General features: G+C 65.6%; 65 protein-coding genes, 3 pseudogenes and 2 CRISPR repeat arrays (1 of these 70 running past the window's edge). Of the genes and pseudogenes, 37 read left to right on the forward strand and 31 right to left on the reverse strand.

The features are described 5' to 3' along the window. Positions 1 to 502: 502 nt before the first annotated feature. The 3 genes from OG522_RS00005 to OG522_RS00015 all read left to right on the forward strand — a co-directional run bounded on the left by OG522_RS00005 (position 503) and on the right by OG522_RS00015 (position 2,718). A complete protein-coding gene (locus tag OG522_RS00005) occupies positions 503 to 652 on the forward strand; it encodes a hypothetical protein (RefSeq protein ID WP_329460835.1) in 150 nt (49 codons plus the stop codon). Between the two features lie 753 nt (positions 653 to 1,405). Next, positions 1,406 to 1,831 (forward strand): VOC family protein, encoded by a 426-nt coding sequence (locus OG522_RS00010; RefSeq protein WP_329460836.1) that lies wholly within the window; start codon positions 1,406 to 1,408, stop codon positions 1,829 to 1,831. A 158-nt stretch (positions 1,832 to 1,989) separates the two neighbouring features. Beyond that, a complete protein-coding gene (locus OG522_RS00015; protein WP_329460837.1) occupies positions 1,990 to 2,718 on the forward strand; it encodes a helicase associated domain-containing protein in 729 nt (242 codons plus the stop codon). A gap of 267 nt (positions 2,719 to 2,985) precedes the next feature. Here the strand turns inward: OG522_RS00015 and OG522_RS00020 are convergent, their stop codons facing one another. Then, positions 2,986 to 3,363, reverse strand: a complete 378-nt coding sequence (locus OG522_RS00020) for a hypothetical protein (protein ID WP_329460838.1) — start codon at positions 3,361 to 3,363, stop codon at positions 2,986 to 2,988. Positions 3,364 to 3,598: 235 nt separating this feature from the next. Between OG522_RS00020 and OG522_RS00025 the strand changes: the two genes are divergently transcribed. Further along, complete coding sequence (locus tag OG522_RS00025) at positions 3,599 to 3,781, forward strand: hypothetical protein (protein WP_329460839.1); 183 nt, start codon at positions 3,599 to 3,601, stop codon at positions 3,779 to 3,781. Further along, positions 3,778 to 4,158 carry a nuclear transport factor 2 family protein gene (locus OG522_RS00030; protein WP_329460840.1) on the forward strand — a complete coding sequence of 127 codons (381 nt, stop codon included), beginning with the start codon at positions 3,778 to 3,780 and terminating at the stop codon, positions 4,156 to 4,158. The genes OG522_RS00025 and OG522_RS00030 overlap by 4 nt, the downstream gene beginning before the upstream one ends. Here the strand turns inward: OG522_RS00030 and OG522_RS00035 are convergent. Next, positions 4,113 to 4,400, reverse strand: a complete 288-nt coding sequence (locus OG522_RS00035; RefSeq protein ID WP_329460841.1) for a hypothetical protein — start codon at positions 4,398 to 4,400, stop codon at positions 4,113 to 4,115. The two genes, OG522_RS00030 and OG522_RS00035, sit on opposite strands and share 46 nt — an antisense overlap. A 270-nt stretch (positions 4,401 to 4,670) precedes the next feature. Then, positions 4,671 to 5,150 carry a hypothetical protein gene (locus tag OG522_RS00040; RefSeq protein WP_329460842.1) on the reverse strand — a complete coding sequence of 160 codons (480 nt, stop codon included), beginning with the start codon at positions 5,148 to 5,150 and terminating at the stop codon, positions 4,671 to 4,673. 147 nt (positions 5,151 to 5,297) lie between these two features. On the opposite strand from OG522_RS00040, the gene OG522_RS00045 reads away from it, so the two are divergent. The 4 genes and pseudogenes from OG522_RS00045 to OG522_RS00060 all read left to right on the forward strand — a co-directional run bounded on the left by OG522_RS00045 (position 5,298) and on the right by OG522_RS00060 (position 7,216). Next, positions 5,298 to 6,167 (forward strand): hypothetical protein, encoded by an 870-nt coding sequence (locus tag OG522_RS00045; RefSeq protein WP_329460843.1) that lies wholly within the window; start codon positions 5,298 to 5,300, stop codon positions 6,165 to 6,167. Further along, positions 6,164 to 6,301 (forward strand): annotated as a pseudogene (locus OG522_RS00050) (DEAD/DEAH box helicase family protein); the annotation flags it as partial. The gene OG522_RS00045 and the pseudogene OG522_RS00050, both read left to right, overlap by 4 nt. A gap of 24 nt (positions 6,302 to 6,325) precedes the next feature. Then, positions 6,326 to 6,406 (forward strand): annotated as a pseudogene (locus tag OG522_RS00055) (transposase); the annotation flags it as partial. A 27-nt stretch (positions 6,407 to 6,433) separates the two neighbouring features. After that, positions 6,434 to 7,216 (forward strand): class I SAM-dependent methyltransferase, encoded by a 783-nt coding sequence (locus OG522_RS00060; RefSeq protein ID WP_329467418.1) that lies wholly within the window; start codon positions 6,434 to 6,436, stop codon positions 7,214 to 7,216. A 280-nt stretch (positions 7,217 to 7,496) separates the two neighbouring features. Here the strand turns inward: OG522_RS00060 and OG522_RS00065 are convergent, their stop codons facing one another. The 5 genes from OG522_RS00065 to OG522_RS00085 form a co-directional block, all read right to left on the reverse strand. Beyond that, positions 7,497 to 7,739 carry a hypothetical protein gene (locus OG522_RS00065; protein WP_443074810.1) on the reverse strand — a complete coding sequence of 81 codons (243 nt, stop codon included), beginning with the start codon at positions 7,737 to 7,739 and terminating at the stop codon, positions 7,497 to 7,499. Between the two features lie 112 nt (positions 7,740 to 7,851). Then, positions 7,852 to 8,946 carry an IS630 family transposase gene (locus OG522_RS00070; RefSeq protein ID WP_329460845.1) on the reverse strand — a complete coding sequence of 365 codons (1,095 nt, stop codon included), beginning with the start codon at positions 8,944 to 8,946 and terminating at the stop codon, positions 7,852 to 7,854. Between the two features lie 79 nt (positions 8,947 to 9,025). After that, positions 9,026 to 9,874, reverse strand: a complete 849-nt coding sequence (locus OG522_RS00075) for a hypothetical protein (protein WP_329460846.1) — start codon at positions 9,872 to 9,874, stop codon at positions 9,026 to 9,028. 191 nt (positions 9,875 to 10,065) lie between these two features. After that, entirely contained in the window at positions 10,066 to 10,629 is a 564-nt protein-coding gene (locus OG522_RS00080) for an AAA family ATPase (protein ID WP_329460847.1), read from the reverse strand. Continuing rightward, positions 10,622 to 11,425 (reverse strand): DUF6042 family protein, encoded by an 804-nt coding sequence (locus OG522_RS00085; protein WP_329460848.1) that lies wholly within the window; start codon positions 11,423 to 11,425, stop codon positions 10,622 to 10,624. The genes OG522_RS00080 and OG522_RS00085 overlap by 8 nt, the downstream gene beginning before the upstream one ends. 108 nt (positions 11,426 to 11,533) lie before the next feature. On the opposite strand from OG522_RS00085, the pseudogene OG522_RS00090 reads away from it, so the two are divergent. The 3 genes and pseudogenes from OG522_RS00090 to istB form a co-directional block, all read left to right on the forward strand. Beyond that, positions 11,534 to 11,763, forward strand: a pseudogene (locus OG522_RS00090) (transposase); the annotation flags it as partial. Between the two features lie 76 nt (positions 11,764 to 11,839). Next, positions 11,840 to 13,090 (forward strand): IS21 family transposase, encoded by a 1,251-nt coding sequence (istA, locus tag OG522_RS00095; protein WP_329460849.1) that lies wholly within the window; start codon positions 11,840 to 11,842, stop codon positions 13,088 to 13,090. Beyond that, on the forward strand, positions 13,090 to 13,896 hold the full coding sequence (gene istB, locus OG522_RS00100; RefSeq protein ID WP_329460850.1) for an IS21-like element helper ATPase IstB: 807 nt from the start codon (positions 13,090 to 13,092) through the stop codon (positions 13,894 to 13,896). The genes istA and istB overlap by 1 nt, the downstream gene beginning before the upstream one ends. A 141-nt stretch (positions 13,897 to 14,037) precedes the next feature. Here istB and OG522_RS00105 read toward each other — a convergent pair whose 3' ends face one another. The 3 genes from OG522_RS00105 to OG522_RS00115 all read right to left on the reverse strand — a co-directional run bounded on the left by OG522_RS00105 (position 14,038) and on the right by OG522_RS00115 (position 15,283). Then, positions 14,038 to 14,580, reverse strand: coding sequence for an SMI1/KNR4 family protein (locus tag OG522_RS00105; RefSeq protein ID WP_329460851.1), 543 nt, complete (start codon positions 14,578 to 14,580; stop codon positions 14,038 to 14,040). Continuing rightward, a complete protein-coding gene (locus OG522_RS00110) occupies positions 14,577 to 14,894 on the reverse strand; it encodes a hypothetical protein (protein ID WP_329460852.1) in 318 nt (105 codons plus the stop codon). Before OG522_RS00110 ends, OG522_RS00105 begins: the two co-directional genes overlap by 4 nt. A 116-nt stretch (positions 14,895 to 15,010) precedes the next feature. Beyond that, positions 15,011 to 15,283 carry a hypothetical protein gene (locus OG522_RS00115; protein WP_329460853.1) on the reverse strand — a complete coding sequence of 91 codons (273 nt, stop codon included), beginning with the start codon at positions 15,281 to 15,283 and terminating at the stop codon, positions 15,011 to 15,013. 102 nt (positions 15,284 to 15,385) lie between these two features. Here OG522_RS00115 and OG522_RS00120 point away from each other — a divergent pair, with 102 nt between their 5' ends. Next, positions 15,386 to 15,808: a MarR family winged helix-turn-helix transcriptional regulator gene (locus tag OG522_RS00120; RefSeq protein WP_329460854.1), complete on the forward strand. Its 423-nt coding sequence runs from the start codon at positions 15,386 to 15,388 to the stop codon at positions 15,806 to 15,808. Beyond that, positions 15,805 to 17,097, forward strand: coding sequence for an MFS transporter (locus OG522_RS00125; RefSeq protein WP_329460855.1), 1,293 nt, complete (start codon positions 15,805 to 15,807; stop codon positions 17,095 to 17,097). Before OG522_RS00120 ends, OG522_RS00125 begins: the two co-directional genes overlap by 4 nt. A 499-nt stretch (positions 17,098 to 17,596) precedes the next feature. Here OG522_RS00125 and OG522_RS00135 read toward each other — a convergent pair whose 3' ends face one another. Beyond that, entirely contained in the window at positions 17,597 to 18,067 is a 471-nt protein-coding gene (locus tag OG522_RS00135; RefSeq protein WP_329460856.1) for a DIP1984 family protein, read from the reverse strand. A gap of 623 nt (positions 18,068 to 18,690) precedes the next feature. On the opposite strand from OG522_RS00135, the gene OG522_RS00140 reads away from it, so the two are divergent. Further along, on the forward strand, positions 18,691 to 19,059 hold the full coding sequence (locus OG522_RS00140) for a hypothetical protein (protein ID WP_329460857.1): 369 nt from the start codon (positions 18,691 to 18,693) through the stop codon (positions 19,057 to 19,059). A gap of 1,094 nt (positions 19,060 to 20,153) precedes the next feature. On the opposite strand, the gene OG522_RS00145 is transcribed toward OG522_RS00140, so the two are convergent. After that, complete coding sequence (locus tag OG522_RS00145) at positions 20,154 to 20,540, reverse strand: hypothetical protein (RefSeq protein WP_329460858.1); 387 nt, start codon at positions 20,538 to 20,540, stop codon at positions 20,154 to 20,156. Continuing rightward, positions 20,530 to 20,742 (reverse strand): helix-turn-helix transcriptional regulator, encoded by a 213-nt coding sequence (locus tag OG522_RS00150; protein WP_329460859.1) that lies wholly within the window; start codon positions 20,740 to 20,742, stop codon positions 20,530 to 20,532. The genes OG522_RS00145 and OG522_RS00150 overlap by 11 nt, the downstream gene beginning before the upstream one ends. A gap of 2,257 nt (positions 20,743 to 22,999) precedes the next feature. Here OG522_RS00150 and OG522_RS00155 point away from each other — a divergent pair. Genes OG522_RS00155 through OG522_RS00165 form a run of 3 tightly spaced genes read left to right on the forward strand, consistent with a single transcriptional unit; the run spans position 23,000 to position 24,491 of the window. Continuing rightward, positions 23,000 to 23,800 carry a hypothetical protein gene (locus OG522_RS00155; RefSeq protein WP_329460860.1) on the forward strand — a complete coding sequence of 267 codons (801 nt, stop codon included), beginning with the start codon at positions 23,000 to 23,002 and terminating at the stop codon, positions 23,798 to 23,800. 31 nt (positions 23,801 to 23,831) lie between these two features. Continuing rightward, complete coding sequence (locus OG522_RS00160; protein ID WP_329460861.1) at positions 23,832 to 24,230, forward strand: hypothetical protein; 399 nt, start codon at positions 23,832 to 23,834, stop codon at positions 24,228 to 24,230. A gap of 42 nt (positions 24,231 to 24,272) precedes the next feature. Then, positions 24,273 to 24,491, forward strand: coding sequence for a winged helix-turn-helix transcriptional regulator (locus tag OG522_RS00165; protein WP_329460862.1), 219 nt, complete (start codon positions 24,273 to 24,275; stop codon positions 24,489 to 24,491). Here OG522_RS00165 and OG522_RS00170 read toward each other — a convergent pair. Together OG522_RS00170 and OG522_RS00175 are read right to left on the reverse strand one after the other, a co-directional pair. Next, the gene (locus OG522_RS00170) at positions 24,476 to 24,928 is read right to left on the reverse strand and encodes a hypothetical protein (RefSeq protein ID WP_329460863.1); all 453 of its coding nucleotides are present in this window, start codon (positions 24,926 to 24,928) and stop codon (positions 24,476 to 24,478) included. The two genes, OG522_RS00165 and OG522_RS00170, sit on opposite strands and share 16 nt — an antisense overlap. A 101-nt stretch (positions 24,929 to 25,029) precedes the next feature. Next, positions 25,030 to 25,155, reverse strand: coding sequence for a hypothetical protein (locus OG522_RS00175; RefSeq protein WP_329460864.1), 126 nt, complete (start codon positions 25,153 to 25,155; stop codon positions 25,030 to 25,032). Positions 25,156 to 25,678: 523 nt separating this feature from the next. Here OG522_RS00175 and OG522_RS00180 point away from each other — a divergent pair. The 4 genes from OG522_RS00180 (at position 25,679) to OG522_RS00195 (ending at position 29,150) form a co-directional block, all read left to right on the forward strand. Then, positions 25,679 to 26,212: a hypothetical protein gene (locus OG522_RS00180; protein ID WP_329460865.1), complete on the forward strand. Its 534-nt coding sequence runs from the start codon at positions 25,679 to 25,681 to the stop codon at positions 26,210 to 26,212. A gap of 696 nt (positions 26,213 to 26,908) precedes the next feature. Continuing rightward, positions 26,909 to 27,151 carry a hypothetical protein gene (locus OG522_RS00185; RefSeq protein ID WP_329460866.1) on the forward strand — a complete coding sequence of 81 codons (243 nt, stop codon included), beginning with the start codon at positions 26,909 to 26,911 and terminating at the stop codon, positions 27,149 to 27,151. Positions 27,152 to 27,784: 633 nt separating this feature from the next. Beyond that, the gene (locus tag OG522_RS00190; protein ID WP_329460867.1) at positions 27,785 to 28,480 is read left to right on the forward strand and encodes a VC0807 family protein; all 696 of its coding nucleotides are present in this window, start codon (positions 27,785 to 27,787) and stop codon (positions 28,478 to 28,480) included. A 226-nt stretch (positions 28,481 to 28,706) separates the two neighbouring features. Further along, positions 28,707 to 29,150 carry a nuclear transport factor 2 family protein gene (locus tag OG522_RS00195; RefSeq protein ID WP_329460868.1) on the forward strand — a complete coding sequence of 148 codons (444 nt, stop codon included), beginning with the start codon at positions 28,707 to 28,709 and terminating at the stop codon, positions 29,148 to 29,150. 398 nt (positions 29,151 to 29,548) lie between these two features. On the opposite strand, the gene OG522_RS00200 is transcribed toward OG522_RS00195, so the two are convergent. Then, entirely contained in the window at positions 29,549 to 29,779 is a 231-nt protein-coding gene (locus OG522_RS00200; RefSeq protein ID WP_329460869.1) for a hypothetical protein, read from the reverse strand. A gap of 102 nt (positions 29,780 to 29,881) precedes the next feature. Between OG522_RS00200 and ku the strand changes: the two genes are divergently transcribed. Next, positions 29,882 to 30,832 carry a non-homologous end joining protein Ku gene (ku, locus tag OG522_RS00205; RefSeq protein ID WP_329460870.1) on the forward strand — a complete coding sequence of 317 codons (951 nt, stop codon included), beginning with the start codon at positions 29,882 to 29,884 and terminating at the stop codon, positions 30,830 to 30,832. On the opposite strand, the gene OG522_RS00210 is transcribed toward ku, so the two are convergent. Both OG522_RS00210 and OG522_RS00215 read right to left on the reverse strand, forming a co-directional pair. Then, on the reverse strand, positions 30,829 to 31,179 hold the full coding sequence (locus tag OG522_RS00210; RefSeq protein WP_329460871.1) for a DUF6233 domain-containing protein: 351 nt from the start codon (positions 31,177 to 31,179) through the stop codon (positions 30,829 to 30,831). The two genes, ku and OG522_RS00210, sit on opposite strands and share 4 nt — an antisense overlap. 109 nt (positions 31,180 to 31,288) lie before the next feature. After that, entirely contained in the window at positions 31,289 to 31,684 is a 396-nt protein-coding gene (locus OG522_RS00215; protein ID WP_329460872.1) for a hypothetical protein, read from the reverse strand. 379 nt (positions 31,685 to 32,063) lie between these two features. Between OG522_RS00215 and OG522_RS00220 the strand changes: the two genes are divergently transcribed. From OG522_RS00220 to OG522_RS00230, 3 genes are all read left to right on the forward strand, one after another. Then, positions 32,064 to 32,267, forward strand: coding sequence for a hypothetical protein (locus OG522_RS00220; protein ID WP_329460873.1), 204 nt, complete (start codon positions 32,064 to 32,066; stop codon positions 32,265 to 32,267). Beyond that, a complete protein-coding gene (locus OG522_RS00225; RefSeq protein ID WP_329460874.1) occupies positions 32,219 to 33,049 on the forward strand; it encodes a hypothetical protein in 831 nt (276 codons plus the stop codon). Before OG522_RS00220 ends, OG522_RS00225 begins: the two co-directional genes overlap by 49 nt. A gap of 193 nt (positions 33,050 to 33,242) precedes the next feature. Next, positions 33,243 to 33,518: a hypothetical protein gene (locus tag OG522_RS00230; RefSeq protein ID WP_329460875.1), complete on the forward strand. Its 276-nt coding sequence runs from the start codon at positions 33,243 to 33,245 to the stop codon at positions 33,516 to 33,518. Positions 33,519 to 34,756: 1,238 nt separating this feature from the next. On the opposite strand, the gene OG522_RS00235 is transcribed toward OG522_RS00230, so the two are convergent. Next, a complete protein-coding gene (locus tag OG522_RS00235) occupies positions 34,757 to 35,248 on the reverse strand; it encodes a lactococcin 972 family bacteriocin (RefSeq protein ID WP_329460876.1) in 492 nt (163 codons plus the stop codon). 174 nt (positions 35,249 to 35,422) lie between these two features. On the opposite strand from OG522_RS00235, the gene OG522_RS00240 reads away from it, so the two are divergent. Beyond that, positions 35,423 to 36,466: an IS630 family transposase gene (locus OG522_RS00240; RefSeq protein ID WP_329460877.1), complete on the forward strand. Its 1,044-nt coding sequence runs from the start codon at positions 35,423 to 35,425 to the stop codon at positions 36,464 to 36,466. A 192-nt stretch (positions 36,467 to 36,658) separates the two neighbouring features. On the opposite strand, the gene OG522_RS00245 is transcribed toward OG522_RS00240, so the two are convergent. Continuing rightward, the gene (locus OG522_RS00245; protein WP_329460878.1) at positions 36,659 to 36,892 is read right to left on the reverse strand and encodes a hypothetical protein; all 234 of its coding nucleotides are present in this window, start codon (positions 36,890 to 36,892) and stop codon (positions 36,659 to 36,661) included. Between the two features lie 400 nt (positions 36,893 to 37,292). On the opposite strand from OG522_RS00245, the gene OG522_RS00250 reads away from it, so the two are divergent. The 4 genes from OG522_RS00250 (at position 37,293) to OG522_RS00265 (ending at position 43,748) form a co-directional block, all read left to right on the forward strand. Further along, complete coding sequence (locus OG522_RS00250) at positions 37,293 to 38,117, forward strand: DUF6602 domain-containing protein (RefSeq protein ID WP_329460879.1); 825 nt, start codon at positions 37,293 to 37,295, stop codon at positions 38,115 to 38,117. A 784-nt stretch (positions 38,118 to 38,901) separates the two neighbouring features. Continuing rightward, entirely contained in the window at positions 38,902 to 39,603 is a 702-nt protein-coding gene (locus tag OG522_RS00255) for a hypothetical protein (RefSeq protein ID WP_329460880.1), read from the forward strand. Positions 39,604 to 40,533: 930 nt separating this feature from the next. Next, positions 40,534 to 40,863, forward strand: a complete 330-nt coding sequence (locus tag OG522_RS00260) for a histone-like nucleoid-structuring protein Lsr2 (RefSeq protein ID WP_329460881.1) — start codon at positions 40,534 to 40,536, stop codon at positions 40,861 to 40,863. A gap of 1,130 nt (positions 40,864 to 41,993) precedes the next feature. Continuing rightward, on the forward strand, positions 41,994 to 43,748 hold the full coding sequence (locus OG522_RS00265) for a hypothetical protein (RefSeq protein ID WP_329460882.1): 1,755 nt from the start codon (positions 41,994 to 41,996) through the stop codon (positions 43,746 to 43,748). A gap of 353 nt (positions 43,749 to 44,101) precedes the next feature. Here OG522_RS00265 and OG522_RS00270 read toward each other — a convergent pair whose 3' ends face one another. Then, positions 44,102 to 44,776: a hypothetical protein gene (locus OG522_RS00270; protein WP_329460883.1), complete on the reverse strand. Its 675-nt coding sequence runs from the start codon at positions 44,774 to 44,776 to the stop codon at positions 44,102 to 44,104. Positions 44,777 to 45,208: 432 nt separating this feature from the next. Between OG522_RS00270 and OG522_RS00275 the strand changes: the two genes are divergently transcribed. The 3 genes from OG522_RS00275 to OG522_RS00285 all read left to right on the forward strand — a co-directional run bounded on the left by OG522_RS00275 (position 45,209) and on the right by OG522_RS00285 (position 47,265). Then, on the forward strand, positions 45,209 to 45,886 hold the full coding sequence (locus tag OG522_RS00275; protein WP_329460884.1) for a hypothetical protein: 678 nt from the start codon (positions 45,209 to 45,211) through the stop codon (positions 45,884 to 45,886). Between the two features lie 24 nt (positions 45,887 to 45,910). Next, on the forward strand, positions 45,911 to 46,780 hold the full coding sequence (locus tag OG522_RS00280; protein WP_329460885.1) for a hypothetical protein: 870 nt from the start codon (positions 45,911 to 45,913) through the stop codon (positions 46,778 to 46,780). Between the two features lie 155 nt (positions 46,781 to 46,935). Then, entirely contained in the window at positions 46,936 to 47,265 is a 330-nt protein-coding gene (locus tag OG522_RS00285; protein WP_329460886.1) for a histone-like nucleoid-structuring protein Lsr2, read from the forward strand. 103 nt (positions 47,266 to 47,368) lie between these two features. On the opposite strand, the gene OG522_RS00290 is transcribed toward OG522_RS00285, so the two are convergent. From OG522_RS00290 to OG522_RS00315, 6 genes are all read right to left on the reverse strand, one after another. Continuing rightward, a protein-coding gene (locus OG522_RS00290) for an IS5 family transposase (RefSeq protein WP_329460887.1) occupies positions 47,369 to 48,186 on the reverse strand; the annotation gives its coding sequence in 2 pieces (ribosomal slippage) (positions 47,369 to 47,844 and positions 47,844 to 48,186; 819 coding nt in all). Between the two features lie 105 nt (positions 48,187 to 48,291). After that, positions 48,292 to 48,510 (reverse strand): hypothetical protein, encoded by a 219-nt coding sequence (locus OG522_RS00295; RefSeq protein ID WP_329467419.1) that lies wholly within the window; start codon positions 48,508 to 48,510, stop codon positions 48,292 to 48,294. A 2-nt stretch (positions 48,511 to 48,512) separates the two neighbouring features. Next, positions 48,513 to 48,863, reverse strand: a complete 351-nt coding sequence (locus tag OG522_RS00300; RefSeq protein ID WP_329460888.1) for a hypothetical protein — start codon at positions 48,861 to 48,863, stop codon at positions 48,513 to 48,515. Next, a complete protein-coding gene (locus OG522_RS00305) occupies positions 48,758 to 49,090 on the reverse strand; it encodes a DUF6233 domain-containing protein (RefSeq protein ID WP_329460889.1) in 333 nt (110 codons plus the stop codon). Before OG522_RS00305 ends, OG522_RS00300 begins: the two co-directional genes overlap by 106 nt. Positions 49,091 to 49,178: 88 nt before the next feature. Beyond that, positions 49,179 to 50,030, reverse strand: a complete 852-nt coding sequence (locus OG522_RS00310; RefSeq protein ID WP_329460890.1) for a helix-turn-helix domain-containing protein — start codon at positions 50,028 to 50,030, stop codon at positions 49,179 to 49,181. A gap of 13 nt (positions 50,031 to 50,043) precedes the next feature. After that, complete coding sequence (locus OG522_RS00315; RefSeq protein WP_329467420.1) at positions 50,044 to 50,793, reverse strand: DUF6879 family protein; 750 nt, start codon at positions 50,791 to 50,793, stop codon at positions 50,044 to 50,046. Between the two features lie 169 nt (positions 50,794 to 50,962). Between OG522_RS00315 and OG522_RS00320 the strand changes: the two genes are divergently transcribed. The 3 genes from OG522_RS00320 to OG522_RS00330 are packed head-to-tail and all read left to right on the forward strand — an operon-like array spanning position 50,963 to position 51,914. Further along, a complete protein-coding gene (locus OG522_RS00320) occupies positions 50,963 to 51,160 on the forward strand; it encodes a hypothetical protein (RefSeq protein WP_329460891.1) in 198 nt (65 codons plus the stop codon). Next, positions 51,157 to 51,687, forward strand: coding sequence for a hypothetical protein (locus OG522_RS00325; protein WP_329460892.1), 531 nt, complete (start codon positions 51,157 to 51,159; stop codon positions 51,685 to 51,687). The genes OG522_RS00320 and OG522_RS00325 overlap by 4 nt, the downstream gene beginning before the upstream one ends. Further along, complete coding sequence (locus tag OG522_RS00330) at positions 51,684 to 51,914, forward strand: hypothetical protein (protein WP_329460893.1); 231 nt, start codon at positions 51,684 to 51,686, stop codon at positions 51,912 to 51,914. The genes OG522_RS00325 and OG522_RS00330 overlap by 4 nt, the downstream gene beginning before the upstream one ends. A gap of 49 nt (positions 51,915 to 51,963) precedes the next feature. Here OG522_RS00330 and OG522_RS00335 read toward each other — a convergent pair whose 3' ends face one another. From OG522_RS00335 to cas1e, 3 genes are all read right to left on the reverse strand, one after another. Next, positions 51,964 to 52,203 (reverse strand): helix-turn-helix domain-containing protein, encoded by a 240-nt coding sequence (locus tag OG522_RS00335; protein WP_329460894.1) that lies wholly within the window; start codon positions 52,201 to 52,203, stop codon positions 51,964 to 51,966. Positions 52,204 to 52,266: 63 nt separating this feature from the next. Further along, a CRISPR array of direct repeats spans positions 52,267 to 53,089; the repeat unit is 29 nt; unit sequence GGGACCAACCCCGCGTCCGCGGGGAGCAG. 89 nt (positions 53,090 to 53,178) lie between these two features. Continuing rightward, positions 53,179 to 53,511: a CRISPR direct-repeat array (repeat unit 29 nt; unit sequence GGGACCAACCCCGCGTCCGCGGGGAGCAG). An 87-nt stretch (positions 53,512 to 53,598) separates the two neighbouring features. Then, positions 53,599 to 53,949 carry a type I-E CRISPR-associated endoribonuclease Cas2e gene (cas2e, locus tag OG522_RS00340; protein ID WP_329460895.1) on the reverse strand — a complete coding sequence of 117 codons (351 nt, stop codon included), beginning with the start codon at positions 53,947 to 53,949 and terminating at the stop codon, positions 53,599 to 53,601. Continuing rightward, on the reverse strand, positions 53,946 to 54,083 hold the final stretch of the coding sequence (gene cas1e, locus OG522_RS00345; protein WP_329460896.1) for a type I-E CRISPR-associated endonuclease Cas1e. Its footprint extends 825 nt past the window's final position; the window shows 138 of its 963 coding nt (coding positions 826-963); its start codon lies off the right edge, out of view — the gene reads right to left on this strand; it ends in the stop codon at positions 53,946 to 53,948. Before cas1e ends, cas2e begins: the two co-directional genes overlap by 4 nt.

A 54,083-nucleotide genomic window follows, 5' to 3' on the forward strand; every position in this document is an offset into this window, starting at 1 on the left:
AGCGCTGCGCGCTGAGCAGAGAACCGACCCGCTCCGCGGGTCGTTCACCAGCACGCTGCGCTCCCTGGTGAACTGCATTGCTGCGCACGCAGTTGCCTCGCTTTGCTCGGCTGCCCCCTTCGGGGGCTGAAGTCCTGCGCTTCGCTTAGGACTTGGCCTCGCGTTGCTCGGCCTAGCGGACTCGCTGCGCTCCCCCGCTGGCTTTCCGGCTCCGCCTCCAAGCCCCTGGCCCGCTCCGCGGGCCTGTCTGGCTAGAAGGGGCGGGGGTCTGTCTCGGGGCTGGCCAGGAGCATGGCTTGGCACGGCCGAAGCGTTCACTGTGATGTACCCACCCCACGGGGCACATTGCTACCCAACTCTGAAAGCGCCTCAGATGGAGCATCTCTCCTCTCCCCGCCCGGGTGACCGGCGTGTTCATCCTCACCACTGGATAGCCGTGCGGCAACCTAGACCAACTGCCGAACCAACCTCGACCACCTCCACATCAAAAGAGGAACCCCACATGCGCCATACCGCTGTAATCCTCCTCGGAACCCTCTGCATCTTCGGACTCACAACCACCACCGCATCCGCTGACGACACCCCCAACCCCGTCGTCGGCATCGTCGGCGAAGTCGTCAGCGGCGTCGTCAAGATCGCCGGCCTCCGCTGACACCTTGACACCCTCAACAAGGCGTACCGGTTCGTACTGTGAACGTCTCTGCTGGTTCCATCCTATTTGATGCAGCATGTAGGTCCTTCGGATCGCGAGGAGCGCCGCAGGCACGAACAGCGGTATCGACGACGACCAGCGAAACTGCACGCTGCCCAACCAACCTGCGCAATCAGGCCCAAGGTAGGAACCTCCGCAGGCCAGGCCACTGCGAGGCCCGGACTCTGCGCAGATCCAGTGACTCCCACAGTCGCCGACCCGCTCAACCACACTGCACAACACCAGGTCAAAAGCATGACGACACCGCAGCTTCACCGACCGGCGACAGGAACCCGAACCACCGTCCCGCAGAAAGGCCATGACGACCACTCAGGCCCCCTCGCAGGCACGCCATGCCTCGCATCCACCACGGCCGCACAGACCCACCACAGCCGCGCGGACACCCCCTGGCCGCGCAATCCAACACCACACAACCCGATCCCCGCCGCACCCGCAGACCAAGCCCCCACCCTCCCTTTTTTGATCATTGGGCGCAGGGTCAGAACTCACGAAACTGAGACAGCATCACCCCAGCTGCGATAAACGCCCAGGACAGCGATCCCACACCGATCTCTCACGTGCATGACAGTGCCCCCACACCCCGAAACAGCCCCCGACCAGCATCAACACACCAAAACCCACTGTCTCTCACACCACTGTCCCGAAACCGAGAGATCGCAGTCCTCGCCTTTCCCTGAGAGAAGGAAACCACTGATGGAATTCGCCACACCGGGTATGCGGCTGGCGTCCGTGGTACTGAACGTCTTCGATCTCGAGCAGTCGACCGGCTTCTACCAGGACGTTCTCGGTCTCCGGGTCAGGCTCACCACGTCCACCGCCGCGCTGCTGGTCGGTCTGGACGGCTCGCAGCTGTACCTGCGTTCACTGAGCCCGAGGGCCGACCACACCACGTCGGGCATCGGCCTGCATGCCGCGATCTGGACGGCTCCCAGCGCGAAGGAGCTGCTGCGCTGTGAGCAGGTCCTCAAGGCGCGGGGTGCGCATGTCGCCACCGAGACGGTCGAGGGGTTTGTCCGGGTCGAGGGCAGCGACCCCAACGGCGTGCCGGTGGTGGTCACCCACCCCGGCCCTGACGAGGCCGAGATCTCGGAAATCATCAGCCGCGTCTACAGCTGGTAGCGGCGCTTGCAGGCCCCGGCCACGGCGGGCGGGGCGCGGCCCGGGCGACCGCGGGGTTCGGTGGTCAGCTCGGCCGCCGTCGGCGCCGCGGGGGCTGCCCTTGGCGACGGTCAGCGGAACGCCGTGGTGCCGGATCCCGAGTTCCCTCCCCCAGCAGGGTGTACACCGCCGACGCGGGCTTCACGGAGAACTTGGCAGCCGCGCGCGCGTACTTGGCTGAGGCGGGCACGCTGGCCGTGCCCCGCCACGCCACCGCGCTCGACAAGCCGGTCGGGCAGTGGCTCACCAACTGCCGGCGCCCCGACGGACTCGGCAAGGACCCCAAGCGCGCCAAGGTCCGCGCCGAGCAACTCGCCGCGGTCGACCCGGAATGGAACCCCGCCCAGCTCGGGTGGACAGTCGATTGGCAGCGCCACCACGTCGGCCTCCAGGCCCTGCTGAACGCGGGGGCGCACGTGGCAGAGATCGTGCCCGGGGTGACCTGGCGCGGCGACGACATTGGACGCTGGCTCACCCGCCAACGGCGCGACTGGCACCGCCTCAACGCCGAGCAGCAGACCCGACTCGGCGCGCTCGGCATCGAGGCGGCCCCCGCCCCGACCCTCAAAACGACATCGACGTCGAACGGCTCGAAGAGCGGAACCGCGGCGGCCGGAGCTGCGCGGGGCGCCGCGGGGTTCCGGCGCGGCCTGGCCGCACTCGCCCAGTACATCGACCGTGAGCAGCGCACCGTGATCCCGCGTCAGCACACCGAACCCGTCGTCATCGACGGCCAGGACCACAACGTACGACTCGGCGTATGGATCTCGAACCAGAAGAGCCGCCGCGACAAGCTGAACAGTGAACAGCTCGCCCAGCTCGCCGACCGCGGCATCGACTGGGCATAGGGCCGATAGAGTGACCCTGGTCCGGGGCGGGTGGCTGGCAACCCTGCCAGTGACGGAACGCTCGCTCCGGCCCGGACGCTCCGGCTAGCTAGTGGTCACCGCTACGTCGGCTACAACCGGCGCGACACGCGCGGTCCGAAACCATGAACGCCTCCTCGAACCAGGGACCCGGGGCGGGCAGATGAGCTGCTCCGCCCCAGTGCCCTTGGCCTCGTGCTCTATGCGCTGGGCACGTACAGGACAGGCACGGAAGTGCCTGCTGATGAATTATTCGCGCCAGAGCGGGAATTCGTTCTGGATATCTCTTTTTTCTGGATCAATTTTGGGAGGGATCCAGTTGAGGGAACGAGCATGGAGCAGGAGGGCCTCGGGGATCTCTGCTCCATAGCGTTCGACGTAGTACGGATAGTCCCCCGGCCAAACCCAGACGCCATCAGTCATGAGCTGAAGCGTCCCGATCAGTGGGCCGTCGGAGTCTACGTGATCTCGCACTGGCATGGTCGAAGCCATCATCACGTGCGCTCCCCTGAGGTATCGAAGTATTCCTTCCGTCTCACCGGTGAACCTACCCAAGGAGTCGTTTAGTCTCGGCTGTCCCTCTGCTCCGTGGGGTAGCTCTGCATAAAATCCGACAAGCTCAAGCACGCTAGCGCCTCCCGCCAGGAAGGAAGATGTTCCATCTCCCTGTGTTTGCAAAAGGACTGTCGAGCGGCCCTATTCTGAATGTGTAGTTGCTGAGGATGTGAAGGTAGTCACTGGGGGCCATAACCTACCGCCCCGCCGGAGACCGCCTCCAGGACTGGCTGAACACGACCCCCGCCGACACCCGCCTGCTCATCCTGGAATTCGGCGCCGGATTCAACACCCCCGGCGTCATCCGGTGGCCCGGAGAACACCTCACCCGCCGCTTCCCCACGCGCACCTCGTACGCGTCAACCCCACCCACCCGCAGCCCCCCGCCGACCTCGTCGACCGGGCCCTGCCGATCCCCGCCGACGCCGAGCACCTGCTCGACGCACTCGACGCGCCGCACCCGGCGCCCGACCCTACGGTGATCCCATGAGCGACCCCCAGCAGAACAAGGCCACCGCCAAGGCGTTCTACGACCTGATGTTCAACGAGTGCCGACCCGCCGAGGCGATCGACCGCTACGCCGGCGACACCTACATCCAGCACAACCCGCACGTCGCCGACGGCAAGCAGGCTTTCATCGACTACTTCGACCGCATGGCCGCCGAGTACCCCGGCAAACACGTCGAATACAAACGCGCCTTCGCCGAAGGCGACTACGTCATTCTGCACTGCCACCAGACCTGGCCTGCCGAGGAGTACGCAGGCATCGACATCTTCCGCTTCGACAGCAACGGCAAGATCGTCGAGCACTGGGACGTCCTTCAGGTCATCCCGGCCGCCTCCAAGAACGACAACACCATGTTCTGACCAGCCCCAGCCCTTCCTGCCACGGCGACAAGAAAAGCCACGGCCACGACAGACACCACGGCGCTGATCAGCGAGAACGCACCGTCGCTCGCGAAGTACCCGAGATGGTCGGCCTGCTCGGTGCAGGCCCGCTTCACCTTCGCCACGTCGTCGCCGGCCAGGACGTGCGGCGTGTCCCGGGCTTCCACCAGCACCTCGGCGTTCGTGCGCACGTCGGCCAGCCCGCGCGCCGTGTGTTCCACGAAGAACCCCGGCTACGAGATCGGGCGGGACCGGCTCGGGCATCGCGAAGCCCCTTTCATGCGGACGCCAACGCGCCGACCCCAACCACTGATCGCCACTGGCCGGACCAGAACCAGGCAACCGACTACGCCCACTCCAGCGCCGTGCTGACCACAGACGGAGCTCCGACGCCGGGCGCATCAGCCGTCGGCTCAGGTCCAGAGGCAGCCTTCACCACCCGGAGAGGGGTCAGGCGCGTCGTCGGTTCTGCGAGGGCAGGGCGGTGGCTGTCATGCGACAGCTGCCGAGCCAGTCGATCCGAAGACTTCGTCGAATGGGTGCGCTTGTCCTGTGTATATGAGGTGGAAGGCGCCGCTGCGGTGGCGTAAGGCGTGGGCGCTGTAGTGGAGGACTTCGGCCGGGGTGAGGACTTTCAGGTCTCCGAAGACGTAGTACAGCGGTGTCGGGGCGTGGGCCGCGGTGAAGAGGAGGCCGGCGTTGACGGTGTCGGTGCTGATGGCGTAGCGGTCGGTGTCGGTGCTGGGCATGCGGTCTTTTGCGTCGATGGTGACGAGGTCGCTGCCGCGGGCGGCGATGAGGTCGGGGAACTGGCGCAGGGCGGAGCGGGTTCGGCGCAGGGCCTCGCACACAGCGGGTGGGTAGGTGCCTTGTCCGCAGGGGTGGACGGTCCAGCCGCGTGCGCGCAGAGCGGCTGCCACCCGCCGTTCGTGCGCATCGCCGACCGCCTTGCGGTCCTGCCACTGCCTCACTGCGGTTCCCCCTCGAGTAAGTCCCGAAAGCCACGCCCGTGATACGAAGCATTCACTGTTCGTACTACCCATCCGGTAGCTATGATGCCCCTCATGGCGGCATACGTTGACCCACGCTTTCGTCCCACGCTATGGCCGGGAACGCCCGTGCCCGCGCCGGAGTTGCGGCCCGTCCCCGGGGCACGAGCCGACGGCGAGTGGATCGTCTGGGAGCCCCATCTGCGATCCGAGGGAGAGACCGTTCCGCTGCCCGAGGACTTCTACCTGCGTGAATTCATGGAGCTCGACCCCGCGGATCTCAACGCCGTGGCCGCCCTCATGCGCACCTACGGATCCCTGGGCGGCAGCATCGACAGCGGCAGCTGGGATGAGGAGGAGTACGAGCGACTGAAGGAGCTCACCGAGCGCGAACACCCGAGAAGCGGGACGTTCTGCCTTCACGGCGAACTGGCCACGCTGTACGTGACGCAGGCTCAGGCGGCCATCACTACCTGGCTGGCCCTGCGCCGCGAGGGCGGACTCGACACGCTCATCGAGCCGGAGGTGTGCGAGGAACAGCTGGCGCAGTGGCAGTCCGCGAACACGCATCGGGACGAGGCGTGGCCCCGCGATCTGGACCACATGCGCGAGATCGTCCTGGGAATGAGGATCAGCGACCTGGTGGACGAGCTGAACGCCGCGCTCAAGCCGTTCAGCATCGGCATCGGCGGCCTGCCGGACCGCTACCCCAGCATCCTTTCGATCGTCTTCCTCCAGCTGTACAACCACCTCGCCGAAGACGCCACCATCCGCGAGTGCGCGAATGAGACCTGCCGCCGGAACTTCGTACGCCAGCGCGGCCGCGCCGAGTACGGGCAAAACCGCACCAGCGGCATCAAGTACTGCACCCGCGAGTGCGCCCGTGCCCAGGCGCAGCGTGAACTCCGCCGGCGCCGCAAACAGCAGACTCTGCCGCTCCAGCAGCCAACCGATAACCCGAGTCCAGAGCCCGTCGGCCAGGCGGGAGACGAGCGATGATCAGCCTGCGAGAACACCAGGCGGAGGCCGTCTCGCGGATCCGCACGCGGGCGGGATTCCCCGTACGCGCGTCTGCTCCCGCCCAGGGGCTGCGGGCAACGGTGGTCTCCGCGACTGGCTCCGGAAAGACGATCACGGCCGCGGAGAACCGGGGCAAGCTGTGCTTCACCCCGACGTACGCGTCCTGGGCCAACCCGATCGAGGCCCACTTCGGACCATTGCGGCAGTTCACCATCGCCAGGCGGCAACGTACTACGGTGGGACACATGTCCGAGCTCTCCGTGCGGGATTTCTACGACGAGTTGGCCCACGAATACCACCTGATGTTCCGGGACTGGGACGCGAGCATGGCCTACCAGGCCGAGGTATTGGGCGGGCTCGTCCGCCAATCTCTCGGCGCGGGACCGCACAGCGTCCTGGACTGCTCGTGCGGGATCGGCACCCAGGCCATCGGGCTGGCCCTGGCCGGGCACCAGGTCATCGGCAGCGACCTGAGCCCGGTCGCCGCCGCGCGCGCCGCCGCCGAGGCGGCGGCCCGGGGCAGCCGGCTTCCGGCCGCTGCGGCTGACATGCGCCAACTGCCGTTCAAAGAGACGTCATTCGACGTCGTCCTCTGCGCGGACAACTCGCTCCCGCACCTGCTCTCCGGGCAAGATCTCCGGGCGGCGCTCCTCGGCATGAGACGGGTGCTCCGAGACGACGGACTGCTGGTGATCACTGTCCGGGCCTATGACGAGACGCGCCAGACCAGACCCACGGCGACACCTCCCCAGGTCTCGGAAACACGCGATGGCCAAGTGATCACCTTCCAGCTGTGGCACTGGCATGAAGACGGCGAGCGCTACGACCTGGAGCACTTCCAGCTCATCCCCGCGGAGAACACCTGGCATGTCCGAGTCCGCCGGAGCACCTACTGGGCGCTGACGACGCCGCAGCTGACAGAGTTCGTGGCTGAAGCCGGTTTTACCAACATCACCTGGCACAGTCCGACCTCCAGCGGGTACTACCAGCCCGTGCTCACCGCACAGCGCGCTCCCTCAGCGCAGTAGTCCAGATATCGGTTCCGCCCTGCCTGGCTTCCGTTCATCCATGGCAAACCGGTGAACGTTGCCGGTCACAGCACTAGCGATGCCGAAACGCCGGGGGCGCGCAGTCGTTGGCCAGCCTGAACCCAACCGGGCCCCGGGGATGTCATGGCTGATCCCCCGGGCCCCGTGGTGTGTCCGACGCTCAATCAGTTCTGCGTGCCGTCCGGGTTGGTGAGCCAGGTCCCGAAGCACGGTGCCGGGCGCTGGAGGCGCCGGGCCGGTGTCGTGAAGCGTCTCCTGGTCAGACGGGATCGGTGAACGAAATCGGCTTGCCGGTGGCGTGGGCATAATCCACTTCCCTGCTCGTGGACTCGCCGATGTACCCACCAGGGTTGACGACCAGAACCCGGTCTGCCAGGTCGATCTTGCGCAGGTGAAGGGCGGCCAGCGCCTTCTTCTGCTCGTCGGCGATCAACCCGTCTGCTTCGCCCGGCGCGACAACAATGGCCCCGGCGAAGGTCAGATCACGATTCACCGCCCGCATCTCATCCACGAACCGGGCAGAGCCACAGATGCAGACGATTTCAGGTCGGTCAGGCACAGCTCAGCCTTTCGCTCGAACGGGACAGCACTAGTGTCTCGTGATCCCGTTTGTGTCACTTGGAGTTGTTTGCGACGAGCTTCTTGATGCTGGTCTGGACGAGTCGGACCTTCGTGAGGATCTCGTCGGTGGTTGCGGTCCAAGTAAAGGGTTTGGCCTCGGAGTTCCAGGAGTCGATGTAGTCGCGGATCTGCTTGATCAGGACGTTCACGCTGGAGAATGTGCCGCGGCGGATCGACTGGCGGGTCAGGATTCCGAACCAGGTCTCGATCTGGTTGATCCAGGAAGAGCCGACGGGGGTGAAGTGGAAGTGGACGTGCTGATTGTTGGTCAGCCATGCCTTCACCTCCGGCGTGGTGTGCGTGGAGAGGTTGTCCAGGACGACATGAATCTCCTTGTCCGCATGCGGTTTCACCACCTTCTTGAGGAAGGCCAGGAAGTTCACGGCGTTCCGGCTCGGCCTGCACTCGCCGGTCACTTCGCCCGTGGCGACGTTGAGTGCGGCGAACAGGTTCGTGGTGCCGTGCCGGACATAGTCGTGGGTGCGCTTCTCGGTGGCTGCGAAGGTCACCGGCAGCACCGGCTGGGTCCGGTCCAGCGCCTGGATCTGCGTCTTCTCATCCACCGAGAGCACCACCGCGCCACCGGGCGGAGCCAGGTAGAGGCCGACGACATCAGCGACCTTGTCCGCGAACGCGGGATCCTTCGAAATCTTGAAGGTGCCCTTGCGATGCGGTTTGAGGTTCTCCTCGCGCCAGACCTTTGCGATGTAGTGCCAGGACACGGTGACGTTCTCGGTCCGCTTCAGATACTTCGCCAACTCCCGCGTCGACCAATGCGAAAGACCGGTGCCGACCGGCGGCGTCATGCGCGTCAATGCGATCACCCGCGCCCGGACCCGCGTCGGCACCTGCTCGCGCGCCCCGCCCGGACAGTCGCCCTCCAGCCCGGCGAGCCCGCGCTCGGCGTAACGGGTCCTCCAGCGGTCCACGGTCGGCAATGACACCCCGAGCAGTTCGGCAATGTCCTTGCGCCGGCGCCCCTCACCGGACCACAGCACGATCCGGGCCCGGGTGGCCACATCGGCGGGCACGTCCCGACTGTTCGCCAACTCCCGCAACTCGGCGGCCTGTTCCACGGAAAGCTCCATGCCGGGAGCAACGAGTCACACAAGATCAAGTAATGCCGACGGAATCACGAGACACTAGGGGCGCCGGACAGGAACGGCGTCAGTACAAGGCGATGGCGTTGAGGACGATGGCCGGGCCGGAGATGTATGCCTGGGCGTCATCGTCGGGAACGTTCAGGCCGAGCCTGTTGAGTTGCCGGGTGACCTCTCGGAGATCGTCTTCGATCTGCGTCATCATGATGCGGCGCATCATGAACTCCCAGCCGTGCAGCAGCCATTCGTCGGTGACCCTGTACTCATCCTGCGGAATGAGTCGGTAGACGCTGCCGAGGATGCGCATGTCTCCTTCGAGGCGATCAGCTGATGCTTGGTCAATGAAGTAGCCAGGACGGATGTTGACGTACACCTTGTGCGGCAGAGAGCTGTCCGTGATCTCCAGGAGCATGGGCAGGGGTAGCAGCTCGTTGTGCAGGTACACCTGCTGGATCGCCTGTGCGACGTCGGCGTCGTTCACGTCGAGGTTGGCGAGCTCGCTGAGATCGTCGATGTTGCGTTCCTGCATCAGGCGCCGGAAGACGAAGAACAGCTTGCTCATCACGCTTGCTGCCGTGATGCGCGCGGTGCCCTCGATCTCGACCAGGGCATCTTTGGTAAGAGCCGACTCTCCGGCGGGGTTCACGCTGACCGCCTTGTCGCGAATCAGACCGTCGATCACCTTGGAGACAGTCGCCTTCTCTCGCGGAGCCAAGCTGTAGGTCGACTGGAACTGCACATCGGTTCCTGCGGATCCGTTCAGAGCGAGGGGGCCAATGCCCGCCTTGCCACCCCCGGACCGTTTCCTTGCGGTCGTCTCCACGATGTCCTGTGCCACTGGGACGTCGACGTTGTGGTACTCCGCCTGGGAGAGCAGCGTCTCAAGATCGAGAAAACTCGGGTGCCTTAAAGCCATCGCACCAGTCTTCCAGTGGGCACTGACAACAGGGCTCCCGAGCGACGATCTGGCCCGGTGCTGCGTATTGCCCCGATTCCCGAACGCCTCGCCCGAGACAGCTCCGCGGGAGCGGGCCCAGCGGAGCATCGTGCCTCCGCCGGGCGCCTACGCCCCCCAGGCGACCACCCCGCTATACGCAGAGTTGCGCCCTAGCGGTCGATCGGAAGCACACCGTCCAGACCGCTCTCGCGCAGAATGCGCTGGACGGTGTCGTCGAGGGTGCTGTCAGTGGCGATGACGGTCTCCATGCCACCAGCCAGCAGATCCCTTTCCCGGTACCAGTCGCTGAGGTGATCGGGCGTGACCTGTTGGAGGTATTCGGCGTCGGCTTTCGTCGCGTGCCGTCGCACCGTCTCCGCGTACGGCACATCGAGGTAGTAGCAGCACGAGACGCCACAGTGAGCGCGCACCAGGTCCTGGAGCATCGTGCCGTAGCGGTCGGCGTACAGGATGCCCTCGACGACGACGTGGAAGCCGTTGTCGAGGGCGTAGCGGGCGGTGAGGTCGATCAGGCCGATGTTGGCGCCGCCGGGCCGGTCGCGTTCGCGCAGCACGATCCGGCGGAGGTTGTCCTGGGCGACGATGGCGAGGTTGCGGCCGAACTTTTCGCGCAGGCCGGCCGCGACGGATGACTTGCCCGAGGCGCTGTTGCCTCGGAGCACGATCAGGCGCGTGTCGCTGGTCCCCACGGTGCCGTGCGCGGCCTCAGTCACCGCGGCTGACCTGGATGCGGTTCTTGTGGAAGTGCTCCCAGTCCATGACCAGGCGGAAGCGGCGGTGGGCCTCCAGGCGCTCCGCGTCAGTGGGTTCTTCGCCGCGCTGGAGGCGGGCGTCGCCGGATTTCACGAGTTCCGCGAGAGCGAGCCGGACATCGTCGACATCCCGGTCGGTCGCGGCCGCGAGACGGTCCAGGGAGGTGAGGGTCTCTGCCGGTTCACCCAGATCGTCGACCAGGTGGTCGACGAGGGTGTCGAGGAGCGGGCCGGTGCGCATCGTCCAGCGGATCTGGTCGAGGCGCTTGGTGAGTTCGGGGTCCAGGGGCAGCAGGTCGCCGGGCAGCGGCAGCGCGGCGGGCATGGACCATCGGGTGCCGTCCGGTGTCTCTTCGCGGCGGGCCAGGCCCCACGTCAGGTAGAGCTCGGACAGGTCCCGCACGGTGGTGGGCACCGGGTATCCGGCTGTCGTCAGCATGGCGCTGAACTGCTTCCAGCGGGCCGCCTCGCAGGCCTCGGGGCCCTCTGGCGCTGCCTCGTAGTCCCACTCTTCGTCGGGCCAGGAGAAGGTGAGGGGACTGTCGAGGTTGCCGCCGATCAAGTCCCAGTGCCCGTCGAAGAACTCGTGCACCAGGTCGTCCAGGGAGCCAGTGAAACCGGGCTGGCACGCCGTCCCGATCAGCATGGTCAGCGCAAGACCTTGGCGGGGCAGGACCTGCTCCCAGCCTGCGGGCCACCAGTCGTTGTGCATCGCCAGGTCCCGGCGCGATCCGGGCACAGACGCGTTCTCAGTCATCCGCAGCTCTTCCTCGAAAACACCTCGGTGCCCGCAGCGTACGCAGCCTGGTGAGCCCTCACGAACGTCCCACCCATGCCTGGTGGTCGGGGGCGGCATGCAGCTGCTCGCGGAGGCGGCCGCGGAACCAACGGCCTGCTGCGGCAGTACTTCCCGAGGGCACCGACCTGTCCGTGCACAGCGCCGAAGACCTCGAACACGTCGCCCAGCCCCTCAACGGCCGACCACGCAAAACGCTCGGCTGGAGAACCCCAGCCGAGCGCCTGCGTGATCTACTGACGGCCACGAAGGCCACCAGGTGTTGCGAGGACCCCGAGAATCCTGTCGGCGACGGCTGAAAAATGGACCAGTGTGGACGCTTGAAAGTTGACCCCCTCCAGGGGTCTGGCTCGTTGAGTCAGGCCGGGAGGAGTGGTGATCAGCGTGGAGGACTGGGCGGAGATCCGCCGGCTTCACCGGGCCGAGCAGATGCCGGTTCGGGCGATCGCGAGGAAGCTGGGGATCGCGAGGAACACCGTTCGCAGAGCGATCGCGGACGACGCGCCGCCGAAGTATCAGCGGGCGCCGAGGGGTTCGATCGTGGACGCGGTCGAGCCGCAGATCCGTGAACTGCTCGAGCAGTGGCCGGAGATGCCGGCGACGGTGATCGCTGAGCGGATCGGCTGGGACCGGGGCCTGACGGTGCTCAAGGACCGGGTCCGGGACCTGCGGCCGGCCTATCGGCCTGCGGATCCGGCTTCGCGGACGGTCTATGAGCCGGGCGAGATCGGCCAGTGTGACCTGTGGTTCCCGCCGGCAGACATTCCGCTCGGCTTCGGCCAGGTCGGGCGGCCGCCGGTGCTGGTCATGGTCGCGGGCTACTCGCGGTGGATCACCGCCCGGATGCTGCCCTCGAGGTCTGCGGCCGACCTGATCGCCGGGCACTGGCGGCTGCTGACCGAGCTGGGCGCCGTCCCTAGGGTGCTGGTCTGGGACAACGAGGGAGCCGTCGGCTCCTGGCGGTCCGGCGGTCCTCAACTGACCGACGATTTCGCTGCGTTCGCCGGACTGCTGGGCGTCAAGTTCCTGCTCTGCAAGCCCCGGGACCCAGAAGCTAAGGGCCTGGTCGAGCGGGCCAACGGCTATCTGGAGACGTCGTTCCTGCCCGGGCGGGTGTTCGCCTCGCCGGCCGACTTCAACATCCAGCTGGCCGACTGGCTGACCAGGGCGAACCGGCGCATCCACCGCACCTTGCAGGCCCGCCCGGCGGACCGGCTGGAAGCGGACCGCTCGCGGATGCTGGCCTTGCCGCCGATCGCCCCGCCGGGCTGGTGGAAGGCATCGCTGCGGCTGCCGAGAGACCACTACGTCCGCCTCGACACCTGCGACTACTCGGTGCATCCGCTGGCCATCGGCCGCCGCGTCGAGGTCGCCGCCGACCTGGACCAGGTCCTGGTGACCTGCGACGGCGTCGAGGTCGCCCGCCATGCCCGCAGCTGGGCTCGCCACCAGACCATCACCGACCCGGACCACGCGGCCGCTGCCGCGGCCGCCCGCAAGGCGGCCGCCGGCACGAAACCGGCGCCGGCGGATGTGACGGAGGTTGAGGAGCGGTCGCTGGACACCTACGACCGGATCTTCGGCGTCATCGACGGCGGACTGAGCACGGGCGAAGGGGCAGCATGATGAGCACGAAGAACAGCACTAACCAGGCCAGGACCAGCCGTGACGTCGGCTCCGAACTGATCTATCTGACCAAGGCGTTGAAGGCCCCGGCCTTGCGGGATGCTGCCGCCCGGCTCGCCGAGCGGGCCCGCGACGAAGGCTGGAGCCACGAGGAGTATCTGGCCGCATGCCTGCAGAGGGAGGTCGCCGCCCGCGACTCCCACAGCGCCGAGGGACGCATCCGGGCGGCTCGTTTCCCCTCTCGCAAGTCGCTGGAGGACTTCGATTTCGATCACCAGCGGTCCGTGAAACGCGAGGTCATCGCCCATCTGGGGACGCTGGACTTCGTCGCCGGAAAGGAGAATGTGATCTTCCTGGGGCCGCCCGGCACTGGCAAGACCCACCTCGCCACCGGGCTCGGCATCCGGGCCTGCCAGGCCGGCCACCGGGTCGCGTTCGGCACCGCCGCCCAGTGGGTCACCCGCCTTGCCGAGGCCCACCAGGCAGGGCGTCTGAGCGATGAGTTGATCCGGCTGGGACGGATTCCGCTGATCGTGGTCGACGAGGTCGGTTACATCCCCTTCGAGCCCGAGGCTGCGAACCTGTTCTTCCAGTTCATCTCAGGCCGCTACGAACGCGCCTCGGTGATCGTCACCAGCAACAAGCCCTTCGGACGCTGGGGCGAGGTCTTCGGCGACGACACCGTCGCCGCCGCGATGATCGACCGCCTCGTCCACCATGCCGAGGTCATCTCGCTGAAGGGCGACAGCTACCGCATGCGCGGCCGCGACCTCGGACGGGTTCCCGCCGCCAACACCGGGGAATGACCAACATCAACTGACGCAGTGGGGGTCACTTTTCACCCGCCGGACTCGGCTCACTTTTCAAGCGTCGCCGACAGTTCAGCACTTCGGGAGGCACCCGGGATTCGAACAGCCCGTGACCTGTGACCGGCCAGTACGGCGCGTTCAGTCCCACCAGCCGTTGTCGGTGTGCCAGCACCGCACCCACTCCTCGAAGCCCCACGCCTGGTCGCCGGGCGCCGGGATGGCGCCGACGTCGGCGATCATCCACACCTCGCCACGGCGGGGGCCGGTGGTCAGCAGGATCCAGAACGACTGTCCGTCCTCGGACCCGAGAACGATGGAGCCCTTGTTGAATGCAGCATCGATCCGCGGGTCCACAGGGTCGACACTCTCGTCGTCCTCCCAGGGCCAGGCTGCTTCCAGGGGGAACAGTTCTCCTGGCTGCCGCGGGCCAAGGTCGGGCCATCCGTCGGGCAGCCAGCCGAGCGGCTGGAGACCGCCGTCGCCGGCGGGGCCGAGGCTGGACCCGTTGCTGATCTCCGCGATGAACGTCCTGTACGGCTCCGGGAGGACCACACCGTTCCCCTCCTCCCAGCCTGCGACAGCTTCATGTCCGAGCGGCGGCTCGCGCCATTCCGGTGGAAACGCGGAGCGCAGGAAGTCGAGAGTGGCGTAGGCGGGAGGCTGATCACGTGGGTCTGTCACAGCAGCATGCTGGCAGAATTCGAAGTCCGGCTTGTCGGTGGTCGCAGCGGCCACAGCGCAGCGGTGAGCGGAATGCCGTTCAGCATGGCGATGGTCCGCGGGCTCCCCATGGCGACCTCGTCGGACACCACCGCGTGCAAGGTCAGGGTCCCGAACGCGGCGCTGAGGCGTTCGCCCTTGCCCCGGTCGATGTTCCAGGCCTGCAGGCGTTCATGACGTTTGTTCAACCGCCACGGTTCCTGATCAACAAGGGGCAGGACGTGATGGCCGAGGCGTACGCACTGGCGCCACACGGTGTCGCGGTCCGAAACCACAAGGACGCCTCCTTGAACCGGGGACCCCAGGGCCCGCTGTCCAGAACTTCCCGTGCGGCCCCGGGGCTTGCGGCTCCCCTATCCAAGCCGGCATACCTCAGGCCGGATCGCCGCGATCACTTCCTGCGCGCCCAGCGGTAGCCGACGTTCGGATGTGACGTGTTGCCGTGGGAGCTGCCCGGCATGTGGCGGCCCAGGTCGGCGAGGCGGTCGAGCTCGTCGCCGCTGTCCAGCGCGGCCATCTGGCCGGCCAGGGCTGCGATCTTGCTGCGGAACTGGGACTCCACGCTGGGGTCGCGGAGTTCACCGATGTAGGGGTACTCGTCGAACTCGGGGCTCTTGGCGACCTTCTCGAAGGTCTCGCGCAGCAGGTCCGAGTGTTTGATCATGAGCTCAATTTATCGCAGCGCTGTTATATTAGCGCTGTGACATCTTTAGATCCCACAGCGCTACCTGATCCCTGGCAATCCCTGCACGAGCTTCTGGCAGCCATGGACGCCGAGATCGAGCAGGTCTACGCAGAGCGTGGCATCGAGGGGGTGCGGCCTCGGTTCGCCTATCCGCTAATCCGGCTCGCCCACACCGGACCACTGACCATTCGCGAGCTTGCGAAGTCCCTGGACCGCTCGCACTCCGCGATCAGCCAGACCATCGCCGCCATGCGCAAGGAGGATCTGGTCACCTCCGAGCCGGGGCCTGACGCCCGCACCCGGCGGATCGACCTGACCGAGCGCGGCCGGTCGCTGGTGCCGTTCCTAGAGGCGGAGTGGCGCGCTACCCACGCGACGGTCGCCGAACTGGACGGCGAGGTCCCGTATGCGATGACCACCGTTGTCGAGGAGGTGCGGCGGGCGCTGGAACGCCGGTCGATGCGGCAGCGGATCCTCCACCACCTTGTCGAGCCACCGCGATGAGGGGGCGTGTCCATGTCCGGTTTCTCGACACCCGCCCGCTGCGTAGCAGCCAGCCGTTTCGCGACCTGTGGATCGGCACCTCGGTCTCTCAACTCGGCGGACAGATAGCCAACATGGCGGTGCTGGCCCAGGTCTGGGAGCTGACCGGCAGCCCGGTTGGCACTGGCGCCATCGGGCTCGCCACCGGCTTGCCGATGGTGCTGTTCGGACTGCTCGGCGGCACGTTGGCCGACACCTTTGACCGCCGTGCGGTGGTGCGGGCCACCACCGCAGGTCAACTGCTGGCCGCCGCAGGGCTGTGTGCCCAGGCCCTGGCGGACAACCGCAACGTCCTGCTGCTGCTCGCTCTGGTAGCCATGGGGACGAGCTGCAGCGCTCTCGGCGCTCCCGCCCGGCGCACCTTTCCGGTCCGGCTGTTGCCGGGCGACCAGGTCGCGGCCGGGCTCGCGCTGACCAACGTCTCCTTCCAGGCAGCGATGCTGGCCGGCCCCGCGATGGCCGGGCTGATCATCGCGGGTTGGGATTTCCCTGCCGCGTACGCCGCCCAGGCCTTGGCCATGGCGGTCTCGATGCTTGCGGTAATCCGCCTGCCTGTCATGCGGCCCGAAGGCGCCGACGCGGCAGGCGGCAGGCGCCGGCCGGAGCGTGGCGGCTGGCGGATCGTCCTGCGCCGCCCGACGCTGTGGGGCTCGATGGCCACCGACTTGTCCGCAACGCTGCTCGCCATGCCCATCGCACTCTTCCCACTGGTCAACGAGATCCGATTCGGGGGAAACCCGCAGACCCTCGGCCTGTTCCTCTCGGCCGTCGCGGTCGGGGGGATCACGGCCGGTCTGCTCTCCGGCACAGTGACGCGCTGGCGCCGCAGCGGTCTGGTACAGCTGTCCGCAGCCGGGGTCTGGGGCCTGGCGTTGGCCTGTTTCGGTCTGGCGGGGCCGCTGTGGCTGGCGCTCGGCTGCCTGGCCGTGGCGGGCGCTGCCGACACCGTGTCTGTCGTCACCCGCAGTGCCCTGGTCCAGCTGGAGACCCCGGACGCGTACCGGGGGCGGGTCTCCTCGGTAGAACACGTCGTCGGTGTCGCGGGCCCCGAACTCGGCAGCTTCCGTGGTGGTCTGTTGGCGTCGGTCACCTCTGCCCCCTTCTCATTGGTCTTCGGGGGACTGTCCGCCATTCTGGCGGTCGCCGCCGTGGCCGCGACCAACGCCCCCCTGCGCTCCTACCGCACGCCGCCTGCTGCCGCGAAGCCGCCCGTCCCTGGAGTCGCCGACGCGCCGGCGGCCGCTGGTTAGGTTTGCTGATTCGCCTCCAGCCTTGACGCCCGGCGAGGGATGGTCATTCCTCGTCGACGGCGTCCGGATCACGCAGCGGACGCAGGAACGACTGAGCATGCCCGCACGCATGGAGCCCCGACTGCTTCCGTAACCACAGAGATCACGCAGGCCATTACCGAAGTTCTCAGCTCTGGGACGGCGTTGGTGGTCATGAACGCGCGGTATGACCTCTCCCTACTGGACCGTGAGTGCCGACGGATGCCAGTGCTTCTCTCCATGATGCTGTGATGTGGAATGCCCCGATCCCGCCCTCGCCGTCCCGGATCTGCACGTGGTGATGTGCTGTGCGCTGTGCACCGTTACCTGTACACCGTGCTGAGCTGCGCTGTTGATGGGGAGTCGAACCCCCGCGTTGCTCTTCACGCGCCAGGAGTGGGCTGGAAAACCGCCGGCCCTCGGTGTGTGCACGCCTCCAGAGCGGCTACCTGCTCCACATCGCCCTAGCCTGCCGGACCGGTCAGTCCAGCAGGTCGACCTCCCAGTTCGTGCGCTGGATCCGCACGTCGACCTCGCGGATCTCCTTGGCGAGCACATCGGCCCGGGCGCGTAGTTCCGCGACCGGAAGCGCGGAAAGCACCATCAGCTCGGACCGCAGCTGCCTGCCGTATCCGCGATCACCCGTCCCCGCGGCCGCGTCCGCCGCCGCCGTGACCACAGAGTGCCGCAACCGCAGGACGTCCCGCCGTGCGAGTGCGTCGGTGAGCGTGCCGTCCTGCCCCATCTCCACGGTGGCGTTGGTCCGGTTGATCCGCCGGATCAGCACTTCCAGGGTCGCCAGCACCTCATCGGCCTCGGCCAGAAGCTGGGCCGCGTTCTCGGCGGGCGTCTCCCCCTCCTGGTACCGCGCGTTGCTGACGACACGCGCTCGCAGCTGCTCTACGCGACGCGTCGCCGCCGCACGTTCTGCCAGTGCCTCGGCAAGCTTCACTGCCACCACCTCCCCCGTCTCCGTTGAGTTCGCACGAGTATCGAACACAGGCCGGGTCATACGCACCGGGATTTCGAACGGCAGAGAAGTCACGGAGGACTCTCCCCCGTGGGCGTCGATGTGCTGCTGACGGCGCGTCGCCCTGGTCGGCGTCCGCGAGCGGTGGCACACGCTGGTCACTGCCCGCCGCGCGTACTTGAATACCCCGTCGTAGCGGGCCCGCATGCGATGTGCGAGCACCGCGCACGCCCCCCGACAGCTGTCTCCCAGGAGATCGACACCAACCTTCAGGGTGGGCGACGGGCAAATTGGGGTGCCGATAGGCATGGGCTGCGCGTCCTCCACCCCGTAGCCGGTTGATCAGTCCTCTGCCTCGCCAAGCTCGTGTCGGATCTCGTACAGGTACTCCGTTCGTACGACCTCGACCTTGACTCCGATCATCGCCTGCAGCTCCGCGGCGTACCTTTTCTGGCCCCGCTTCCGGCGACCCACGGCCCCCGGCTCGCCTGGATGTCGCTGGTGGCGGGCAGCTCCTGGCTGAAAATCTGATGGCTCTCCCCGACCAGCAGCATTCGAGGTGCCCGTGGTGCCGGGACGGGGCCCGGCAGGCCATAATCGGGGGCATGGCTCTGGCATCCTCTTCCGCTCCTGTGCCGCCCGCGCTCACGATCCTGCGGACCCGGTACGCCAGCCAGCTGCCCGCGCGCCTGGACGATCTGGCTGGCCCCGCGCACGGCACGGTCGACCTGCCGCTGCATGTGGTGTGGTCGGGGTTGCGGTCCTTCGACGTGGACCATCCCAAGCTGCGGATGAGCCTGTACCGCACCGTCCTGGCCGAAGGCCTGCGCCAGGACCTGGAGACGTTCCTCAACCGCGACCTGCTCATCAGCCAGTGGCCCGTGCTGCGGACCCTGATCAGCCGGCCGATCCGCGAGGTATGGGAAGACGCCTTCCCCGAGCTCATCGCCACCCGGGCCGCGACGGCCGCGTGAACCTGACTGACCTGCACCGCCAGCTGCTGGCCGACGTCCTCGCCATCGGCCGGTGAAGTGGAAGACGCCGAGGCTGACCCAGCGGCCTGCGCGCTGCTGCACTATTCGGGTCGGGTCGCGGGAGGGGTCAACCTCAGCGGAGGTGTCGGTGTTGAGGATGGTGTAGGCGGCCTGCCGGGTCTGTGCCCCGGTGTCGGGCAGATGGACGGAGACGCGGGCCCAGGAAGGAGTTTGGTTGTCGAGGCTCCAGGTGCCGTCGATGGCCATGGGGCCGCCCGCCCCACCGAAGTGACTGGCGTCGCGGGTGTGGGTGTACCAGAAGTGGCCTCCATAGCCGCCGCTCAACCTTGTGGCGCCGTTCCAGGTAGCGGAAGAACACCGTCAGCGCGGCGGCCCGGCTGGTCCGGGTTGCGGGTTTGGCGTCTCGCAGGACTTTGCCAAAGTAGTTGTCGGCGTCGGTGGGTCGCATCTCCCACAGCGGGCGGCCGAACCAGTCCCGGATCAGTTCCAGGTGGTTGGTGTCGTTGCGGATCGTGCTGTCGGCCAGGCCAGCTGAAGCGCGGGCGAGTACGAACCCGGATAGGGCGTCGGTCTCGAAGTCCGCAAGTTCCTCGTCGCCGGTCGGCAGCCGGAGATCACGTACCACGGCCAGTGCCAACTCACGCACCTCGACTTCATCCAGGGTGAAGAAACCTCGGTGCACACGAGGTTCACTCACCCTGGATGAGGTGGGGTCAGAACGGGATCTGACCACCCGAAGGAGTGAACAGGTCCTGGCCCAGGCACGGAACGAGCAGGAGGAACCAGGCACGGGGTTCAGGAACTCAAGGACTGTTGCTTACCCATCATCGCCGACATCGACCTCGACCCCGACTCCACCGGCGACACCCGCTCAGCCTGGCCGGCGCCGGCCTCTGGTGACCAGGCGCCCAGCTCTGCCAGGCAGACCCGATCGAGGCGCAGGACCCCGATGAGCTACGAAGAAGCACTCGAGGAAGCACGGACCGCCGGCACCACCAACGCCAGCGACGCCGCCGTTTGATCGCGTTGCCGGGGCGGACGTACGGCGGCGAGCCGTTCGAGGCGAGGCCTTCTCAGGCATGCCGAGAGAAGAAGGCGACGAACGCGATGTAGGAGATGGCGGCGGTGGCCACGAACCAGAAGTACGGATCGCCGCTTCGTCCGGATGCCAGGTCACCGATGAAGGCGTAGAGATTCCCCGCGGTAAGCACCACCCCCGTGCCGGCCCAGGCTCGCCCTGAGATCCGGGCGAAGCGCTCGTCGGGAGCCTTTTCGGTGAGGCCCTGGTAGGTCTCGCTCCGGCGTCCCAGCAGCGCTAAGGCAAGACTGCAGACCGCCAGGATCCCGAACGTCACCAGGCCGATAGTGAGGCGGCCGCCGAAAGCCGCGGCCACGAGGCAGGCGCCTCCGACGGCGAGAACGAAGCCGGGGACGGACCGCCTGGCTGTGTTACTGGTCATCTGCGGGGTCCTCTTCGGCATGGAACATCTCCTCAACGCTGACTTGGAAGAACTTGGCCAGGGACATGGCGAGCGGCAGGGAAGGTGTGTACCGCTCGGTCTCGATGGCGTTGATCGTCTGGCGTGAGACCCCCAGGGCTGTGCCTAGCTGGCCCTGGGAGAGCCCTCGTGACGACCGCAGTTTCCTGACGCTGTTTCGCACATGTAAAGCTTACTTGTCATCCCTCGCTGGTTGTCAAGCTTGCTTTACAGACAACGCAGGGCTCGCACGGCGTCTCGGGCATCGTGTTCACCGTGCTGACGGCCGGCCTGGCGCAGAGGGGTGAGTGCATCCCTCACCGCCCCTTGGGGCCCACGCCGAAGAAAAGAAGGAGTTCGGGATCCCCAGGCGGTTGCTGGCTGCGGGGTACCGCATCAGTCTGGGGATCGGAGTCCCCGTGTCGGCAAGGCTGGCATGCCGGGGGCGGAGGTCAGGTCGACAGGACTGTGCGCGCAAGGGCGGCTCGTCCTCAACTGCCAGACAGGGTTGCCAATTTGGCTGTCTGGCACGCCTGGCGTTCCCTACGGTGCCTGGCGTCGCACCGACATGCTGGCGGTTCGGGGAGGGCTACGAAGCGTGGGAGACCGAGGGTCTGCTGATGCCCGCGATCATCGAAGTCCACGCCAAACAGGGCAAGAGGTTGCGTGCCGAGCCGATCGCACAGCTCTACGCCCAGGGCCTGGTCCATCACCTCGGGGAGTTCCCACGCCTCGAGGGACAGCTCGGCACGTGGATCCCCGGACTCCCCAGACCGTATGGACGCTGCCGTCCACGCTCTCACCGAACTCGCCGACCCCGCAGCGACCCGTACGGAGACGCGCAGCTACCAGGACAATCGGCTGGCGGGACGCAGATGAAGGGTATGGGAACGTGCGAAACCAAGTCGCATGAGACGTGCGAAAGAGACGCGTGAACTACGAGGAATCCGTAGGAACGAAGCCGTAATCACGATCCGTGAATGTAGATTGAGCAGGACCCGGCAGCGTACTCACCGATACACAGTGTTGTACTCGCTGGGAAAAGGGTGGGGCCGCCTCCTGAGAGACGGCCCCGGACGGACGCCGGTTACTGGGGCACCTTCGTCACCGCATCGAGCAGCAACCCGATGAGAGCGATGATGAAGGACCATTTGCCCCAGTCCGGTTGTTCGCTGTCCATACGCCTCCTGTCGTCCACACGGACGGGTATCTCCCGGCCGATCGGTCCGGGAGATCAGGAGTGGCAGCGAGTCCTGGCGTCACTCTAGAGCGAGCCCCCGCCAACTCGGCCCGATTACCAGATACGAGGGAGTTTTTGTGCGACCTGCGCTCTACGCTGATCACATGGCGTAGGGCCTGGTGCGGAGGGACGCCCCGTGCGCCTCAAGCAGTTGGTCATCGACGCCTGGTCGTGGCTGAACTACACGCCTGTGTTCGCCGACCCTGAGCGAGGCATGCCGCACCAGCGCGCGTTCCCCGAGTCGACCGTGATGTGAGTCCCCGAAACACGACCAGCGGCGCCTGGCCGCCTACAAGCTGCTCGCGGCCTACGACAACAACCAGGCCGGGGAGCTGGCCGCGTTGAGCGGCCTCCACGCCCTGGGCCCACGCGGCGCGCACGTACGTCCAACTGATCGAACATGGACCGCACTCGGTGCAGGAGTTGTGCGTGAAGGTGGCTTACACCGCGCGGACGATCACTAAGCACCTGGACGGGCTGTGCAGCACGGCCTGGTCGTCCAGGTGCCCGACGGCCGGTGGAAGGCGACCGATCAGAGGCCGTGGGAGGTCGCGGTTCGCTGAGGGCGCGCCAGGCGTCCGTTGTCCAGTCGGCAGCTATCGCGGCGCTGAAAGCATCGTGATGACTTCCGCTTGATTACGTCTCCTCATTCTCTGACGCTCACGTCACAGCACTCTGTGACATGGACATGCCCTTATCTGGTCCGTCGAGGCAGCCCTCGACCCTCTAAGATCAAATCACGGGACGGGGTGCTCTACGACACCTACGACGCCCCCCAATGGAAGCTGAAGGCCGCCGCCGAGGAGACCGCACCCCCTTCGGCGGAGGGCGGGCCGGTCGACCCGCGGGTGTACGACCCGAAGGACGCCTATGTGGGGTCGCGCGTTGAACCGGTGGACCTCACCGAGGCGTTCGCTCCCGTCGCGGAGGCCGGGGCCGACATCGTCCCGCCGGAGATGGGCTCGGCCCAAGACCTGGCCGCGGCCGTCGACGACGATCTGCGCATCCTGGAGCAAGCCTGGCGGAGCACCGTCCCCGGCCCGCCCACCCGGCTCGCAGACAACACCGCCCCGTCTAGCACCCCAGTGGCGGAGCCCTCGACCGGCACGGACGCCCGGCACGACGCCGCAGCGGTCAACACCGCGCTGCAGCAGCCGACCAGCACGGTGACGCGCTCAAGGAGCTGCCCGAGTGGCAGCAGTTGCAGACCGTCCGCGGCGCCGCCGCCCACCTGTGGAACACCATCAGGGAAAAGGCGGGGCAGTACTTCGAACGTCTGGCCGACGACGTACGGGTCCAGGGGTTCTGGCGAACCGTCTCCGTCCGCGCCTGCCAGACAATCGCCCGCAGAGCGCAGGCCGGGGCCGACCGGCTGCGCCGCGGTGCCAAGAGGCAGGACCTTCCGGCCGCCGAGGCCCTGCTCAAGCTGAGCGACACGGCCCTGGCCTACAGCAGCCCGCGCAGCGAACGGCCCGACGACGCCACGGTGGCCGCCGCACAGCAGAAGAATCTCACCGAGTTCCGGCAGCTGCGCACCACTCTGGCCTCCAACGAGCCCCTGCCGTACGCCACCCGGGAAGAGGCCACCGCGGCCTCGCGGGACGTCGCCGCCGCCTTCCAGACCTGGGCAGAGAGCGACATGAGCAACGAACTGTGCACCTCCTCCACGCACCCACGGGTGGTGGAGTTCCGGGAAGCCTGGCAGCAGCTCCCGCCCATCGACCTGCCCGACGGGTCGGGCTCGGCAGCCGGCGCGTTCGGCGTCGTGGCCGAGCACGCCCAGGGGATCGTCGAGCGCGCCCAGGCCCAGCCGGGCCGCTTCGCCCAGGCCGATCTGGCCGCCCTCAAGGTGGTCGCCGACCTCGCGGCGCACCACGGCGGCCGCCTTGCGGTCACCCTGCCGCCGGACCTCACCGGTCCGGCGCCCTCCGCCCAGCAGGCTGCGCCGCGTCCGGCGGTCGCCGTCCCCGTCGTGCCCGGCGGCGCCCGCAGGTCGGCGTGATGGGCATGAACCGAGCAGGAAGGAACAGACGGTGAGCACACCGGAAGAGTCCGTGGGCACGGTGGTCGAGGCGGTGAAGCTGGAGGGCCCCCAGCCGCTGCGGCTGCTGGCCGACTGGGAGATCCGGGAGCGGGAAGCCCGGCTGCTGCGGGCCGAAGAGGCCGCCCGCCGCCTGGCCCGGCCCCCGGAGGAACCGCCCGACGTGGTCCAGCAGCTCGTCCAGCAGGGCGCTGTGCCTGAACTCCGCGAGCTGACCCGCCGCCAGCAACTGCCGCCCGAGCAGCGGCAGGCCGAAGAGGCCGCGCGGGCTCAGCACCGGGCCGCCCAGAGCGTGCGCCGGGCGCAGCCTGTCGCTGCCCTGCCCGCGCCGACCGTGGCCGTCCCGCAACTGCCGCAGGATCCGCAGGATCCGCAGGCCCAGCGCCGATGACCCGTCGAGCCACGCCGGGGCCGAGTTGAAAGAGGCTTCTCCATGGGGCACCCGCCGCTTCCCACCCCTCGCCAAGACGCCATCTTGGCTGCGATGCGCGACGCGATCACCCGGACCGGTGTGCCGCCCACCATCCAGGAGCTCGCCGACGCGGTGGGACTGGCCAGCACCTCGTCGATCGCGTACCACCTGGAGCGGCTGGAACGGCAAGGCATCATCATCCGCATGAATGGGGCGGGGCGGGTCTACCGCATCTGTTGACCGGGCGATCGCCGCCCCACCGCTTCGGCGAGGGCGTCGAGGGCGAGAGCCTGCTCCTGGTCGTCCAAGAGCCCCAGCGCGGCCCGCAGGTTGACCCGGTGGGGACCAGCGATCGAAGCAGCGATCTCCAGCATCGCCAGATCGGCCGCCGACTCCCGGAAGCACGCCCGGTCCTGCAGCGCGGCGCAGACGTGCCACCAATTCACGGAGGGCGGGCTCTGGGCCAGGTCGAGGACGTACCAGAGGCCGGATGGGGCATCAGCTGCCGGGACGCAGAACTGCCGGAGCCAGTACCCGCTGCGGTGCTGGCCGAGGAGGCGGGTGGCGACGCGCGCGGACACGTCTTCGACACCGTAGAGCAGGCAGTGGGCCAGCTCCTGGCCACCCGTCACACACAGTGCGGCCGCGATGTTGTAGTCCTGGGAGGCCGTGCGCACAAGGCCAACCTAGGGCGGAAAGCGCTGCTGGCCGGGTTCGACACAGCGGCGCCACCCACCGGGGCCGTGCGGGGCGGCCTCCGCCGCCCCGCGAACAACGCCTACCTGGTCAGGGCCCGCACCATGCTGGCCGTCTGCTTGCCGACGTCCAGCGCATACTGACGGGCCGGCGGGACTATCACCCCGATCAGCCACACCAAGCTGAGCACGGCGACCAGAAGCGTCACGGGCACCATCAGAAAAGCGCGTGCCAATATGCCTGTGGGGATCGTCACCGGCGCCCCCTCAGCGTCGGCGCCTGCGTGATTCCATCTTGCCCGGCGCCCGGAGAGCGCCTTATGGTGGGTTCCAAGCAAACCTTCCCTAATCGGGCGAAGGTGGAGACGGCTCCCGCGCCATCGGGGGCCGTCGGCGTTTCCGGCGACGGCCAGCCTCCCTGTCCTCACAGGCTAACTGGCCTGCCTCATCGACTAGTTCCTCCGTCGGGAGCGCGGAAAGTGCTATTTGACAAGCCCTCACGGAATTTCTGGCCGGAACAGGGTCAAGGCGGTCCGAGTGGTCGAGCCATAGAGCCACTGGTGAATGCCGAAAAGGCCTCGTGGCCCTTCTGCGTATTGCCGTGGTGAAGGTGGCTGATTCCAGTCCTGCCGCCAGGCGGAGGTTGTCAACTATTTTCGACGGATGACAAGGCGGGGATGGCTTGGGCCGTCGCATTTCGACGACGGCCCACACTCGTATGGTGACGATCTTGTGCTGCCGCTGGCGACCCGGGTGCTGCGCGAAGCCATGACGCGGCTCCGGGAGCTGGCCGACCGCCCGCGCGCAGGAGGGACCCCCGAACTCCTGGACGCCTTGGAACGGCTGAGAGCCATCGAACTGGCCATCAGTGCGGAAAAGACCCTGCTCATCGCCGAGATCCTGGCCAACGGAGGAACCTGGCAGAAGGCCGCCGACGCCTGCAAAGTGCAGAAGCAGACGCTGCACAAGGCGTACAAGGACAAGGTCAACGCCGTCTCCCGCATCTGTAACGACAGCGCAGCCGAGAAGGTCCTTCGGCTGATGGACCTCCTTCACCCTCAGACCGTGGCCTGGCTGATCCGCCTGGGCCACGTCGAGGTCCAGACCGCGGTCGTCAACGGCCGAAGAGAACGCGTGCTCCGGCGCAACGTCTCGGCGATCGTCGCCGATGAGCAGAGCACGAGGCGGCCCCATCGCGAGCGCCTCTCGACGGGCATCCAACCCCGAGCATTGCGGCACTTCCCCCTCCCGCGGCGCTCGTCCTGACCTTTTAGGAGCCGTCGAGCAGAGCGGCAACCGACGCGGGCGCCACGCATGATGTCGGGTTCTGTCACCCGTCTGCACAGGGCTGTTGCAAAGTCCCGGTGGTAGCGGGAAGTTGCAGGTCACGGTGGTGTGACGTGTGCCGTTCGTCCCGTCTCGTATGCAAAGAAGCTCCGGTTGGAGTGGGTGACCTCTCAAGTCGCCTTCGCGTCAGCACCGTGTACTGCCGGGGCTGCAGGAGCTGCCCCGCGGCGACGTCGCCCGGTGGGCGCCTCTCGTGCTACTGCCGCCAGCGGCCGTGCTGTTCTGCGTGGCGGTGGGATGGGTGTGGTGGGGCGCGGTGGTGGCCGGCACCCGCTCGCCGCTGCGGGAGCGGTGGATCGTCGCGTCGCTGGCGTTCGTGGCCGTCAGCTCGCCGCGGCCCGCCGGCTGTGCGCCGCGGCGCCTACACGCGGCTCGACGAGGTGCTGCCGCTGTTCCTGGCCTTGGCTGACGGCAGTACCGTGCAGGGCCCGGTGGGCGCCGCCGGTGCGCTTGTCAGGAGTGTGTAACAGGCATCTAGTGTCCCTTGAGGCAGTGAGTTCCCGTGTGATCGACTGCGGATGCTTTGGGGATTCCCTTGGCGCACAAGTGCGCAGTGCGGTCGCGGAGTTCACGTTTCTGCGGCGCATGTGCCTACAGACAGAGACGGAGCGAAGAATGCGCAAGACTTTCAAGAAGGCCATAGTCGTCGGTGCCGGCGTCCTGGCGCTTTCCGGCGTCGCTGCCGGCGTGGCTCAGGCGACGCCGCGACAGGGCGCGGACATCCCCGGCAAGGGCCCTCTCCAGGAGTGCACCAATTGGGGTAACGCTCTGCAGTCCCATGGAACGATCGTGGGTTTCGCCTGCATGGAGGATGAAGGCGGTAACTCGTGGGAGCTCACCCCCTACTACGCCAACTGACTTCGGGTCGTGTGCAGGCGAGACCCACGGCACCTGTTGTTCGGGTCGGTGCCTGCCTGGACTTCCACGCCGCGCCGACGGTGGCAGGTCGAGTGCGACCTGCTGGAGGCCGGTGGGGCTCGCCGCATTGCTGACGAGCAGGGCGCGGCAAGTCCCGGCCGTCAGTAGCCGCGCCGATAGCGGGGACTTTTAGAGGCTGCCGCGGGCCACGCCCGCATGTGCGGTAAGCAGGTCACGTCCCTGCCGGTGGTTGCAACCTGCTTGGGTCCATCCCCGCGTGGGGCCCTGCGTCTGGGGCGTCGCCGTCAGGCGGCGGCCATCCAGGAGGCCGTTCTGCTCAACTCGCCGGTCGAGCACTGATCCGCCAACTGAAGCTGTGTGGCACTGCAGTTGGCGAGTTGAGCGTTGGCCGGGCACTGTCTATCCAAAGCTGGCTCGGTGATCCCGGCTGCATCGCCCGCGCATCCTCAAGCGGCCAGGACGCGGTCCTTGGTTTAGCCGTTGTCCAGCACGGAATCACCCTGAAGTCTGCGATCGAAGCCGCCGTCGTGCGGATGGCGCAGCCGCCTCGCCCGGACATGGACGGCTGTGCCTGTGAGATCACCACTGCCCTTCTCGTGACTGGAGGACGTCATGACCACGCGCAATGTGTCGGCGGTGACGACCTCCGAGGTGCCGCCGCGGCCGAGCGGGCGACGTCTGCTGCTCGGTGTCGTCTGGGACATCGTGGTCCCGATCGCGTTGTACTACGGCCTGCGTGCCGCTGGCGTCAGCGTCTTCGTCGCACTGCTGGCCGGCGCCTTCCTGCCGGCGCTCACCATGGTGGTGCAGTGGCTGCGCACCCGCAGCCTGGAGGGCATGGCGGGATTCGTCGCCGGGACCATGCTGCTCGGCATCGCAGCCGCGCTGGTCAGCGGCAGCCCCCGGTTCCTGCTGGCCAAGGACGGTTGGCTGACCGGCGTGGCCGGGCTCTGGTTCCTGATCTCGATCAGGGCCAGGCGCCCGCTGCTCTTCCACGGCGGCCGCCCTCTGTTGGAGGGGCGGTTCCGATCCGACGGCACCTCCTGGGATGCGCTGTGGGAACGCGAGCCGGCCTTCCGGCGGATCTGGCGGGTCTCGACTGCGATTTGGGGCGTGGCGATGCTGCTCGACGCCGTCGTGCGGGTCGTGATGGCCTACACCCTGCCGATGGACCTGGTGCCCGGCCTCGGCGCAGTGCTCTGGCCGGTCACGCTGGTGCTGTTGCAACTGGTCAACGGCGTCTACTACGAGGTGGCCGGGCTCTGGCGGCTGACCGCCGGCACGACCAGGCGCTCGCCGGAAGGTTGAGCGCCCGCCCCTGCTGTGCTTCAGTGCTGTGCTTCAGCCACACCGGGCAACTCGCCGCAGGCGCCGACACTGAACGCTCAACCCGCCGGCTCAACCGCTCACTCGAGGGTGGATCTCGGTGAGGGGCTTGCCTTACTTCAGAGGTAATCGTCTCGGCGTGCCTACACGGGCAGGATTGGCGATCTCTCCGCGTCGGAGGACGCGGACCAGGACGGAGAGGCTTCCCATGTCCATAGCCGTACCTACGAACACGCGCACTGTGGTTGAGGAGTTGCTACGCAGAATCGGCGAGGGCGACCCCGAGCGCATCGCCGAGCTGTATGCCGAGCAGGGCGATTGGAAGCTTGACTGGCCGGAGACCGAGCACGGCCGTACTGCCACGCCGTGGATCCGTCACCGGTCCACTCGGGCCGACGCGGCCGCCCACTATCGCGAGCTTGCCGAGTACCATGTGCCGGAGTACGTGGGGACTGAGGTCGAGCGCATCCTCATCGACGGAAACGACGCAGTCGTGTTCGGCGAGATCCGTCAGACCGCCCGGCCCACCGGACGTGCATACCATGCGCGATTCGCTCTGCATCTCACCGTCGAAGACGGCCTTGTCACCCGGCACCATGTCTACGAGGACAGCCTCGCCGTCGCCCAGGCATTCGAGGCGGAGAATCGGTGAAGGGTCACCAGTTGCGGAGTGCTCGAAAGCTCTCCGCAACAGGCCCTCTGCCGGAATACTGCGGGCGGAGGGACCCATAGCGCCAAGGCGCCGCCCGCCATCAGGACTGCGGCGACGAAGGTGACGCTCAGCGCCGGCCGACCTTCCACAGTCGCAACTCCCGATCGGCCGAGGTTGATCGCGGCCTTCGATTGGCTGTCATGACAACGAAGACAAGGCGCGACAGTCCGTGGTTGCAGTTGGTCCATCCGGACGGAGCCTCCGGAGCCCGCTGGCTCGATGGCGCCCAAGCCACCCGCGCCTCGGCACCGGCAACTACTGGTTGCAGCTGGCCGACCATGTCGCCGCGAAGGCTGCAGGGGCTGCTCAGCCTCGCAGCGAGGCTGAGGCCCGGGTCTTCATGATTCTTCCGCCGCCGCGTACCGATGGGGCCGCCCACCCCGCCATTCGATCTCAGGAGATTCACCGTCGACCATGGCCGCGGCATCGTTCTCATCGATCCCTGACTGGCGGAGGAACTCGACCAGGTCGCGATCGGAGTACGCGACGCCGGTGTCCTGGCCGAGGACGTAGACGTGCCGGCCGCCGCGGGCCAGGGGCCGGTGCACAACGATGGGCGGCTCGGTCATGCCTCCACGGTGGCGCGCCTGCCACACCTCCGCATGCTGAGGGTCCGCGGCCGCCCTAGGCTGGGGTTATGGCCCAGGGGGGTCCTGGGAGGCTTGAAAAAGATGCCCCGTCCTGTCTGGTCCGGCGCGATCAGTTTCGGCCTGGTCACGATCCCTATCAAGGTGCTGCCGGCGACCGAGAACCACAACATCGCCTTCCACCAAATCCACCTCGAGGACATGGGCCGGGTCCGTACCCGCAAGGTGTGCGAGATCGACGGCAAGGAACTGAGCCAGGACCAGATCGGCAAGGGCTACGAGATCTCCAAGGACACCCTGGTCGAGGTGACCGATGAGGAACTGGACTCGATGCCGCTGCCCACGGCCAGGGCGATCGAGATCGTAGCCTTCGTGGCCGCCGACAGCATCGACCCCGTCCGCGTAGGGGACGGCTACTACCTGGCGGCCGAGGGGGTGGCCGCCAAGCCCTATAAGCTGCTGCGGATGGCCCTGGAGCGCAGCTCGAAGGTAGCGGTCGCGAAGTTCGCGTGGCACAACCGGGAAAGGCTTGGTCTGCTCCGGGTCAAGGAGGACGCCATCGTCCTGCACGCGATGCGCTGGGACGACGAGGTGCGCTCTCCGGCCGAGCTGGCCCCACGCGAAGTCGACCTGAGCGACGAGGAAGTCGACGCGGCGATCCAGCTCCTGGAGACGATGGCGCGCGATGACATCAGCGACATGACCGATGGCTACCGGGAGGCCGTTGAGGAGATGCTCGCGGCCAAGGCCGAGCACCGCGAGCCCCGCCCAGTAGGCGGGGAGGCTCCGGAGCCCGCCGGGAAGGTCGTCGACCTGATGGCCGCGCTGAACGCCAGCGTGGACAAGGCGAAGGCCGGCCGCGGCGAACACACCGGGGACGACGCCACCCTGCACGACCTGCCGAAGCGGCGGGCCGCGAAGACGACAGCGACCAAGAAGGCGTCCACGAAGACGGCGGCCAAGAAGACCACCGCGAAGAAGACGACGCCCGGGAAAACCGCCAAGAAGACCGCCGGCCGCAAGCGCTCGGCCTAGTCCAGCACCCCGAGCTCGGAGTCCGGACGACAGTACTGGCACGGCGGGACATCCTCCACGGTGAGCGCCCGCAACGCCTGCGCGTGCGTGAGGGCCGCGATGGTGCCATGAGCCATACCGCATCCGCCGACGTGCACGGTGCGGGCACCGGCGGCTCCCGGGGTGGATGGCGGGCGGCCGGTCGAGATGATCCAGTCCGGCACAGGCGGCGGTGCCCGGCGGGCCGTGGCCGCCGCCTCCTGCTGCTCCTTGACCGCGATCGCCTTCCGGATCTCATCGAGGCCGAGGGCGAAGAACGTCTCCAGGGTGCGGAGGCGAGGCAGGTCGGGCGGCAGATTATCGTACACACGTACGATTCTAGGCGTCCCCGCCACACCGGTGCCGGATGTCCCCTGCTGTCCTGTGACGTCGATCCTTGAGCGCGTGCCACCAAAGTTTGAACCGACCAGGGGAACGTCAGCCCAGGCTTGTTACGAACCCGCCGCGGGCGGAGCCAGAGCCCAGCAAGTGGGCCCAGTCGAGTGCCTCGGGCAGTTCGTCGAGTGACAGGACGACTGCGCCACCGGCTCGTTCGGCGTCCGCGCACCAGTCGTCCATGTCGCCAGGCTTGGTGGCCCCGTCGGCTACGTCGATCACCGGGGCCGCGAGGGCGGGGATGACGAGCCCGGCCTTGCCGGGCCCGTCGACGACGCACAGCGCGATTTTGGGGACGATGCTCCATCCCTCGCACCGAGGCACCGCACCATCAGGCGCGGTCAGGACCGGTAGAAGGTCATGGATGGGAGCATCGGACAGCAGAAGCACAGGGGTGTCCCCCTGAATGAACAGGGTGTTCTCAGGACTCAGAAGCATCAGGCCACTCTGGCAGGCCGAGGCGGCAAGTGGATCAGGGGGTGCGAGCGCGCGGCAAGCGGCCGAGCTCTCGGCCTCGGTGCGCTTCAGACGCCTGGGCAGGCCGATCATAATGACGGTCACCCCTGCGCAAGGCGGCCACGACGGCACGGCCGCCCGTTCGAACGCCTACCGGGCAAAAGCGGCTCTCCCGCGACCCGCAGCACGGCACGACCGACCGGCGCCGCGAGAGACACCCCCAACCGTCCCTACAGTCCCTCTTAGAGCCTGCTGCTGTGGGCCCCGGGCGTCGTATCTCCGAGTACGGTTCGCGGGTGAGCGGACTGTGGGAGCAAAGCAACCAGGCCGCATTCGGCATGGTTGCGTGGCGTCGTGCCGGATGACCTGCGGAGCCCTCGTCGTCTGGCACACCGGCTACGACAACCGCACCGTCCCCGGCCCGGAAGGACCGCGCCCGGGACGTCCCGATGCACCCGGCGTGGACGAGTTCGACCGGCAGTGGATGCCGGTTGTCGAGCTCCTGGCCCTGGCGGCGTGCCGCGCCGCCCAGGAAGCGTACGTCCTGGTCGACGTATCGAGCTGACCCTGCTGCTCGGCTGGGTCGACGGCGCCCACACCAGCCGCATCCATGAAGGCGACCTGGAGACCCACGGCGTCCTGGGCAGACGATGGACCGACTTGATCAGCCATGACCGGCGGCTTAGGGCCCGGCGAGTGGTCGTCGACAACTCCCTCGCGCACATCGCCGCCGAGCGTCACCTCGCGGACACCCAGGACGGCACACCACCACCCCCGCTGCTGCTCGGCGACCGGGCCCGCGCAGTGCGAGCCGCCGGCATACCGGACCTGAAGCCCGAGTGGGCCAGCGACGTGAAGGTAGCCCGCGCGCAGATCGACCGGCTCGAACTGGCCCTGCACGGAAGCCTGTGGACGCCCAGCCACCGGGAGTTCGCGCGGAGCGTGCACCGCACGCTGGTCGCCGAGCCCGACTACCCGGCCCTGCCCGACGGGGCACGCGGTCCGGCGTGGGTGCAGCGGCTCCTGCGGATGCCCCACATCGAGTCCACCATCAACGCTCTCACCAGCTCGCCCGGCTTCGACATGCTCGGCCGCGCTGCCATAGGCGGAGACCCCCTCCAGCGGGCAGTTGGAGCCGTCGCCCACAACGCGGTCCACTCGCTGGCGCAAACGGCCACCGAACTCGAACGGCTGTGGACGGCCCGACCCGCCGACCAGCCGGTCGCCCTATGGGAACGGGAGCACCTGCCGACGCCAGTGCGTACCCAACTCCTGGAGGTCGAGGGCGTGATCGCCGAGCTCAGCACCGTGCTGTTCGAGATCGGCTACCCCGGGGCAGAGGCGTGACCCCCTGCACGTCAGCCAAGCACGTTAGAGCTACTCCAGTGAACCAACTGGGGAACGCGGGGAACGAGAGCGGGCGTGACGTGGTTGCTCTTCGGCGGATATCAGAGCTGTGGGGGATGATCGGACGATGCTCCAAGCGAGAGACGAGCACGGTCGTCAGGTGAGAAATCCGGGGCCCACGGCCTTGAGTCGGATGGTGGCGAACCTCGGCCGGGGCAACGCCTTCGTGATCGTCGAGCGACTCGATGATGAGGTGGCCGGCGATTGGTATGTGCAGGTGTGGCTCAGGGATGACAACACCTATCAGCTGGAGTTCCGTGACGGGACGGCGGCAGAGCACTACCAGACCGGGACGATCTCTCAGGAGAAGGTGATCGCCGCCCTGAACGGCTGGGCCAAGGGGCGCCCGGACTGGAAGGAGGCTTTCATGTGGAACGACATCGGTGCCTCGTTCGAGAACGCCAACTGACCCTGCTGCCGCCTGAGGCTGACGAGGTCAGTGACGTGCGGCCGCTCGACTGCGATGAATGCTGAATCGCAAGCCGAAGCCGGGCACGGGCACCGGGCAGCACCAGCCGGACCCGCAAGAACCCACTCCACGCGAGCCGACCCCACGTCAGCACCGCGGGAAGGCGCGCCCCCGGATGAGTGAAGGCATCGGCGCTGCCGGTGACGCCGACCAGCAGCAGACGGCGGAGGCTCGGGGAGGTCCCGCGCCTCGCTCGCGTCCGCCGGCTGGAGCCGGTGCTGCTTGCCGCGATGGACCGGAGCCAGGGCTGGGGCCGCCCGCAGAAGACGGCCGCCGTGTGAGCGGGCGCACGAAGGCCCCGAAAACGTTCCGCTTTCGGGGCCTTCGACTTTGGGGAGTAGTCATTTGTGTTCGATGGTGCTGTGTATCTCCTTCTCCGCTCAAGAGTCTCCAGTTGCTCCTTCAGTTCCTGCGTCCCGAGCTCGCATTCCTGAATCCTGAAACCCCGAAGAGCGAGTACGCCGGGTGTGCCACGCGCGCCATATTGTGTGTCCTACCAGAGCAACCGCAACAGCGACCGCGACGAACCGAACCGTGTTCCAGGTACCTATGACGACCGACCCTGGTCCTCGTGATTCATTAGCCAATCGTTCCGATGTTTCATAAAATGCTACGAGAGGAATGAGCAACCGGAAGAAGAGGCCGCCAACACCCGGCACTCGCGCAACGTTACCCAAGAGGCCAAGAGGCACGCCAAATATAAACGCGGGCACTCCCCATGCGACAATTTTAGAAGCCGATCCACTACCAGACGGTTGAAATCCACCTGGGACGGCAGTGGTAAGAATCGAGTCCTTGAATAGGTAGTAAGTAACTACCCCGATGGCCAACCCAAAAGGTGCAAGAATGGCTGATTCAATTTTTGAGCGACGGGAATAGCCGACCAAGAATGCGTAACAGGCCCATGGCCACCCTCCAGAAAAAATGACATCCAAGACCACCCCAGCGGGATTATCCCATTTGCCCGCAAGGGGACCCAGTAGGCCAAGCAGTAAGCCAGCTCCGAGTGGCGCTGCCAGCGATACAGCGCGAGCGCCCGAAAAATTTCTGATTCTTCTTCTCCATTCATCCTTGGACAGGCCTAAGCCGAGAATCTGGGGCCACACGCTGCCCGTGTGGCCCCAGACTCTCAGACTGGCCAGCCCCTCCTACCAGAAATTCATCCGGCAGCGCGGGGGTTAAGCATTATCGTAGTAAGCGTAGCAAGTATAGGCCGTTCCGACATCTACGGAAGCATAGGAGACAGAACCAGCGGACACCCAGCCGCTTGAGTAGTCTTCGTTTTGAACCCTCACCGTTGTCTTGTGCGACACGTCCGCCAGGTAGTTCGAATAGCAGCGCTTCATGCCTATCGGAGTGATCGGATCCCAACCGTAGCACCACTGACCGTGAGCGACATTCTGACAGGTATTTCCCGCCCCCAGCAGAGAAGAATGCGCCGAAGCCTTGATCTCGATCTTCGCCACACCCCACTCGGAGGGGTTACCCAGCTCCGCGGGCGGCTGCGTGCCATCCCCGCGGTGGTGGATGGTGACGGTTACTCCGGGGGTGCTAGCGGCGTCGGAAGCGCTGACTTGAGAACCGTCTGCGGTGGCCGGCGCTGCAAAGCCGACGGCTGCCAGAGTTGCACCCGCGATGGCGACAACGACTGATCTAAAAGTGATCTTCACGAATTCCCCTCCCGCAGTTCCCCGTGTTGGGAACATGAGGAGATCTTCTGCGGGATTGCACCTTTCTGCAATGGAAAATGGAACCCGATGACTAAAGTCGGCCCGACCCGCTAAATATGGCTTTGTGTAGATATTGATCAGAAACGCTTGTGATTCTTGGTCGTTGAGCTGGGTGTGAGTGATCTGGTGGGGGACGCGCGCCATCTGTCGCCGGTGGCGCAGGAGGTTCTGCGGTTGCGGGCAGTGGCGGCGCTGGTGGCGGGCCGGGACCGTGAGGACGTCGCGGCGGTGTTCGGGGTGTCGCTGAAGGCCGTGGACAACTGGTGGGCGAAGTGGCAGGCCGGGGGCCGGGAGGCGCTGCTCGCGCAGCCGCGTGGTCGTCCGTTGGTGGTCCACCAGGTGCTGAACGAGGCCGAGCAGGCCGCGGTGCGGCAGGCGGTGCTGGATCACCGTCCGTGTGATGTGGGTCTGAGGGGGCAGTTGTGGACCCGTCGCCTGGTCGGTGACCTGATCGCGAAGCTGTATCGGGTGCGGCTGACCGAGCCGGGGGTGGGCAAGTACCTGAAGCGGTGGGGCCTGACCTTCCAGCGCCCTGACAAGCGGGCGGTGAAGCAGGACCCCGAGGCGGTGCGGCGCTGGCGCGAGGAGACCTGGCCGGCGATCCGCGCGACGGCGAGGGCCGAGAGCGGGGAGATCCTGTTCGCCGACCAGGTCGGCGTGCGATCCGACCAGGTCACCGGCCGGACCTGGGGCCTGAAGGGACGGACACCGATCGTGCGCCGCACCGGCAACCGGTTCTCGGTGAACGCGATGTCCGCGATCAGCACCAAGGGCCGCATGCACTTCATGGTCTTCACCGAGACCTTCGACGCGGCCGTGATATGCCGCTTCCTGGAACGGCTTGTCGGGCACTTCAACCACAAGATTCACCTCGTGGTCGACGGGCACTCCGCACACCGCTCCAAGACCGTCCGCACCTGGCTCGCCGCCCACCCCGACGACGTCGAGCTCCACTTCCTGCCGCCGTATTCGCCCGAGCTCAACCCCGATGAGCTGGTCAACGCCGACCTCAAGCACAGCCTGCCCAAGGGACACCGGCCCCGGAACCAGGCCGAACTCGCCGCTGAGACCCGCAGGTTCTTCCGTAGACGCCAACGCCAGCCCCACATCGTCCGCGGCTACTTCCACGGCCCCCACGTCCGCTACACCCTTGAGTAGAACCCTTTGAGTTTCTGATCAATAGTTGCCTAGATCCATTTCTTTCCAAGACAGGGAGCAATAACTGCGTGGGCCTGAACCCATCGACTGAGGTCGCCCAGCGGAGTCCTTTCGTTGAAGTGCGGCTTAGGAGCGTCTGCCTCTAGTTAGAGGACCCCAGTTCCTGGTCCGGGAGGATTTGGTCCAGCATCTTCAAGGCGATGTCTTGTAGCGCTTGCTTAACCATGCCTGGCTCGGGGCGGTAGATATTGGAACTCCCGCACGGACGGCAAGTGCTAGTGCGTAATAGAGAAGATCGGGATCGTCGAAACCATCGACATCTATCTGTATGCCAGTTCCAGACTCTCGGGCGGCTAGTACGTCACCTATCCATTGGGGAAGCCGCTCGTCCAACTCCAGCAGAGCGGCGTGATCGAACTCTTTCATGGGAATCTCCACTTATTTTATTAACTATTGCGCGACTTCAGATTGACTGCAAGCTTAAGCGTGAAACATGTCTCTGTGGGCTAGCTGCTGCTCAATAACAACTGGCCTGGGCTGGTTCACTCACGAACCTGACCGCTTTCGAGGTTCTTCCCGGACGGACACTGGAAAGGACGCCATTCCACGAATCTTCTGGAACACGTTCTCGAAGGTCTTCCCTAACCCTGACTCTCTGGAGCGGCTGTCGTGCTCCTGGAGATGTACTGAGGGAAGACGTGGAGTGGCTATGTGAGGCCCGTAGTGGCTCATGGGGGCATTAATTCCCGGGACCCGAAACCTCCGTCTCGACTGCAACATTCCGGAACTGGCCGTGTGAAGCCGGCCCGACGAGTACGGTCGGCACGTGGCAGAGAACTCCCTTGGCGAGATCTTCCAGTCAGCGTCAGACCGGCTACGTGCCGACTTCCTCAGCTCCGGTGGGTTCGTGCACCGCGGCGAGAAGGGCGGCGCACGCGAGAAGCTCTTGGCCGAATTCATCTCGAAGTACCTACCAGGACATGTCCAAGCGTTCCACAGTGGTGAGGTCATCACAGCGAACGGTCAGGTGTCCCCTCAGTGCGACATCCTCATCTGCGACCGGAGCACGCCGCCCCTGCTGGACATGGACAGCTACCGCATCGTGCCGAGCGAGTGCGTCTACGGGGTCATCGAGGTGAAGTCGAAGCTGGACTCCAAGGAGCTGGTCGACGCCTGCGAGAAGTTGCGGCGGGTCAAGCAGCTCCCGAAGAGCGCGTTCTACCCGCAGATGTTCGAGATGCGGTGCCGGATCTACGGCCGGGAGTACAGCTACGTGCCGACGGCCGGCATCATCTTCGCTTTCGACAGCATCGACATGGCGAAGCTCGGCGACCAGCTGGCCGAGTGGTGCCGAGACAAGCCGCTCGATGAACGCCCCGACAGCGTGTGGGTGATGGGCAAGGGCTACCTCACCTGGGTGGACGAGGAGCCGCACCCGCAGATCACCGTGCAGGAGAGTGGCGACTTCGCTCTCATGGAGCTGCCCCAGGTGGGCGAGGTGCTGTTCCCGTTTACGGTCTACCTCAGCATGCACTTCGCGGCTGCCCGGATGGACCCGCTGAAGCTGGTCGACTATACGAGCCAGACGTCAATCGGCTCGATGCGGACGATGTGGTCTGTGGATTCTACGGTTGCCGAAGACGCGTCCTGACCCGTCTGACCACCAACTTCGTGGCCCAACGACGTCGCCGACCCTCGGGTGGCTGTCCCGAGCTCGTCGTGCCCCTCGTGCTGCTAGCGGCCGCTGCCAGAGATAGAGAGTGGAACCTTAAGCCAAATGACGCAGCAGATTCCTCAGACGGATCACACCCGTGGCACGACGCCATCTTCAATGTGAGGCTGACTCATCGGCGATGAGGAGGCGCGCGTGAATATTATCGAAGACCACAACTTCATGCATCCAGAAGACGCTCTACATGACGCAGCAGATCATTCCATTTCTATGGAGAAGGTTCTCTGGGCCCTAGGCGTCAGCCATGCTGGTCTCGACCGTCCGCCCGCCGACGTACCACCTGGTTTCTCCGTAACGAGCGATGACATCTTTTGGTCTGCGAATCTCCTTCGCGCCGTTCTTCTACCATTTCGAGCTCGTATTCCAGTTACTGTCACACGAGAAGAACTCGGGCCAGGAGTGTGGCTCGAAGCTAGGTACGTCGGCGCCTCTCGTGACTACGGCGTTATCTTTCCTAATGAATCCAGCGGACAAAGACTCCTCCTGCTCTACCGCGAGGCAGCTAACGTCGAGGGTGTCAATTTCCTACAAGCCGTAGGGACCGCAATCGACGGACCGCCAGGCGAGCTCACTGCTGTAGGGATGATCGAAGAGGACGAGCAGCCGTGCAGCTGGTCGATGCAAACAGGATGCATTGGCGAGTGCCCGGAAGAGGGGAAGAAGTGCCGGGGACGCGCGTCATTCGGTTCTGGAGGAGAGTGCCATGATTGCAAGTGCCGAGCTCCTCGTCGTTGGCACTAAGATTGCCGCGGACGCTTCGTCGAGCCCACCGCTGTGGCTGCAGTACCTCTATGACTGGGTGCTTATTCTCGGCGCAGCCCTGGGGATCGGATCATTCTGGATCTTCCGCCGCTCGGGCCCTCGCATTCGCATCCGGGCCGAGTATGATTCCCGTAACACACTGAGAATCCAGGTGATTAATGCCGGAAGGCTGAACACCACCATCGTGAGGGTAGGCGTCGGAACATTGCGGCGCAAGCGAATCAAACGACGGCTCCGACGGATTCCGGATGTGATGATTCCTGATCCGCCGATTCCAGTGGAAGGGCCAGAAGCACCTCTCACCATCAGACCGGGTGAAATCTACGTCTGGTATGGTAATTGGCCTGCTCAGGATGCCGTCGAGGCCCAGGTCGAGCCGGTCTTCGGGGAAAGTAGAACTCCTATCCCTCACGGGGCAGCGAACCCCGAAAGTCGGTACATCAAGGCTGTTGTCGTACTCAATGATGGCTGTGTAGGTCGGAAGTTTAAGAGCTGGCCTGCCAACGCTCCGTCTTTCGTGAAGCCAGCTACGCCTCCAATCGCGATCGACAGCGGCGTACGGGTCTTCGTTCGCAATCTCCTCGACACCAACGGCCCCTTGAAGAAGTTGGTTGACGCCATTCTCGGCCGAGCCGCGCCATAGAAAAGCCTGGAAGCGAGTGCTTCCAGGCTGATTCGCGGAGATGGACTAGATCTCCCATTGGTGTCACGGTATGTAGTAGGTACCGATCTTTGAAATGCGAATGTCGAGCTTGATCTCGGCTTTACCGCACGCGAGACACGTCCGCCGATGTCTCACGCACTCGCTCTCGTAGGGCCGACCGCCATCGGAGCCGAAACTGTACGGTCGCGGCTTGCCGGCTTCCCATTCGCTCCAGACGCGATGGCAGCACATGAGTTGGCGCAACAGCTGACGGATTCCCTGCATCACGTTCACCACCAAAAGGTGCGCCTGTGTCCGCAGGCTAACGGGCTCACCTCCTAAAAGTGAACGACATGAAGGCAATTGTATTAATGCAATATGGAAGCTTTACACGGGTGCGGCCTCCCGTCAAGCATTGGTGCTTTGAGACCGAACGACGACAGAGGACTGCTGAGATGCTCTTGCATATTGCGCAGTAGAGCTTTCACGGCGCATCGGATTATCGATTTCGAATTCCGTAGGGCGGCCAACGCACCTGACCAGGTGCGTTAGTAAACACTATGGCAGACCTTATTGGAGAAGAAGTCAAGAGCGGAAGAACGGTTCATGAGGAGGTGACGTTGCCCGCAGAATTGCAAGCCCGACTTGATGCACTGCGGTCGCCTGAAGGCCAGCTATAGTAGCTGTTGCGCAACTCAGTCCGGACCGATTCGCTGGGCCTCAGATACCGGTAGTCGCTATTGGCTTCCGCGAGAGCCATCCGTTGACGCTGCTGCGGCCGCGATCGGAGTGCGACGCGATGCGCGCGGACGCCGGTTTCTGGGTACGCCTCGGGTCCCGAGCACGGACGGAAGAACGCCTGAGTGACGACGACGGCCCTGCGGAATGAGCCGGAGACTGCAAGAGCTAAACCGCCCTACAATCCAACGCATGGCTCAGAAAATCGTAACCATCTACACCGATGACCTCACTGGCGAAGAGACCCAGGAGGCAGCAACCCACACCATCGTTGTCGACGGCGTGGGGTACGAAATCGACCTCGGCCCGGACAGCTACGACAAGCTGCTCGAAGCCATCACCCCCTTCACCAAGGCCGGTCGCCGCATCAAGGCAGACCGCATCAAGGCTGCCCCGAAGCCCTCGGGAGGCCGTACCGACACGGCGGCCATCAGGGCCTGGGCCAAGGAGAAGGGCTACGACATCAACGACCGCGGCCGTGTGCCGGCCGAGATCCGCGAGGCCTACGACAAGGCCAACTGAGCGAAGCACACCCGCAGGAAGGCCCTCATTTCCGGGGGTCTTCCTGCGTCTGGGGCCTACGCTCTCCAGCTGGTGAGTGGTGGACGAAGTGTCATCCGATGGCAGTTGGGGAAGGTAGTAGTCCCCGGCACCTCCAAATGCCGCTTGGGACCCGCGAGTCAGAACAACAGTCAGGGGACTGCAAGGAGAGACGACCGTCAGACGATCGGCTGACACCACGGCCATAGAGCCGCGCCGGTGTCGTTGTCCGCAGACGCGCGTAGCGTGCCTGCCCGCGACCCCTGGGCCCCAGGTCTAGGTAGCCGTGCTGTTCTGGCGTGCGTCCGCTCCTGGAGGCGCAAGCCGCTCGCGTAGGGAACAAGCATGAATCCCCCGGAGATAGTCCTGACGGGGCCCTGGCCAGTGCTTGGCGCGATCGTCACCGTCCTGGCTCCCATTCTCGTGCGATCCATCGTTCGAGAGCGGACACTCAATCGTGCACTGCGAGATGTCCCGCCCAAGGACCGGGCTGACATCATTCGAGCACTCGGAGACTATTGGCGCCGTTGGCCCAAGTGACCCGCCTTGTGTGGAAGGCCCCCATGATGGAGGGCCTTCCACACGTCTCACCCCTCACTCCTGAGTACCAGGAGCACGAGCGTTAGCCCCTCCGAAAGCCACTGTGCCCCGCGTGATGGGCTTGATGGGGTTCAGGCGGCCTGCCAGTAGGTGAAGCCGAGCGACGTTAGTCCTTCAGACCGGCAGAGGTGATCGGAAGCGCCTTTGACCTCGCGGCCCGGGAAACGACAAATTCGAACCAGGTGATTCCGGCTCTAGAGAGACGAAAAAAGCCCCGGCTGGGGCTTCTCGTTACTCTTGGCGGGCAGTCGCTAACAGTATTCGTACTCTGTTTGACCAGTAATGTCAATGACTAAATAGCCTTTCGGGTGCGCCTACTCAATGGTCCTCCATCGTTCGGCATGATCCTTCTCCTGATTCCCCGCCAGGAGGAGGATCGGCCGACGGCGCTGAAAGGCGAGTCGACTTCCCTCTGGCTGGCCTCCAACTAGGGCAGGTCTTTAACGGAGATGGTGCGGCCGAATTGCCCTGGACGCCTAGCCGTGCAACCACAACATTGCTAAGCTCAGTGTATGAGTCTACGAAAGTCGGCTTCAGTTTTCCCTCCAGATGGATCATCGCTGGCGCTGCTGAAGTTGCCGTTTTCATTCACCCAGGACCGTCTTCTAGACACCGATGACTTCATGAAGGCAGCCAAGGATCGCGGATATTCGATTGATCTAGCATTGCTGCAAGAGTTTCACCGCAGGAGGTTGTTGCTCCCCCTATACAGGGTTAGCGACACGCCTGCAGAAGGTCGCAGAGTCGCAGTTGTTGAGGCTGGCGAAAACTTCAATGTCCGGGGCTGGGTGTTCTCGGGAGCGCTTGAAGGTAAGGTCCGCGATCCCGAAGGTGAGGGATATTCTGCAAGCTGGCCTTATGAGCGACCTCCGGATCAACAGCCGGGCGAATGGTGGAACGGATTCGCCTATTCATCATGGCAGCTCCTAGATATCGCGGATGCCTTGAGGGAATATGAGTTCATTCGCCGGGGCTTCACGCATGACTCTCGCCTTGAGCGGATGTCGCGTAAGCGAGCACGTGCGCGGTCTCTGGTTGCCCTTTCCCCTCGATACCTGCCTGGAATCCTGGGCACAGTTAACATGCCGCCCGGTGGCTCCGGAGATGAGCTGTGGCGATTCCGGTCGGAATCTGATGTCTCTGAGCTGCTTCAGCTCGCCGGATTTACTTCCGCTGACCTGCTGAAGGAAGCGGAATCACTACTGGGTGTAGCCCGTATTAGAGACCCGCTGAAGGAATGGCTTCCGTTGCTTCGGCACGCGAGCTACAAAGGGTGGTCGCAGATCCAGGGCGTGGCGCATGACTGTATGTGGTACCGAGTCGCCGCCGAGGTTTTCTTGCGGGCACACGAAGAACTGGCGGCGGCAGGGAAGCTCACTCCGCTGCCGGACATCTCGGGATTTCAGTCTCGAACAGCTCTACATGATCGCCTAACTCCTCGACATGATGAGGCTGAATCTCTTGAGAGGGCACTCGGCAGCTTTGGGCTCTCTCCCCACCCGAGAGTTTTGTTGCTGGTCGAGGGCGAAACCGAGCTGTATCACCTGCCACGACTCCTTGCTGAATTCGGCCTTGGCCAGTCACAGCATGTACGGGTTCAACGCGCCAAGGGTTCGAAGATCAGTCCAATGCTCATCGCTCGCTATAGCGTGTCGCCTCGCATTGGTAGGCGAGTGAAAGGTTTCTGGCTGCTGGATGCCACCCCGACAGCACTTGTAGTGGCGATGGACGCTGAAAATAAGTGGGAGACGCCGGAGCAACGCGCGAATGAACGCAGGAAGCTTCAGGAAGCCATCCGAGAGGAGGTTCAATGGCAAGGCGCGGATATAACCCAAGAAGACTTGGATTTCCTAGTTCGAGTTCACGTGTGGGGTAGCGATAAGTATGAACTTGCGAACTTCTCCGACGATGAGCTCGTTCCTCAGATTCGAATCATTGCCGAGCAGAAGCAGGACAGCCCCCTCACGGAGAGTTGGGAGCATGAGATCCGAGCTCACCTTCAGGAAGCTCGCGAAAAACATCGAGATATCAAGGTTCCCTTGGGTAAGATGCGACTTGGGGACCCAAAAGTTCAGCTTGCCGAGCTGTTGTGGCCCGTCCTTCTCGCTAAATGCGAACAGGAACTTGCCGATGGAACGGTCCTGACGCCAGTGCTCAGGGTTGTCCAAGAGGTGTGCGATGTGGTTGCGCGCCTGTCGAGTGGCGGATACGCCCTAAAGGTTCCAGAAGGTTACGAACCAGCTGAGGTAAGAGGCGCCGCAGAATAGCATTTATTTCGAGCCAGCCCCACTGCAGCGGGTCGGCTAAGTCGGATGCGTGTCTCCTCGGGAACGACCCTTTTACTCTCGTGCACGAGAATAAACACTATGACAGACCTTATTGGGGAAGAAGTCAAGAGCGGAAGAATGGTTCATGCGGAGGTAGAGTTGCCCGCCGAGTTGCAGGCTCAACTTGATGCACTGCGGTGGCTTTAGGTCAGCCAGAACATATTTTCGCCCGCATGAAAAAATCTTGCCTTCGCCAGATAGTGACCGGCCATACAGCACCTGGCGCAGAGATCATTCACGGGGCAATTCTTATAACGGGCCCGGAGAACTACTGACTGGCAAGAGCTCTTGACTCAATCTGTTTCCCTCCGGTAGCAGTCTGGAGATTTTTTCGAGGAGTGGAACTGTGGCAGGTCGTCGCGGAAAAAGAAGATCTGCCGTTGCTCCGCGCCGTGGACTTCATCGGCGGCTTTCTTTGAAACAATCAGGCAGAATGTCTTGACCAAAGGGCTGTGATTCTCTGATCGGCTCAACTGGAGCGATCCCTCGTACTGGCCAGGTCGGAAGGTCCAGTTGTTGGCCCAGAACACAAGTGTGGGCTGCTGAGGTTTGTCCTGACTGACGATGAATGGGGCGGGATCGCTGGTCCAGTGATAGTTGACCTGGTCTGAAGTGAAATCGTATGCGTATGTCCCGGTTTCATGCCAGTAGAAAATTGGCTTCCTTGAAGATGAAATCGAGCCCACGGGAGTCAGTTGCAGATGTGCATCACGAATCAAGTCGACATCCTGGGTTTTGAACCTGGTGGACAGTGTTGGCTGAATCTGGAACGCGGTTCCGCTGTCTACTGGTCCAGTGCGCAATAGGTGAGGAAATGTCACATCGATTTTGGGCTTCTGTTGGAGTTCGGCAAAGGTGTAGATCGACAGAGTGAGCGCAACAACAGCGGCTAGTGTGGCAGTCCACTTGTGCACACTGTCGGATCGTGCTCTTCGGGACTCCGCCGCCCTCTCATTCGTGCCGTTCACGCTTCTACTCTCTGCTGAGATCACAGTCGTCGGTCCAACCACCGACTTCCTACGGGCACCCGCTCGATCGAGTACTCCGAGACTGTCTCCTCACCGTCCGGTCCCGGCCGAAGCACCACTTGACTTGTCATGCGAGGTGTAAGACAGCTTCTGAAGGCTGAGGTGCCGCCTGTTCGGCGGTCGCAGTCCCGCCGCGCAAGGTCACACCAGGGCCTTCGCCTCATCAGTTGCGTGGCCCTACGACGTCGTGCCCCTCTTGGGTCACCATCTCGGGCATGTGCCCCATGAGTCTGTTTCGATGAGTGGTGGCCACCGACCACCAAGAAGCCGGGCTGCGATGTACCTTGAGGCGGCGCGTTTAAAAAAAAGGAACTGATGGCGTCCTAGCCGCTCCTGGTGGTACCAGCCTCGGCCGCTGGATCAGGAGACTCAGTGCCAGGCAAGAAATACCGTCGCTGGGGATCGGGCAGAGTGCCCTTCGCGCTAGCTCTGCTCTGCGCCGGCGCCACCGTTCTCTCCAGTTGCTCTTCAACTGACAACCAACCACCCGAGCCACGGTCGTCCTCGTCGAGCGGCACGTCGAGCGGCACGTCGAGCGGCACGTCGACGGCTACGAGCGATGAGCAGAAGCGAAAGCAAGAAGAGAGAGAGAAGGGCAAGGGGGACTTCAGCCACGCGGGCCGTCTGTCTGACGGCTTCAGTGGGGTATGGCCGTTCAACTACACCAAGGGCGTGACCAACCCATCGACGAAACAGTACGCGGGGACGATCAGCGTCGTCGACTGCACCCCGGGTGAGACGAGCAGAGCCGCCATTCCACCGAGCCAGACCGTCACCGTCCCGCCTCAGCAGACCGTCAAGGCGGAGTTCAGTTTCTCGGATAAAGGCGTGAACTCCACCAGAGCGACCCGCCTGCTTTGCGTGACCTTGAGTGACAACGGCAGCGTCAGGGAGAAGGCTACTGATGAGATCGATGCGCAGGTCGCACCACAACCCCAGCCAGACACGACCGGACCGAGCCCGAATCCCACGCCGGTAACGCCGACACCTACAGAGGACCGGACACCCCCGCAAGAGCCCCAGCCCGACCTGTCCCACGGCGGTAGCTGAGTCCGTACTGAGGAAGGGGCAGGCATGGCAGATGGCGACCCGGAACCCCGGACACCCCTTTGGGGCAACTGGGTCAGCACTCTGGCCACATTCATTGCGCCAACCACGTTCATCGGGGCTCTGCTGCTGTACTTCGGCTTCGCCTACACCGACGCGCTCTATGAGTACTTCGGGGTCGATTCCGCAACTCTTGGCTTCTCGACCCAGGACTATGCGCTCCGCAGCGCAGGGGCGCTGTATGTGCCAGCTGGGACCGCGCTTATTGTCGCGTTGGGAGGTGTGGTGGTGTACTACGCAGCCCGATCCGTCGGAAACCGACCCGCGCCACCTCTCCGCGGGATTCGAGTGTTTCCCTACGGATTGTCGGTGTGCGGGGGAATCCTCTTCCTTTTCGGTATGCTGGGCGGCTTCGCCGTGTGGCCGGCAGGGGCGATGGACACACCGCTTCTGCTGGGCGGAGGCCTTGTGCTGGTGGTGTACGGGAGAGCGCTGTCCTTCAAGCTTGATGGCGCTAATTACCCAGCTGCCCGCGAGCGACTGGCGCTTACGCTTGTAGCGGCATTGGTCGCGCTGTCGTCCTTCTGGGCAACCCACGCATATGCCAAGCAACACGGTCACGACGATGCGAAGTACCTGGCGAACCACCTGTGGCTACGCCCAGGCGTGACGATCGACACCCTCGACCGTCTCCACTTTTCAGATCAGCAGGTACGCGAAACGGCCTTTCCCGAAGACCCACGCCAACGATTCCGGTTCCGCTACGAGGGCCTACGTCTTCTCGCAGAATCCAAAGGCCGGATGTTCATCATCCCGGAGAACTGGGAGTCGAACTCTGGGGGCGTTCTCGTGCTTCCGACAGATGCGACTATTCGAGTCACCTTCAGTCCGGGCTGATATCGACCGCTCTCGAACGGCGCTCTCAAAGCGGGTCACTGACGGCGATAAAAACGGACTGCTTTTGTGCCTTTTGCCTGACTCTGGCCTTGTTGATCAAGGTTAGGGCCACGGCCCTGCGGAATCAGCCGGAGAACCGCCCTACAATCCAACGCATGGCTCAGAAAATCGTAACCATCTACACCGATGACCTCACTGGCGAAGAGACCCAGGAGGCAGCAACACACACCATCGTTGTCGACGGCGTGGGGTACGAAATCGACCTCGGCCCCGACAGCTACGACAAGCTGCTCGAAGCCATCACCCCCTTCACCAAGGCCGGTCGCCGCATCAAGGCAGGCCGCATCAAGGCTGCCCCGAAGCCCTCGGGAGGCCGTACCGACACGGCGGCCATCAGGGCCTGGGCTAGGGAGAAGGGCTACGACATCAACGACCGCGGTCGAGTGCCGGCTGAGATCCGCGAGGCCTACGACAAGGCCAACTGACCGAAGTACACCCGCAGGAAGGCCCCCATCCTTGGGGGCCTTCCTGCGTCTCAGGCTCATGTTCTCCAGTTGCAAACTTCGCCGTATCCGCTTAGACCGTGTCCTATGTGGTGAGGCGGAGGTATCGCTTGTAGCAGCAGAGGGCGGCGGCGAGTCCGAGGAAGGCCAGGTAGTTGCGGGGGTGGCGTTCGTAACGGGGGCTGAGTCGGCGGTAGCCGCACAGCCAGCTCATGGTGCGCTCGATCACCCAACGGTGGCGCCCCAGACGCTCGCTGGACTCGATCCCCTTGCGGGCAATACGCACACCGATGCGCTTGCCGCGGACCCATTTCCGCAGGTCGGGCTGATCGTAAGCCTTGTCGGCGTGGAGCTTGCGGGGTTTGTAGTGCCGGCCGCGTTCGGGGTCGTGTCTCGATTGGAGTCCGGCGATCATGGGCTTCAGCCCCTGGCAGTCGTGGGTGTTACCACTTGAGATACCGACCACGAGAGGCAGTCCCGACCGGTCGGACAGGACATGCATCTTGGAACCGGGCTTACCCCGGTCCACGGGGCTCGGACCTGTGAGTTCACCCCCTTTTTAGCCCGCACGTGGGCGGTGTCGAGTACGACGCGGGAGAGGTCGAGCAGGTCTTTCTCGGCGAGTCTGTCGAGCACAGCACGGTGCAGCCGGCCCCACACGCCCGCCCGCGACCAGATCAGGAACCGGCGGTGGGCCGTGGACTTCGAGATACCGAAGCACGGTGGCAGGGCGCGCCAGGCACATCCGCTCACCAGCACGTAGACGATCGCCGCGAACACCGCCTCATCAGGCGTGTCCTGCGTTCCGCCGCCCTGAGGCCGCACCTTGGACGGCGGAATCAACGGCTTCGCGATCTCCCACAACCCGTCCGGAACAATCCAACTCCACGCCCCCTGCCCCATATTGAGGTCCTACCCCGCCTCACCACATAGGACACGGTCTTAGAGCCCAGTGACTGGCTGGCCGGTGAGAGCCTGGGCGACCTGCCAGAGCTGGGCACCTGACCGCTAAGCCGCCTTGTACCAGTGCGGACGCCCACCGCGCCATTCAATGAGAGGGGAGTCTCCGGCGACCATGTCCTCGGCGGTCGTCTCGTCGATCCCGGCTTGTCGCAGGAACTCGATGAGGTCGCATTCGGAGTGGGCGAGGCCGAGCACGTGGGCATCCACAGTGACGCGCCGCCCGCCGGTGCCGAGCGGCCGGTGCACGACGATCGGCGCGGCCATGGTCACCGCGGGGCGTTCACGGTGACAATGCGCCCGGAAGTGTCAACAGTGGGGGCCACACGCTCCACCTTGTTCGATGCGCTCAAGATGAGCCAGACGATGCCCCACACCAGGCACGTGAAGACCGTCAGGATTGCGTGCAGAACATGATTCACCGACTTGCCGCGAACCAAGACGGCCTGCGTGTCTGAGCGGGACTCGATGGGCCATCCCGTGGCAATCCGCTGGTTCACGGCCCAGTCGAGAATCAGAGCCCGCTGAGCGGCGTCAGCCGGCCCCTCCGCCCCGGAGAAGAATCCGGGAGGAGGCTCGATCGGGTGACCCCACCCTTGGGGTACTTCCTGGGGCTCCATGAGTCCACCATGCGGCCCCTCAGCCACCGGCGCATGCCCACGGTTTTCTCCAGCCAGCCGAGTCCGGTATCGGGGCGGCAGAACTCGCAGGCGGGGACCCCTTCGGTGAGTGCGCGGAGGGCTTGCTCGCGGGTGATTGCCTCGGGCTGGCCGGGGGCCATGCCGCAGCCGCCAACGTGGATGCCTTGGGGGACGGGGCCTTTGCCGCTGCGGACGTGTGCGATCACCCAGTCTGGGGGCGGCGGGGGCGGGCAGTGGGCCTGCGAGGCTTCCCGCTGCTTCCCGGCCGAGGCGGACGGCAGGCGCTCGTCAGGCTCAGGGTTTGTTCAGCGCGCTTTGAGCGCGAGCGATCAACCGATGCGCGTCGGCCCCGTAGACCGCAGACTCGCGCAGGGTTTCCCAGGTGCGCAGGTAGGTAGCGACGCTGTCCGGGTCATCGATCCGCAGTTCGGCATGCCACGTCTCGACGATCACCTGTCGCTGGTCGTAGACCCAGAACGCGGTTGAGGGCGGGATCTTCAACGAGGCACCCAGAGGGACAATCCCCAACTCGACCGTGGCCAGCCCGACGGCTCCGGCCAACCGGTCCAGTTGAGCGCCGAGGACAGCGGGCGGGCAGACCAGCGCATACAGCACCGGCTCCCAGAGCAGGAGTCTGTACCGCTTGCCCGGCTGGTAAAGGCCTTCCTGCATCCGCATCCGCGCGCGCACGGCGTCATCGGTGTCCCGCGGCGACCGCTGGAGTTCCGAGTAGCGGGTGAAGATCGCGCGGGCATAGTCGGGAATCTGAAGGACACCCACAACCATGGCGCCTTCCCACGCGTGGAATTCGGCAACTTGCGCCTGCGCGGCAACGTGGCCGAGTTGGACCGGCTTGTGCCCCTCCGCAAGCTGCCGGCGCCACGAGCGTACGTGGTTCTCCACACCGGCCAGCATGGCCAGCAGTTCGTCAGCGACTTCTGGCTGACCTGTCGCCTCTGCCCACATGCGCAGGTCATCGGCCGTCGCGGTCTGTCTCCCGTTCTCCAGCCGCGACACTTTGGACTGTGCCCAGCCGAGGGCCCCCGCGAGATCAACGCCCGTGAGCCGACCTCCAGGGCGGGCCTCGCGCACCTCCCGGAGACGTGCTCCGAGGGCTACACGCGCTTGCTGGAAGTCGGTACTCACCGGCTCACTCTCACTAGTCTGCGGCGGCGACTTCGGCCGCGAACGTCTCATACGGAACGGCATGGTGCCAGGCGGCATCGCGTGCCTGGCAGTAGCGGAGCACCGCGGCAGGCTCGGTGACCAGCTCGACGTCGATCAGGTTGTCTGCGTCGTCGAAGTTGAGGAGCGCGGCGATCCGGGAGTCGAACAGCCAGAAATCCTCGCGAGGAAGGCGCAGGTCATCGGCGTCGCTGCGCCATAGGTTGCGCATGTCTTCACCGACCGCGGCGTTGCGCCTGGCGTTCTCAAGCAAGTACAACTGCCCGAATGTTGGCGGAGAGTCGACGATGCGGACCCTTTCGAACCTCTTGCCAAGGGAAGTCTGTTCCCGGCGGTCGGCGCACCACTCCAGGTCCGCGCCTGACCAGTCCACCGTTTCGCCCCGCCTGAACTGGGCGTAGGTATCGGTCAGTTCGTCAGAGGCGTACCGGCGCCGCGTCTCTAGGCGCCACGCGGTGTGGTTGAACACGCTGAACAGCTGGTCGAACTCGTCCAGGTCGATGATGTGTGGTGTCCGGCTCTTCGGGCCCCAGTCAACCAGGACTTCACGCGGCACAACGATCGCCTGCTCGCCCGGGGACAGGTGCTGAAGTTGCGCGACGTCGGCGGGGTCGGTGAGCGGCGGGCCGTGGACGATGACTTCGCCGCTGTCGAGGTCTTCGTGTACGGACGGGCACCCGTTGACGCCGGAGCCGGTGCCGTTGAAGCGCAGTCGTCGCATGATCGTGCCCTTTCGTCGGGACATTGATCCATCAGCATCGTCGGGCCATGAGCCCTGCGCTACAGAGTGCCCCCTGCCTGCATTGAGATACAGCCGCATATCTGGCCAACGCTGCTGCATATGCTCGCATAGTGCCTAGCAGGTTCAAATCCTGCTCCATACCGTCCAGTTCATGGCGATGGAGAGCAGCACGGTCGACCCGTGCGGAGCAACTGAGCTGTTGCGTGACGCACTGACCCGCGCCGGGATCGTCCTCCCGTCGCTGGGCGCCGACTACGGATCAACCCTGGGGCTGGTCAACTTGGGGCGCGTCCACCCCAACGTGGCAGTCCGGCTGGCCTTTCGCCTCGACAAGGGGCACGACGCATGAGAGGCACCATGAACACAGTTGGCACTCCCCTTGCCCAATCCCTCACCGAGGCCGAGCGGGAAGCGATCTATGACTGGCTCGCGGGCAGTTTCAGGCGTCCTCAGGTAGCGAAGGACCTGTGGCAGAAGGGGGGCATCGCCACGCTCGCCCTCGGCCGCCGCTTCTCAGCGGTCCGCCTCACCGAGCCGCTGGTGTACGCCGTCACCGCCGCCGGCACGCTCCCCGAGACCGTGACCCGCGTCCTGGCGGCCGCCCTGCACGGCCCCGTCATCCACGACCCCCAGGGGCGCAGGTTCTACGCCCTCACGCCGCCGGCCGAACCGACGTGGGGGCTCGGCCAGCACGCCGAGTACCTCGGCAGCGACACGTACCTGGGTGTGCCCCCCGTCGAGTTCACCGACCCCGCCGACGGACTCGACTGCTACTGGGCCGTCCCGATGACCCGCCCCGGACATCTCTGCGACCCGATCCGGCTCGCAGCCCTCGTCACGGCCGGAACACTGGAACTGCGGGAAGCCCAGTCGTGAAGAAGTGGGACTACGTGGTCCACGGCGACCGTACCGGGCTCATCACGATGGACCTGAACGACATGAAGCGGGTCGCCTTCCTCCCGCCGGAGCGCCCCGGCCAACTGCGCGAGGCGACCTTCCGGAACCGGGAACTCCAGCCCGCCACCCCGGAGCAGGCGGCCGCGGCCCGATCGGCGGGACTCACCCGGGAGACACAGCGGAGCTTCCTCCCGCCCCGCCCCTGAACTCCGCTCCCTGCCGCCGCCGATCGGCAGGGAGCGGACCGGATGGCCCCTACTGCTGCCGTACGAGGTCTTCGAGGGGCACGCCGATCGCGTCGGCGATGAGGATGAGGCTGTCCAGCACGGGTGAACTGTGGCCCTGTTCGATGCGGTTGTACGTGGCCCGGTCGAGGCCGGCGCGCAGGGCGACCTTCTCTTGAGTGAGGTTCGCGTGCAGCCGCGCGGCCCGGATCCGGTCGCCGATGGCCCGGCGGCGGGTGAGCACCCAGTCGGGGAGCGGGTCAGCTTGCACCCGACCACGCTCTGATGATCATGGCTGGAAGACTCACCTGCTCAGGGAAATTTCGTGATCTTTAGGATCAACCCCGCGTCCGCGGGGAGCAGCCAGTCGCCCAACTTCGTGTCGGGCTCGGCCGGGGACCAACCCCGCGTCCGCGGGGAGCAGCCTCCCGCTCAACGGTGTTGCGGCCGTGGGGTGGGACCAACCCCGCGTCCGCGGGGAGCAGGTGCGCTCCCTCCCGTAACAAACCCCGTGAAAAGGACCAACCCCGCGTCCGCGGGGAGCAGCCTCCCGCTCAACCCGCCTGCTGCGCAGGCGGGGGACCAACCCCGCGTCCGCGGGGAGCAGGCCGTCATCGAGGACGACCCACCCGGGGCCGCGGGACCAACCCCGCGTCCGCGGGGAGCAGACCCGGAGGCAACCGCCCGGTACCTGGCCGACGGGACCAACCCCGCGTCCGCGGGGAGCAGTTCAATCCCCGTGCTCCGCACGGGGATTCGGAAGGACCAACCCCGCGTCCGCGGGGAGCAGGGACTGGTACGGGGTCCTGGACGTGCTGTCCTGGGACCAACCCCGCGTCCGCGGGGAGCAGCCCCGGGCCGGTATTTCTGCAGGTCATGGCCGGGGACCAACCCCGCGTCCGCGGGGAGCAGGTCACGCTCTATCCGGCCGGCGCGAAGACCCTGGGACCAACCCCGCGTCCGCGGGGAGCAGTAGGTGTTGGGCCGGTAGTCGATGTGGCCATGGGGACCAACCCCGCGTCCGCGGGGAGCAGAGGAGAAGCTGGAGGCGGCCGAGCCGCACATCGGGACCAACCCCGCGTCCGCGGGGAGCAGGAGGAGCCGGTCGGAGCGTACGACGACCGAGTGGGACCAACCCCGCGTCCGCGGGGAGCAGTACCTTGTCCGAGGACCCTGCCCACGCCGGTCGGGGACCAACCCCGCGCGGGGAGCAGCGGGGGTCTGTGCTCGTAGCTACCAACTACGAGGGACCAACCCCGCGTCCGCGGGGAGCAGCCCGTGGGCGGTTGCTGGGCGGGTCCTGGGCAGGGACCAACCCCGCGTCCGCGGGGAGCAGATCGCATAGAGCGTGTGGACCCGGCGCGGAGGGGACCAACCCCGCGTCCGCGGGGAGCAGTCATCGGCAGGTGGACCGGGGGCAGCGGCTCGGGGACCAACCCCGCGTCCGCGGGGAGCAGGACTCGTACACCGCGTTCTTGCCGACCAGCTCGGGACCAACCCCGCGTCCGCGGGGAGCAGCCGTCGCGGCACTCGACACGCTCTGGATCATTTGGACCAACCCCGCGTCCGCGGGGAGCAGACTCCGTGACCTGCGGTTTTCTTCGTGGGGAGCGACGGAATGAGGCACTTTCGCAGATTTTCGCATTTCGGATATATCTGGCTGTTGCTAGCGATTCCCGAATCTGCGTCGTTTGGATGCGTTGCTCCAGCCCCTGTTCGAGGTGGCTGAGGGGGGTGTGGTCGGGGCTGCGGGGCGTTGGATGAGGGTGAGGCCTTCGTGGTTGACAGGGTTCCAGGCGTGATCGTGGGTACGGAAGGTGAAGCCTTGTTCGGTGTTGGTGGTGTGGGCGAGGAGAGCCCGGCCTTGGTTGGCGTACTGGCGGACTTCTTCCCATAGGACATCGCGGATGCGGGCTGATGGACTGCCGATGAAGACGCCGGGCGAGATCTCCAGGAGCCAGCGGGTGAGGAGGCCTCGCAGGCCGGTCGGGCAGTTGGTGAGAACGATGACGGTCACCAGATCTCCTCTGTGAGGGAGGCGTGGTTGATGCCGGCAGTCACGCGTTCGTCCCCATCCGACTGGAGAGTGACCTTGTCCATGTCACTGGCCGAAGCGTCTACTTCCCTACCGCTGTCGGAGAGGAGCAACCC

The organism is Streptomyces sp. NBC_01431 (assembly GCF_036231355.1).
In the GTDB taxonomy this organism is placed as follows: Bacteria; Actinomycetota; Actinomycetes; order Streptomycetales; family Streptomycetaceae; genus Streptomyces.

Excerpts from the sequence above, each read along its gene's own strand:
- OG522_RS00070 (WP_329460845.1), bottom strand. The coding sequence starts at position 8,946 with ATGGAGCTTTCCGTGGAACAGGCCGCCGAGTTGCGGGAGTTGGCGAAC.
- OG522_RS00140 (WP_329460857.1), top strand. The coding sequence starts at position 18,691 with ATGGCTCTGGCATCCTCTTCCGCTCCTGTGCCGCCCGCGCTCACGATC.
- OG522_RS00005 (WP_329460835.1), top strand. The coding sequence starts at position 503 with ATGCGCCATACCGCTGTAATCCTCCTCGGAACCCTCTGCATCTTCGGA.
- OG522_RS00260 (WP_329460881.1), top strand. The coding sequence starts at position 40,534 with ATGGCTCAGAAAATCGTAACCATCTACACCGATGACCTCACTGGCGAA.
- OG522_RS00065 (WP_443074810.1), bottom strand. The coding sequence starts at position 7,739 with ATGCGGGCGGTGAATCGTGATCTGACCTTCGCCGGGGCCATTGTTGTC.
- OG522_RS00300 (WP_329460888.1), bottom strand. The coding sequence starts at position 48,863 with ATGGAGCCCCAGGAAGTACCCCAAGGGTGGGGTCACCCGATCGAGCCT.
- OG522_RS00325 (WP_329460892.1), top strand. The coding sequence starts at position 51,157 with ATGAGAGGCACCATGAACACAGTTGGCACTCCCCTTGCCCAATCCCTC.
- OG522_RS00010 (WP_329460836.1), top strand. The coding sequence starts at position 1,406 with ATGGAATTCGCCACACCGGGTATGCGGCTGGCGTCCGTGGTACTGAAC.
- OG522_RS00145 (WP_329460858.1), bottom strand. The coding sequence starts at position 20,540 with ATGACCAGTAACACAGCCAGGCGGTCCGTCCCCGGCTTCGTTCTCGCC.
- OG522_RS00320 (WP_329460891.1), top strand. The coding sequence starts at position 50,963 with ATGGCGATGGAGAGCAGCACGGTCGACCCGTGCGGAGCAACTGAGCTG.
- OG522_RS00255 (WP_329460880.1), top strand. The coding sequence starts at position 38,902 with ATGATTGCAAGTGCCGAGCTCCTCGTCGTTGGCACTAAGATTGCCGCG.
- OG522_RS00280 (WP_329460885.1), top strand. The coding sequence starts at position 45,911 with ATGGCAGATGGCGACCCGGAACCCCGGACACCCCTTTGGGGCAACTGG.
- OG522_RS00185 (WP_329460866.1), top strand. The coding sequence starts at position 26,909 with ATGCGCAAGACTTTCAAGAAGGCCATAGTCGTCGGTGCCGGCGTCCTG.
- OG522_RS00075 (WP_329460846.1), bottom strand. The coding sequence starts at position 9,874 with ATGGCTTTAAGGCACCCGAGTTTTCTCGATCTTGAGACGCTGCTCTCC.
- OG522_RS00295 (WP_329467419.1), bottom strand. The coding sequence starts at position 48,510 with ATGGCCGCGCCGATCGTCGTGCACCGGCCGCTCGGCACCGGCGGGCGG.
- istB (WP_329460850.1), top strand. The coding sequence starts at position 13,090 with ATGAGCACGAAGAACAGCACTAACCAGGCCAGGACCAGCCGTGACGTC.
- OG522_RS00190 (WP_329460867.1), top strand. The coding sequence starts at position 27,785 with ATGACCACGCGCAATGTGTCGGCGGTGACGACCTCCGAGGTGCCGCCG.
- OG522_RS00245 (WP_329460878.1), bottom strand. The coding sequence starts at position 36,892 with ATGAAAGAGTTCGATCACGCCGCTCTGCTGGAGTTGGACGAGCGGCTT.
- OG522_RS00285 (WP_329460886.1), top strand. The coding sequence starts at position 46,936 with ATGGCTCAGAAAATCGTAACCATCTACACCGATGACCTCACTGGCGAA.
- OG522_RS00060 (WP_329467418.1), top strand. The coding sequence starts at position 6,434 with ATGTCCGAGCTCTCCGTGCGGGATTTCTACGACGAGTTGGCCCACGAA.
- OG522_RS00120 (WP_329460854.1), top strand. The coding sequence starts at position 15,386 with ATGGACGCCGAGATCGAGCAGGTCTACGCAGAGCGTGGCATCGAGGGG.
- OG522_RS00230 (WP_329460875.1), top strand. The coding sequence starts at position 33,243 with ATGGTGGCGAACCTCGGCCGGGGCAACGCCTTCGTGATCGTCGAGCGA.
- OG522_RS00265 (WP_329460882.1), top strand. The coding sequence starts at position 41,994 with ATGAGTCTACGAAAGTCGGCTTCAGTTTTCCCTCCAGATGGATCATCG.
- OG522_RS00200 (WP_329460869.1), bottom strand. The coding sequence starts at position 29,779 with ATGACCGAGCCGCCCATCGTTGTGCACCGGCCCCTGGCCCGCGGCGGC.
- OG522_RS00125 (WP_329460855.1), top strand. The coding sequence starts at position 15,805 with ATGAGGGGGCGTGTCCATGTCCGGTTTCTCGACACCCGCCCGCTGCGT.
- OG522_RS00165 (WP_329460862.1), top strand. The coding sequence starts at position 24,273 with ATGGGGCACCCGCCGCTTCCCACCCCTCGCCAAGACGCCATCTTGGCT.
- OG522_RS00085 (WP_329460848.1), bottom strand. The coding sequence starts at position 11,425 with ATGACTGAGAACGCGTCTGTGCCCGGATCGCGCCGGGACCTGGCGATG.
- OG522_RS00030 (WP_329460840.1), top strand. The coding sequence starts at position 3,778 with ATGAGCGACCCCCAGCAGAACAAGGCCACCGCCAAGGCGTTCTACGAC.
- OG522_RS00115 (WP_329460853.1), bottom strand. The coding sequence starts at position 15,283 with ATGATCAAACACTCGGACCTGCTGCGCGAGACCTTCGAGAAGGTCGCC.
- OG522_RS00220 (WP_329460873.1), top strand. The coding sequence starts at position 32,064 with ATGACCTGCGGAGCCCTCGTCGTCTGGCACACCGGCTACGACAACCGC.
- OG522_RS00215 (WP_329460872.1), bottom strand. The coding sequence starts at position 31,684 with ATGCTTCTGAGTCCTGAGAACACCCTGTTCATTCAGGGGGACACCCCT.
- OG522_RS00195 (WP_329460868.1), top strand. The coding sequence starts at position 28,707 with ATGTCCATAGCCGTACCTACGAACACGCGCACTGTGGTTGAGGAGTTG.
- ku (WP_329460870.1), top strand. The coding sequence starts at position 29,882 with ATGCCCCGTCCTGTCTGGTCCGGCGCGATCAGTTTCGGCCTGGTCACG.